Here is a 56,245-nt window from a genome sequence, read left to right as displayed (position 1 = left end):
AAGGCACAATCGATCATGTGCGGACGCTTTGCCCTGACCGCCACACCGGACCAGACCGCTGCCTTTCTGGGCCTGGCCGAGCTGGAGGAATTTCCGGCGCGTTACAATATCGCGCCGACGCAGCCTGTGTTGATGGCGATTGCCGGCGCGCCCCGCGCGCCCGGCTCCAATCTGCCGGACCGGCAGCCGATGTTGGTGCGCTGGGGACTTCTTCCCGCCTGGGTCAAGGACATCAGGGAGTTTCCGCTGCTGTTCAACGCGCGCTCCGAAGGCGCAATCGAGAAGGCCTCGTTCAAGGCCGCCATGCGCCACCGCCGCGCGCTGGTGCCGGCATCCGGTTTTTACGAGTGGCGACAGACCGGAGGCAAGAAGGGGCAACCCTTTTGGATCCGGCCGCGGCATGGCGGGCTGGTCGCCTTTGCCGGCCTGATCGAAACCTATGCCGAGCCGGGCGGTTCGGAGATGGACACCGGCGCCATCCTGACTGTCAACGCCAACGCCGATATCGCCCATATCCATGACCGGATGCCGGTGGTGATCGACATCTCCGACTTTGCCCGCTGGCTGGATTGCCGCACGCTAGAACCGCGCGATGTCGCTGATCTGCTGCTACCGGCGCAGCCTGATTTCTTCGAGGCGATTCCTGTTTCCGACCTCGTCAACAAGGTCGCCAACACCGGACCGGAGATTCAAGAGAGGGGCGAGATCGGGCAGGAACCCGAGAAAGCCAGGCGCCGGAAGCCCGGCGCTGACGACAGTCAGATGACGCTGTTCTAGCGAAGCCCGTCGAGGTCTTTATGTTCAGGGCGCCCGTTCGCTCTCAATGCCGGCGATTGCGTCGGCTGAGCGCCGCTTCAGGCGGCACGAGGTGATACGATCTTCTGTGCCGGTTTCTTCTTCTTGGCGGTGTGAAGAAGGGCGGCGACGATGGCGGCCGGGCCGATCGCACGATAGTGGTTGGCCAGCGCCGGTTGCTTGGCGCGGTTGGCTTCCTGCTTGCTTCGAGGCATGTTTCTCTTCCCAGATAACGTTTTCGTGTATGCGATTTGGTCGCTGAATCAGACCAAATCGTGACGCTTGGTGATCTAGCCGGCCAATGTTTCATGACTGTGCCGACATGTTTAATAAAATGTTTCATCGGCTGATTCCGCGTGATCGGGCGATGGTTTTGCCGGCCCTCGCGATGTTTTTCCCGGGATCCGCGACTTGACGGCAACACCGGTCAAGGCGATAAAGCCGCGCATGAAAACGTCTTTCGCCATTTGTGGCATTTGCATTATTGGCTAGCCTCGCGCTGGTCCGGACGTTTTCGCCTCATCTTCCCCAGATTGGACAAACGCCCCGGCCAGCAGGCTGGAGCCTGATTTGCGCCTCGGCGCTGGCCTCGCTCCATCCAGACAAGAAGTTTTGAACCGGGAAGGCATGGAATGTCAGACGCATCGCAGGGCCTGCGCCTCTACAACACGCTGACGCGCACGAAAGAGGACTTCGTGCCGATCGATCCGCGAAATGTGCGCATGTATGTCTGCGGCCCGACCGTCTACGACTTCGCCCATATCGGCAACGCCAGGCCGGTGATCGTCTTCGACGTGCTGTTCCGTCTGCTGCGCCATCTCTATGGCGAGACGCACGTCACCTATGTGCGCAACATCACCGACGTCGACGACAAGATCAACGCGCGCGCATTGCGTGATTTCGGCAACGAAATATCAGCTGGAACCCTGTCGCTCAACGAAGCGATCCGGCGGGTTACCGAAAAGACGGCCGACCAGTTCCACAGGGATGTCGCCACGCTTGGCTGCCTGGAGCCGACCGTCGAGCCGCGCGCGACGGAATTCGTCGAGCCGCGCGCTGACGGCAAGGCTGACATGATCACCTTGATTCAAAGCCTGATCGGACGCGGCCATGCCTATGTCGCGGCAGGCGAAGTCCTGTTCGACACGGCGTCGATGCCGGACTATGGGCAATTGTCGAAGCGCAATCTCGACGAGCAGCAGGCCGGTGCCCGCATCGCCGTCGACGCGCACAAGAAAAACCCCGGCGATTTCGTGCTGTGGAAACTGTCATCGCCGGAGGAGCCTGGCTGGCACAGTCCATGGGGCAGGGGCCGGCCTGGCTGGCATATCGAATGCTCGGCCATGTCGGCTGCGTATCTCGGCGAGGTCTTCGACATCCATGGCGGCGGCCTCGATCTGATCTTTCCGCACCATGAGAACGAAATCGCCCAGTCGCGCTGCGCCCACGGCACGTCAGTCATGGCCAATGTGTGGATGCACAATGGCTTCCTGCAGGTCGAGGGCCAGAAGATGTCGAAGAGCCTCGGCAATTTCTACTCGATCCACGAATTGCTGGAGACCGACACTTTTGGTGGTCGCAAATGGCCCGGCGACGTGCTGCGGCTGGCGATGCTGATGACGCATTACCGCGAACCGATCGACTTTTCCGTGCGCAAGCTGGAGGAGGCGGAAAACACGCTGCGCAAATGGAAACGCGCGGCGGATCTGGCGCCGGCCGCGGGAGGTCAGTTGCCGGCGGAGGTCGTGGAGGCGCTGTCGGATGATCTTGCGACCTACGCGGCCTTCCAGCAACTCACTCAGCTTGCCGGCGAGGCGACCGACTTCGGCGGCAGCGGCGACAACACCGCCGCGGTGGCATTGAAAACCGCGCTCACCTTCCTTGGCTTCGATGTTGGCGCGACCAAGGTGGATGAAATCGTGGTCGCCAAAGCGATTGCCGAGCGCCTGACGCTTATTGCGGCGAAAAACTGGGCGGAGGCCGATCGCGTGCGCGATGAACTCCTGGCCAAGGGAGTGCAGTTGAAGGACGGCAAGGACCCGGTCACCGGCGAGCGCATGACGACGTGGGAAATCAAGCGGTGAGGGTGGCTTCTCTAATGGTCGGAGTGGGGCGCCGTAGAACGCTGATTTCGACAGGTCCTCAAAGTGTCGGCAGCCATCCGCGGCTGTTGCGCTTCTGGAATGACGACGTCATCCGCGATATCGACAATGTCTGCCAGCACGTCGTCATCTCGGCCGGCGTGGCCAATGCCGAAATGCCGGCCGGCGAACCAGCAACGGAGGAGCTCGTTCCGTGATCGATCATCTCGGCATCACCGTTTCCGACTTCGAAGCCTCCAAGGCCTTCTACGACAAGGCGATGGCGCCGCTGGGTGCCTCGCTGCTTTACATGGTGCCGCTGGAATACACTGGTGGCGCCAAGGTCGGCGGTTATGGTCGCGACCGACCGGTGTTCTGGCTGAGCTCAGGCAAGGACAAGCCCCGAGATCACCAGCACGTCGCCTTCACCGCGCGCAGCCGCGCCGAGGTGGATGCCTTCCATGCCGCCGCACTTGCAGCCGGCGGCAAGAACAATGGCGGGCCGGGCCTGCGCCCGCACTATCACCCGAATTACTACGGCGCCTTCGTCTTCGATCCTGACGGCAACAATGTCGAGGCGGTCTGCCATGATCCGGAGTGAAAACCGATGAGCCTCGACAACCGGCCGGTCTACACAGGTGGCTGCCAGTGTGGCGCGGTGCGCTTCCGCGTCGAAGGCGCGCTTGGCGACGCCTCGGTCTGCCACTGTCGCATGTGTCAGAAGGCGAGCGGCAATTTCTACCTGCCGCTGGTCTCGGTGCGCGGCGCCAAGGTCGACTGGACGCGCGGCGAGCCCAGGCGGTTCCGTTCCTCCAATGCCGCTTGGCGTGGCTTCTGTGGCGAATGCGGCACGCCGCTGACCTTCGAGGCGCCCGACGGCATGGCGCTGGCGATAGCCGCGTTCGACGATCCGGCTGGTATCGCGCCGACCATCCAATGGGGCACGGAAGCGAAACTGCCCTATGTGGATTTCATCTCTCAATTGCCGGGCGAGGACACGATGGCGGATATAGGCTCGGCCCCTTATCTCGCCGAACTCGTCTCCTATCAGCATCCCGATCACGACACCGACCAATGGCCTCCGGAGGAAAGACCATGACCGAGACTGTTCGAACCGGCGGCTGCCAATGCGGCGCCGTGCGCTTCCGCATCAAGGGGGCGCTGGGACGCCCGTCCATCTGCCATTGCCGGATGTGCCAAAAACAGTTCGGTTCCTTCTTCGGCGCGCTGGTGACGGTGCCCAAGGATGGTGTCGAATGGACCCATGAGGAGCCGAGCTATTTCCAGTCATCGGTCAATATCGATCGCGGCTTCTGCGCGCGTTGCGGCACACCGCTGACCTATCGACAGCCCGGCGGGCTCGAGATCGCCATCGGCGCCTTCGACGACCGCTCCGACCTGGCGCCGCGGATCCAGGTCAACTATGCGGCGCGGCTGCCTTGGGTGGAGACGATCTTCGACCAGCCTGTCCACGACGATCCCGACTATTACGCGCGGCAGGAGCAGATCATCTCCTTCCAGCATCCCGATCACGAAATGGCCAATTGGCCGCAACAGGGCTTGAAACTATGAGCTTGCGCACCCTCTACCCTGAAATCGAACCGTTCGACTCGGGGATGCTCGATGTCGGCGACGGCCATAGGGTCTATTGGGAGAGGTCAGGCACCAAAGGTGCCAAGCCGGCGGTGTTCCTGCATGGCGGCCCGGGCGGCACCATCTCGCCAAAACACCGGCGGCTATTCGACCCCAAGCTCTACGATGTCATCCTGTTCGATCAGCGCGGCTGCGGAAAGTCGACGCCGAACGCCTCGCTGGAGGCCAACACGACCTGGCATCTCGTCGCCGACATCGAACGGCTGCGCGAAATGGCCGGCTTCGATAAATGGCTGGTGTTCGGCGGCTCGTGGGGCTCGACACTGGCGCTCGCCTATGCCGAGGCACACCCTGATCGCGTCAGCGAACTGGTGGTGCGCGGCATCTACACGCTGACCCGCGCCGAGCTCGAATGGTACTATCAGTTCGGCGTCTCAGAAATGTTCCCCGACAAGTGGGAACGTTTCCTGGCGCCGATCCCGGAAGCCGAGCGCGGCGACATGATGGCCGCCTACCGCAAACGGCTGGTCGGGTCCGACCGCGAGGCGCAGATCGAGGCGGCCCGCGCCTGGAGCCTGTGGGAAGGCGAGACGATCACGCTGCTGCCGGAGCCTGAAACCAGCGGTCCGTTTGGCCAGGACGACTACGCCGTCGCCTTCGCCCGCATCGAAAACCACTATTTCGTCCATGCCGGCTGGCTGAAGGAGGGGCAGTTGCTGCGTGACGCCCACAAACTCAAGGACATCCCCGGCACCATCGTCCACGGTCGCTACGACATGCCGTGCCCGGCGCGCTACGCCTGGGCGCTGCACAAGGCCTGGCCGAAGGCGGATTTTCATCTGATCGAAGGCGCCGGTCATGCCTATTCGGAGCCGGGTATCCTCGATCAACTGATCCGCGCGACGGACAGGTTTGCGGGAAAATGACGATGGGCCGCGAGCGTCTCTATCTCTTCGACACCACACTCCGCGATGGCCAGCAGACGCCGGGCATCGACTTTTCGGTCGAGGACAAGATCGCGATTGCCAAATTGCTCGACGAGTTCGGCTTCGACTATGTCGAGGGTGGTTATCCCGGTGCCAACCCGACCGATACCGCCTTCTTCCAGCAGAAGCGCACGGCACACGCCAAATTCGTTGCTTTCGGCATGACCAAGCGGGCGGGCGTCTCGGCATCCAACGATCCGGGGCTGGCGGCACTCGTCCAGTCGAAGTCGGACGCAATCTGCTTCGTCGCCAAGAGCTGGGACTACCATGTTCGCGTGGCGCTCGGTTGCACCAACGAGGAGAATCTCGAGGCCATAAAGGCCTCCGTCGAGGCATCGGTCGCTTCGGACAAGGAAGCAATGGTCGATTGCGAGCATTTCTTCGACGGCTTCAAGGCCAACCCGGACTATGCGCTGGCCTGCGCAAAGACGGCTTATGATGCCGGCGCGCGCTGGGTGGTGCTTTGCGACACGAATGGCGGCACGCAGCCATCGGAAGTGCGGGCAATCGTTGAAAAGGTCATCGCCGCGGGCATTCCAGGCAAGCATCTCGGCATCCACGCCCACGACGACACGGGCCAGGCTGTAGCCAATTCCCTTGCCGCCGTCGAGGCCGGCGTGCGCCAGATCCAGGGCACGCTGAACGGCATCGGCGAACGTTGCGGCAATGCCAATTTGATCTCGATCGTGCCGACACTGGCGCTGAAGCCGGCTTTCGCCGACCGCTTCGAGACTGGAATTTCAGCCGAAGCGCTGACCGGCATCTCCAGGCTGTCCCGCGCCTTCGACGAATTGTTGAACCGCGCCCCGGAAGCGCAGGCGCCCTATGTCGGCTCGTCCGCCTTTGCCACGAAGGCCGGCATTCATGCTTCGGCGCTCGCCAAGGAGCCGGCGACCTATGAGCACGTGCCGCCGGAATCGGTCGGCAACCGCCGCCGCGTCATGGTCTCCGACCAGGGCGGCAAGGCCAATTTCCTCGCCGAGTTGAAGCGGCGCGGCATCGATGTGCCAAAGGACGATCACCGGCTCGACGCCCTGATATCAGTGGTCAAGGAGCGCGAGGCCTCGGGCTATGCCTATGAGGGTGCCGACGCCTCATTCGAGCTCCTGGCGCGCAAGATGCTGCACGGCCTGCCCGATTTCTTCCACGTCACCTCGTTCCGCTGCATGATCGAGCGCCGCTTCGATGCCAACGGCCAGTTGAAGACAGTGTCGGAAGCGGTGGTCAAGGTGCTGGTCGAAGGCGAGGAGAAGATGTCGGTGGCCGAGGGCCATGGCCCCGTCAACGCGCTCGACATCGCGCTGCGCAAGGATCTCGGCAGATACCAGAACGAGATCGCCGATCTCGAACTTGCCGACTTCAAGGTGCGTATCCTCAATGGCGGCACGGAGGCCATCACGCGCGTGCTCATCGAATCGCATGACGGTACCGGCGCGCGCTGGTGGACGGTCGGCGTCTCCGAAAACATTATTGACGCCTCGTTTCAGGCGCTGATGGATTCAATCATCTACAAGCTGATGAAGAACCGCGAGATGGCGGGGCTTGTTGCGGCTGAGTAAGTTTGAACCATCAGCGAAAGTCCATTGATCCATCAGAACTTTGCGATGGTTTTGCCAAGGTGACTGGGCCATAGCGTTGGGCCATGGTCACTGAAGCAATTACTCCCGATGCAGATTCAAAAGCCCGCCGCGGCTTCCTGCTGGCGATGGGTGCCTATCTCTTGTGGGGGTTGCTGCCCTTCTACATGAAGGCGGTGGCGCATCTGCCTCTTGCCGAGGTGATTGCACATCGCATCGTCTGGTCGGTGCCGATTGCCGCGGCGGTCCTGATCTGGGCCGGCCGCACGGCGGACTTCAAGGCGGCAATCCGTTCGCCCCGCACCATCGCCATGGCGGCGCTGACGGCCGCGCTGATTTCGGTCAACTGGGGCATCTATGTCTGGGCGATCGCCGTCGACCGCACCGTCGAGACTGCGCTGGGCTATTATATCAACCCGCTGGTCAGTGTGGTGGTCGGCGCGCTGCTGCTCGGTGAGCGCCTTAACCGCCTGCAGGTCGCGGCGGTGGCGCTTGCGGCAGTCGCCGTCGCCGTGCTGACAATCGAGGGCGGCAAGCTGCCCTGGGTGTCGCTGGCGTTGGCGTTTTCCTTCGCCGCCTACGGCTTCTTCCGCAAGACACTGCCGATCGGTCCCAGCCAGGGTTTCCTGCTCGAAGTGCTTTTGCTGTCGGTGCCGGCGCTAGGCTACATCATCTTCCTGATCGCCACCGGACAGGACCATTTCGTCTCCAGCAATGGCACCGACACCGCGCTGCTCATCGGCTGCGGGCCGGTGACCGCGGTGCCGCTGCTGCTGTTCGCCTTCGGCGCCAAGCTGCTGCGCCTCTCGACCATCGGCATCATGCAATACATTGCGCCGACCATGGTGTTCCTGATTGCCGTGCTGATCTTCGACGAGCCGTTCGGCACCACGCAGGCCATCGCCTTTGCCCTGATCTGGGCGGCTCTTGCGATCTATTCCTGGTCCATGCTGTCGACGGCGCGCCGGGCTACATCTGTCCGAGCCGCCTGACGAAAAGATAGGTCGCTGCCGCGATCAGCAGCGATACGGCGGTGACCACCCAGAAGCCCGACGGGGTGTTGACCAGCGGCAAACCACCGACATTCATGCCGAACAGGCCCGAGATGATGGTCATAGGCAGCAGCACAGCGGTCATCACCGACAGCACATAGAGCAGGCGGTTCGACTGCGTCGTCAGCTTGGCCATCAGCTCGTCCTGCAGCAGCCGCGCGCGCGCCTGCAACTGTTCACCGTCATAGTGCAGCGTCTGGGCGCGGTGCGAAAGCCGCGCTGCCATATCGTTGATCGAATCCGGCAGGTCGTTGCGGTGCGAATGATCGAGATGGCGAAACAGATTGGTCAGCGTCGCCATCTGCCGGTGGATGACCACCAGGTGACGGCGTGCATCGACCAGCGCCTGCCGCTCATTGTGCCATGCGTCGCAGACGATGCGGTCCTCGATACCGTCGAGACTGTCGCCGAGGGTCGCGAGTTCGGCGGCCATTCCGTCGAACGACTGGCCGACGACAGCCTCGATCAGGTCGGCCGGAGAGCGGAACTTGCGCGACCCGTTCTCGATCGCCTTGCGGATGTTGTCGACCGATTGCAGTGGCTGCTTGCGGGCGCCGACCAGCATCGTGTCGTTGAGGGCGAAACGGAAATGACCAAGCCCGCCGGCTTCCGCAGAATAGTCATGGCGCAGGTCCGGCAGATCGCCATAGAGCCAGTCATCCTCGAGGTCGATGTGGCAGCCATGGCTGGCGGTCAGGAAGGCTTCGCGCACCGGCGCTGGCAAGGCCTGATCGGCGCCGATCTCGTGGCGGGCGCGCATGTCGGAAAGCTGGTAGCTGCGCCACGTCCAGTGCGCGGCGGCGGCATCCCTGGTGCGCGCGCCCTCGGTGGTAAAGTGATAGACGAAGAACAGCCCGTGCTCATCGGGCAGGTAAGGCGACAGGTCGGTGCCTTCAGAGGGGAGGGCGATGTTCATGGCGGCTTTGCCGGTCTCTGATGCGGTCGAGGTCGCGGGGGCGGCCAGGTGCGATTTCTAGCATGGCATCCCCGATTTTGTGTGACTGTTTCGTGACGGCCTGCCTTGCTACAGAACGCTGGTGATGCCGCCATCCACCAGCAGTGTCTGTCCACTCACGAAACTGGCGGCGTCGGACGCCAGGAACACGGCGGCACCCGCGAGTTCCCTGACCTCGCCCCACCGCCGCATCGGCGTGCGGCCGGTCAGCCAGGCGGAGAATTTCTCGTCGGCGACCAGCGCCGCGTTGAGCTCGGTCTTGAAATAGCCCGGCGCGATGGCGTTGACACGCACGCCATGCTGACCCCATTCGCCGGCCATCGACTTGGTCAGCATGGTGATTGCGCCCTTGCTCGCCGCGTAAGGCGCGATCGAGGGGCGCGCGAGCACGCTCTGCACCGAGGAGACATTGATGATCGACCCCCTTTGGCGCGCAATCATGCCTTTCACGACGGCCCGGCTCACCTTGAAAACGCCGTCAAGGTTGGTGGCCATCAGCGCGTCCCAGTCGGCGTCGCTGAAGGTTTCCAGCGGCGCCCGTCGCTGGATGCCGGCATTGTTGACCAGGATGTCGATCGGCGCGGTCCCCGTTTCCGCCGCTGCGATCGCCTTGTCGACCGACTGCGTGTCGGTCACGTCGATCACCGCTTCCGCGATCGAATAACCCGCGGCGCGCAGCCTGTCTGCAGCCGCTTTCAAATCGTCGGCCTTGCGGCCGCCGATCGTGACGCGCGCGCCGGCGCTCGCAAGCGCCTCCGCGAAGGCCAAGCCCAGGCCGCGGCTGGCGCCGGTGATGAAGGCATGCTTGCCTTCGAGGCCGAACAGGCGGCCAAGATAGTCAGTCGAATGCAATTTGCCCCTCATGATTGCGATTTATCGCCCGCCAGCGCGAAGGCACGTCTGGCCTCGGCAAGCGGCGGCACCAGCGTGCCGCGTGGCTTGACGACATGCAAGGCGCTTTGTCCGCCTTGGCGCCTGGCTGACGGCCTTGGTTGTCGCGGCCGTCAACCTCAGCGTGCCGCTGCCGGGAATGTCGCCGCGATTCCAGATCTGCCGCACGGCGCGGGAGGCTGCCCGGAGGGAGGGAAGTGGGCAGTAGCGGTAGGCAGTGTTTCTCCCTACCGCCTTACTCCCTTGATCTCACATCTTGTCGATTACCGACTGGACGCCCTCGGTCGGCGAGTCGACCGAGGACCCGGCCACCATGATGGCAGCGACGATGGCCTCGGGGTCGTTGACGACCAGCGGCTTCACACGCTGCGCGGTATGAATGAACCCTTCCGCTGCCATGTGATCAAGCAACGCCGTCATCGGGTCCCAGAATCCGTTGATATTGCCGAAGACGATCGGCTTGCGGTGATGGCCGAGTTGCGCCCAGGTCATGATCTCGACGATCTCCTCGACTGTGCCGATGCCGCCAGGCAGCGCCACAAAGGCGTCGGATTTCTCGAACATTTTGTGTTTGCGCTCGTGCATGTTGTCGGTGATCAGCAACTCGTCGAGCCGGTCAAGCGCGGTTTCGGTTGCTTCCTTGTTGATGAGGAAGCGCGGAATGATGCCCGTCACCTTGCCGCCGGCCTTGAGCGCGCCTTCGGCGACGGCGCCCATGATGCCTTTTGTACCGCCGCCATAGACCAGCCGCAGGCCTGCCTTGGCGATTGAGCGCCCAAGCAGGTGTCCGGCCTTGGCATAGATTTCATCGCGGCCCGGAGACGAGCCGCAATAGACGCAGACGGATCGAATCGTGTTCATAAGGTGATTGGTGATTGGGTCTGAAAGCCTGGTCAAGCCCCAAGGACTGACAAAAACGGGCTTTTTCTTGTCGGCCTTGGCAAAACACGCTAGACCGGCGTTAGGTGGCTAAGGGGTACGGAAATATGGCAATTAATCCATTGAAGGCGTTCCTGTTCGCGGCGGGTGGGACCGTCGCGGCCGCGGGAACCGCCTATGTATCGGGCGCGCTCGACCCGTATCTTCATCCAACGCCGCCGGCGCGAGTGGCGGCCTTGACGCCGCCCGCGGCACCGAAGCCGGCTGATCCCGGCACGGAAGGGCGCCTGCCGGCTCCGGCAGTGCCGGCCGCTCCAGCCACGGCACCCCAGGCGACAGCCCCGACAGCACCTGCAACCGATGCGACGGCCCCGGCTGCACCCGCGACGGCGGGGCCGACCGCGCCGACTTTCGACGTCGTGCGCGTCGAGGGCAACGGCTCGATCGTCGTTGCCGGCAACGCCGCGCCCAACTCGAAGGTCGAAATCCTCAACGGCTCGACGGTGATCGGTTCCACGGTGGCTGGTCCCGATGGCGCCTTTGTCATCGTGCTCGACGATCCGCTGAAGCCCGGCGACTATACGATCTCCCTGCGTTCGACGGTCGGCACGGTCGTGACCGCTTCGGCGCAGACCGCCGTGGTCTCGGTGCCCGCGAATGCGGCAGGCCAGGTGCTGGCCATGGTCGAGGAGCCGGGCAAGCCGGCCGAACTGCTGACGGTCCCGGCGCCCGAGACAAAGCCGGCACCGGCAACCGGCGACCAGGCCGGCGCTCCAGCGCCCACCACGCCGGCGGCGACCGCGCCAGCCGTGGTTGAAGCAAAACCCGCTCCGGCGGCACCGGCCGCGCCCGCGGCGGCTGCGGCCGAACCCAAGATCGTCGTCGAGGCGGTCGAGATCGACGGCAACAAGATCTTCATCGCCGGCCTCGCCGATGCGGGCCGCAAGGTGCGCGCCTACGCCAACGACATTCTGCTCGGCGACGCACAGACGTCGTCGGACGGCCATTTCCTGGTCGAGGCGACGCGCGACATTCCGGTCGGCAGCTATACCATCCACGTCGACGGCCTTGCCACCGACGGCGTGAAGGTGGTGGCTCGCGCCGCTGTACCCTTCGAACGCGAACCGGGCGAGGCGGTTGCCGCCGTTGCGCCAGCCGGGACCAAGCCGGCAGAGACCAAGCCCGCTGTGCCTGCCGCCACGGAAGCCCCAGCCGCTGCGGCGCCCGCTGCTCCGTCGGAGACCGCACCGGCTAGCGAGGCGCCGGCTCCGGCCGTCGTCGCGGCAGCCACGCCGCCAAGCGACGTGCCTGAAATCGTGTCGCCCAAGCTCGAACATGCCAACGGCGCAGTCATCATTCGGCGCAACGATACGCTGTGGCAGATTTCACGGCGCGTCTATGGTCGCGGCATGCGCTACTCCACCATATACCTAGCCAACCAGGACCAGATCAGGAATCCTGACCACATCTGGCCGGGGCAAGTGTTCAAAGTCCCGGAAAAGTCGAAGGAAGGCGAAGCCGCCGACCTCAAGGCGATGGGCGAGCAGGCGACGACCGCACCGACGAAGACGGAATAGTGATAGATCGGCAATTCCGGCAATCTACCCATCGGCCTAGCTTGCCCTGTCATCCTTCATCGTCTATCGCCGATGAAGGATGACAGAATGCATTCCCGTACCAGACCATACAGCTTCGGCACTGCCTGGCTGCATACCGGACAGCCGCGCCGTCGCGGCGCGGCTCGCAGCACTTTCGCATCCGGCTCGGATCGAGATACTGAAGCATCTGTCCGCCAGCAATTCCTGCTGCTGCCGTGAGGTCGTCGACCATTTCGATCTGGCGCAGTCGACCATCTCCCAGCATCTGAAAATATTGGTCGAGGCCGGCCTTGTCCGGTTCGAGCCCGACCGTCAGCGATCGCGCTACGCGGTCGATCGCGCCGCACTTGCCGAGATCTCGGCATCGCTGAGCGCGCTCATCAATTCCTGCTGCTCCGGCCGCTGACCCTCTCATCCAAAAGGCAAGAAAAGTGGCCGAAAAAACCGTCTCCACCGACACCTCGACACTCACGACGTTGCGCAACCTCTGGCCCTATATGTGGCCGGCCGACCGTGCCGACCTAAGGGCACGGGTGACCTGGGCGACACTGCTGCTGGTCGTGGCCAAGGTGACGCTGGTCGCCGGTCCCTATTTCTTCAAATGGGCGACCGATGCGCTGGCGGGAGGCTTCAAAACGCCACCGCCGCTGCCGTCGTTCATGCTTGCCCCGGTGATGCTGGTTATTGCCTACAATGTCCTCAGGCTCGTCCAACTCGGCTTCAACCAGCTGCGCGATGCGCTGTTTGCCCGGGTCGGCCAGCATGCGGTGCGCCAGCTTGCCTTCCGCACCTTCGTGCACATGCATCAGCTGTCGTTGCGCTTCCACCTGGAGCGCCGCACCGGCGGCCTGTCGCGTATCATCGAGCGCGGCACCAAGGGCATCGAGACGATCGTGCGCTTCATCATGCTGAACACGGCGCCGACGATCCTCGAATTCGCGCTGACCGCCGGCATATTCGGCTTCACCTATGGCTGGAAATATGTGGCCGTGGTGGCGGTGACCGTCTGCCTTTATGTCTGGTTCACGGTCAAGGCCAGCGACTGGCGCATCTCGATCCGCCGCGACATGAATGACAGCGATACCGACGCCAACACCAAGGCGATCGACTCGCTGCTCAATTTCGAGACGGTCAAGTATTTCACCAATGAGCGCATGGAGGCCGAGCGCTTCGACCGCTCGATGGCGCGTTACGAGATCGCCGCCACCAAGACCTGGACCTCGCTCGGCTGGCTGAACTTTGGCCAGGGCTTCATCTTCGGCGTCGGCACAGTCGTCGTCATGTGCATGTCGGCGCTGGAGGTGCAGGCCGGCACCCAGAGCGTCGGCGATTTCGTTTTCATCAATGCCATGCTGGTGCAGCTTTCCGTGCCGCTCAACTTCATCGGCTTCATCTACCGCGAGATCCGGCAAGGGTTGACCGACATCGAGCACATGTTCGACCTGCTCGACGTGCCGCAGGAGATCGTCGACAAGCCCAGCGCCAAGCCGCTGGCTGTCTGCGCCGGTAAGGTTGAGTTCCGCGACGTCCACTTTTCCTATGATCCGAACCGCAAGATCCTGAAGGGCGTCTCCTTCGAAGTGCCGGCCGGCAAGACCGTTGCCATTGTCGGACCGTCGGGCGCCGGCAAGTCGACCATCTCGCGGCTGCTGTTCCGCTTCTACGACGTGCAGTCCGGCCAGGTGCTGATCGACGGTCAGGATGTGAGGGACGTGACGCAGGACAGCCTGCGCGCGGTGCTCGGCATGGTGCCGCAGGACACGGTGCTGTTCAACGACACCATCGCCTATAATATCCGCTACGGGCGTGTCAGTGCCAGCGAGGAAGAGGTGCGCAAGGCCGCCGAACTCGCCCAGATCGGGCCGTTCATCGAGAAGCTGCCCGACGGCTACAAGTCGATGGTCGGCGAGCGCGGGCTGAAACTTTCCGGTGGCGAGAAGCAACGCGTGGCGATCGCCCGCACCATCCTGAAGGCGCCGCCGATCCTGATGCTCGACGAAGCCACTTCGGCGCTCGACAGCCACACCGAGCAGGAGATCCAGGCAGCGCTCGACCTGGTCAGCCAGGGCCGCACCACCATCGTCATCGCCCACCGCCTGTCGACGGTGATTTCCGCCGACGAGATCATCGTGCTCAAGGACGGCCAGATCGCCGAGCGCGGCACCCATGTCGAGTTGATGCGGAAGCACGGCCTCTACGCCTCGATGTGGGACCGCCAGCGCGAGGCGACCGAGGCCGAGGAGCGGCTGCGCATTGCTCGCGAAAGCGACGAACTGGGTGTCGTCGTGCGCCGGCGCACGTCGGAGATGTCGTAGCTCAAAAACCCTCTTGACCTCAACTTAGGTTGAGATCGTAGACCGTCGCACGAGAGCCGAAACAGCATCATCGAGGACGGGATAAAAATGGATATCAGCTTTACGAATCAAAACGTTAATGGCGGTAGCGTGTTCAGGGTCGACAAATTCGTCGTGCCCCACAATGCCCGCGATGAGATCCTCGCAAAGGTCAAGATGACGCATGAGTTGCTGCGCCTGCAGCAAGGCTTCGTCCAGGATTTCCTGCTTGAGCAATTCTCCGGACCGGGCGAATTCAACCTCGTCACCATCGTCGAATGGGAAAGCCAGGCTGCCGTCGACAATGTCGTGCCGATCGTCAAGGCGGCGCACGAGCGCGTGGCCTTCAATCCTCAGGAAACGATCGCCCGCCTCGGAGTGCGGGCCGATATCGCCAACTATCAGCGCGTGCCTGGACTCTAGCCGGGCCAGCCAACGCCCGGTGCTGGCGCGTCGATGGCGAGCACCTGGCCGGTGCGGGCGTCGCTGATCATATGCTCGAAGCCGCGCCATTCGGCAGCGGTGATGAACAGCGTTTTCCTGTCGGCGCCACCCAGCATGCAGGCAAAGCAGCCGCGATCGGCGGTGACGGTCTGCAAGACGTCACCGCCTTCGCGCACCCGCACGCAGTGCTTGTTGGGAACATCCGCGTACCAGGCCGGCCCTTCGGCATCGAGGCAGATGCCGTCGGGATATCCGTCGAGTTCAGCCCAGATGCGTCGGTTGGACAAAGTGCCGTCGGTGGCGATGTCGAAAGCGGTCAGCCTGTTGGCATGGGATTCGGCGATAATCAGCGTCCTGTTGTCCGGGGTCACCGCCATGCCGTTGGCGAAGGCGATAGTGTCCGCCACCTGCCTGACCGCGCCGTCCGGTGTGACCAGCGCGATGGTGCCGGGACCGAAATGCTCGCCGGGCGCCGGCGCCGGCCCTCCGCCATCGACATAGATGTTGCCGCGCCCATCGACGACGATCTCGTTCCATGGGCTTTTCGACAGGCCACGCAGATCGGTGTGGGTGACGAGCGAGCCATCGGCTTCCTGCCTCAACATCAGGCCCTCGCGGCCTGAGACAACCAGCAGACGACCATCCGGCAGCCAGTCGATTGAGTAGGGCAGGACAGCCGGAATCCTGAGCATGATCTCGCTGTTGCCGTGCGCATCGACGGCAATGATCTCGCCAGTGCCCCAGTGGCAGACCCAAAGGCGTCCGTCATGCCAGCGCGGCGATTCGCCAAAGGCGAGACCAGCAGTAACGAGACGCGTTTGGTTCTGCATATGGGAAGCTCCTGCTTGTGAGAGATCATGGCAATGACCGTGATTGCTCACCGAGGACGGGCGAGCGGGCAGTTTGCCGACAGTCTCCGCAACAATTTTAGCTTGGCGGCTGCTTCCCGCTGAGATCCTCAAGGCGCCTCGATGTCAACGCTTTTTTGGATGTTATTCAGAATATTGCTTGATCAGGAATGGTGAAAGTGAAATTCAAGATGCCTTTTCGTCAGATCTCCGAGATGATATTGTGTTCTCTGGAACGTAACCTGTCGTTATTTATGGTACAGAAGAATGGGATGGAATGATTGGATTTTTTCGCGCAAGAAAAGGCTATCGCAATCGGCAACGGTTTCGATAAATCATTCGACGGAGCCGGCGGCCAGCCCGCAGATGTCTTCAATTATTGTCCCGTTTTCAGCAATCGAGCGCGCTGCCAAGGAGAACTACGTTGCTGATCTCGTGACGGCGGTTATGGATTTCGTCAATGCAATGCTTGATCAGGGTCTCTACAAAGATCACGAAATACCGGCGTCGGGTAGGCAATTTTTTCACACTTACCTGTACGGCCTGGAAGTAAGTAACGGCGGACATAGTCAATTTATCCGAAACTATTATGGTCACCTGGACAAAATTACTTCTGATGCACGTCTGGCTCTGGCTGGAATGCGGGCAGAAAGCCATTTGGCTATTCTAGAACAAATGGTTGCTTGGGTCCGAGAACACCCTGAGGAGGCGAAGGAACAGACTGGATTCGAAGGTGGCCGCGCTGATTTCCTTGATAGACTCGACGATCTTTTTCACAAGGAGGAAGACAGCGTCCCGTTGCTTGCTCGCGCAGTAGGTTGGATCGCCTCGTGGCCTGAACTGGAGATTGTTGACGATGACGAATGCCAGGAGGCCATTCTCGACGCAGTGATGGCTAACCCTAGACGAGAACCTCGGTTGCGCCATCGCTCGGTGTCGCATTTGAAATCAGTCATGACGAGTAGGCTTCAAGTGGGCATCGGTTTTGCCTGTGCAGGTTTGCCGCAGCCCGAGGTGAAGCTCGGGATCGGCGAAGGACGGATGTTGGACATAGACGGCGAGAAGCAGATGGCATTCCCTGTCATGACCAATGCCGGCAGGGTGCTTTTGTGCGTAGTCACACCAACGCATGCAGCGGCGTACCAGTACCTTGCTGCTGACGGCTCGGAGCCGCAACTCGACCTCAGACCGGTCGATAGTATCGATGAGTTGCTTGGCGAAGATGCTCCACGCGTCGGCCTGAAGTTGTCCCAAGTCGACGCTGTTTCCATAACGACCGTCATCAAATTGGCTGAAGTCTATCGGGCGCCAGCAGCCCTCGACCTCCTTTTGCGTAGGGCTGGGATAGATACGGCAGGAGCAAGTGCCTTGCCAGCGATGCTGGTTCCAAGAGAGGGAGGGTCGGTCGTCAGTTGGACAGTTACTGCTGGCGGTAGAGCACTATTATTGCTGTCCGCTCCCAACGGAAGCATGCTCTTGACATCGGGCGCCGAAGATCCGCTGGCGGACGCCTCTAGGCTTGAGATCGAAGAACATTTCGCACGCGCCGAATCCGATAGCGCCAACTAACCTGGGTTGATTCGTCTCGATTTGCCCGCGCTACGTTCTCTCCGACAGGAAAAAGCGCGATCGGCATGCCGTTCTCGCCGGAGGACGACTCCAAAAACAGGACCGCCCTTACCCACTCATTCGCGCCGCCCATTGTCGCGTTGCGGGCAGGGGGTGTTTCGGCTATTGAGGCCGGACCTGAAACAGGGACTGCCCCATGAGCCTTGTCGACACGGTCAAGAACGCGTTCGTACCGATCCATCGCGAAGGCTATCCCTTCATCGCGGCCTTCGGCGCGGCAACCCTTTTCCTCGGCTATTTCTCCTCGATCCTGTTCTGGATCGGCCTGATCCTGACCGCCTGGTGCGTCTATTTCTTCCGCGACCCCGAGCGCGTCACGCCTGTTGACGATCGCCTGGTGGTAAGCCCCGCCGATGGCATCATCTCGGCGGTCGGGCCCGCCGTGCCACCGCGCGAGCTTGGCCTCGGCAATGTCGAGATGACCCGCATCTCCGTATTCATGAACGTCTTTTCCTGCCACGTGAACCGCTCTCCGGTACGCGGCCGCATCGCCAAGATCGAACATCGGCCGGGCAAATTTCTCAATGCCGAGTTGGACAAGGCGAGCACCGAAAACGAGCGCAACGGCCTGGTCATCGACAGCCCCAACGGCACGGTGGCGGCGGTCCAGATCGCCGGTCTGGTGGCGCGCCGCATTGTCTGCTGGACCGAGGCCGGCGCTTCGATCGGCACCGGCGAGCGCTTCGGTCTGATCCGCTTCGGCTCGCGCGTCGACGTGTTCCTGCCTTTGACCGCCACGCCGCGCGTTGCCGTTGGCCAGACGGCGGTCGGCGGCGAAACCGTGCTGGCAGAATTCGGCGGCGTCGCCGGCACGCCCCTCGTGCGGATTTCCTGACGGTGGGTACGCAATATAAAAAGTTCGAGGCCCATGCCAGCGGCGGTCCGCGCATCCGCGAGATCCCGATGCGCATGGTGCTGCCTAATCTGGTCACCGTGCTTGCCATCTGCGCCGGCCTGTCTGGCATCCGCTTCGGTTTCGAGGGGCGTTTCGAGCCGGCTGTGGTGATGGTGCTGCTGGCCGCATTCCTCGACGGCATCGACGGCCGCCTGGCGCGGATGCTGAAGGCTACCTCAAAATTCGGCGCGCAGATGGATTCGCTGGCCGACATCGTCAATTTCGGCGTCGCGCCAGCACTTGTGCTCTATGCCTTCCTGCTCGACCGTGCCGGCTCGCCGGGCTGGATCGCGGCACTGCTGTTTGCGATCGCTTGCGGCCTCAGGCTCGCGCGCTTCAACGTGCTCGACGACGAGAAGACCGAACGCCCGATATGGCAGTCCGAATATTTCGTCGGTGTGCCGGCCCCGGCGGGCGCCGTGCTGGTGATGCTGCCGCTCTACCTCTATTTCCTGCGCCTTGGAGTGGAGCCCAGCCGGCCGGCCGCCTTCGTCGCCACCGGCTTCACCATCCTGGTCGCCTTCCTGCTGGTCAGCCGGTTGCCGGTCTATTCCGGCAAGAGCGTCAAGATCCCTGGCGACAGGGTGCTGCCGGTCATCCTCGCCGTCGTCCTATACGTCCTCTTGCTGATGACCTATCCCTGGTACACGCTGACGGCATCGGTCGCGGGCTACCTGATCTTCCTGCCGTTTTCCGTGCGCGCCTATTCCAAGCGCGCCAAGCTGGAAGGCGAGAAGGTGCCGCCTTCGGACATAGGTTAGGGCCGCAAGCCCCGGACCAGCAAATCGGTCCAGGCGGACGCGAAACGTTCGTCGCTGACTTCGATCGAACGCTCGGTCCAGATCGCTTCGAAGACGCGGAACATGGCGACGCTGCCGACGATGACGGCGGCGACCGCCTCGCTATCATGGGGACGCAGTTCGCCCCGGCGCTGACGCTCCCGCAGCCATTCGGCGACTGCGCGGTACGTGCTTTGCATGATCTCGCCGCGCGCCGAGGCCTTCAATTCCGGGAAGTGCTCGAGATCGCGCCACAGGATTCTGAGCATGTCGCGATTCGCGCCGAGTTTTTCCAGCACGCCCTCCACGACCCGCCGCGCCCCCTGATCGACAGGAAGTACCTGTTCGCCAAGTTTGGCCCGTCCGTCCCGTGCCGTTCCAACAAAGCGGTCGATAGCTGCGGCAAGCAATGCTTCCTTCGAGGGAAAGTGCTTGTAGAGCGCACCCGAGCCACGCGACAGGCCGGCGGCTTCCTGAATTTCGGGAACGCTGGTCCTGTCATAACCGCGCTCGGCGAACAGGCGGATGGCTTCGCGTAGAATGCGCTCGCGTCCGGCGGATGGCGGCTTCATGGCTATTCCTGCTCACTCGATCCTGGTGGCGGGGATTCGGCGCTCGACAATAACATCAAGGATCGCTCACGGCGCGCTTCCACCCCCCTGCTCGGAAAGCCATGCCTTCCATGTTCTTTCTCCCAGCCGCTCGCTGGTTTCGACAAGGCCCAGGGCAAGGCTTATCTTTCGACTGACTGGAAACGGCAGAATGAGTCGCCGGAGCCCGAGCGCATCGCGGTACTGTCGAGCGAATGTCGAGAACGGCATCACCTCGGGGCCGCCGATCTGCGGGCGGACACCGCGTTCCCCGTCGCTGACAGCCTGGGCCAGGTAGCTGGCGACATCGCGAGTATCGACAGGATTTGACGGCGAGGTCGGCAGCGGCCAGACCGGCAGCCATCTCAGCCCGGTCAGCATCTGCGCCAGAAGGTAAAAGAATGGCGTCGCACGGATGACCGACCACGAAAGCGGCGACGCCCGCACAAGCTGCTCGCCGGCCAGCTTCACGCGGCTATAGGGCAGGGTGCTGAAGTCGAGGCCGACGATCGACACGAAGATGAAATGCGAGATATCGGCGCGCTGGCATGCGGCAAGCAGCCGCCGCGTCCCTTCGACATCGACATCCGACGGACTGGAGAAGAAATCGATCGGCCGCATACCGCGCCTGGCGATCGGCGACAGCGTCGCCGCATGGATGACCGTGTCGATACCGCCAAGGGCTTCTTCGATGCCTTCCCCCGTTGCGAGATCGCCGAGCGCCCATTCCAAGGAGCGGTCAACCCCGGCTTTCCTGGCCAGCAACCTGACGGCGTGCCCGGATACGGTGAGTGCCGGCACGAGATTATGTCCGAGATGCCCGGTGCCGCCGGTGACGAGGATATTTGCCATCCAGGAACTCCTTGCCATGCAAAGGAGGTGTCATGTCGCGCTGGCTGAAAAACGCATGCCCAGCGTCTCTAGCTTAGGTGAGTGAATACTCTCTCACCTACAATTTGTCCATTCGAATCGCTGCGGCATGAGGGCGCAATCCTGGGTCAGGCGATCCCGAAACGATTAGTCTATGCAGCGATTCTATCAACCCTGAACGGCTCTAAGCCGCCATGCCAAGTCCCAGCCGGTCGATCGCCAGCTTCCTGGTCGACACATAATCGGTCTTGCCCGAACCGAGCACCGGGATTTCTTCAACCTTGACGATGTCGTTTGGCACCATCAGTTCGGCCGCTCCGGCCTTTTTGCCGAACTGTCGCAGCTCGTCGGCGCTGGCATCGTCAGCGGTGGTGACCAGCACGATGCGCTCGCCCCGTCTCTTGTCCGGCACCGCCACCGCCGCATGGCGTTCTTCCGGCCAAAGCGACTGCACCAGCATCTCGACCGCGCCCAGCGACACCATCTCGCCGGCGATCTTGGCGAAGCGCTTGGCGCGGCCGCGAATGCTGATGAAGCCTTCGCGGTCGACGGCGACGATGTCGCCCGTGTCGTGCCAGCCGGTCAGCGGCTGCAGCTCGCCAGGCCTGTCCGCGGTCATGTAGCCCATCATCATGTTCGGCCCGTCGAGCCACAACTGGCCGGCATCATTGATGCCTTCGACCGGCTCCAGCTTCATGCGGATGGCCGGCAGCAACCGCCCGACCGTGCCGTCGCGGCCATGGATCGCGGTGTTGACGGCAACCACGGGCGCCGCCTCGGTCAGCCCGAAGCCTTCGATGATCTCGGCCTGGAAGCGTTCGCGATAGACGAGGCGGGTATCCGGCTTCACCGCCTCGGCGCCGGCGACGACGAAGCGCAGGCTGGAGAAATCTCCGTCCTTGGCGGTGCGCGCATAGTTGGCGAGGAACGTGTCGGTGCCGAACATGATGGTCGGTTTCACCTTGCGCGCGATCTCGGGGATGATCTTGTAGTGAAGGGGCGAGGGATAGAGGAACAGCTTTACCCCGGTGACCAGCGGCAGGATGGTGCCGCCCGTCAGGCCGAACGAGTGGAACACCGGCAGCACGTTGAGCAGGATGTCCGCCGGCGAAATGGTGATCCGCGCCTCGGCCTGCATGGCATTGGCGAGAAGGTTCTTTTGCGACAGAACGACCGCCTTCGGTGTGCCTTCCGAACCCGAGGTGAACAGGATCACGCCCGGCTTGGCCGCATCCTGCCGCTGCAGCGGCAGGCGCCAAAACAATGCGGCGGCAAGCTTGTCCAGCGTGGTGACGCTTTGGCGCAGATCTTCCAGCCACAGCAGCCTGGCGCCGCCTTTTTCGACCGCGGCGACGACATCGGCGAGAGCGGCCTTCTCGATGAAGGCGCGTGAAGAGACAACGGTGCGGATCACCGCGGTACGCATCGCCGCGGTGACGCTTGCCGGCCCGGCCGTGTAGTTGATCATCGCCGCCACGCGGCCCGCCGAGAGAAGGCCGACAAGCGACAGCACGACACCATTGGCGTTGGGCAGCATCACCCCCACCGCTTCGCCCGGCGCCGTCATCGCCTCGAAGCGCCTGCCCAGCACGCGCGCGCCGATGAACATCTTGCGGTAGCTTAGCGCACCAGAGATGACGTCCTCGATGATCGGATGCGAAGCGCCGACGCGGTCAGCGGCGTCGCGCATGGCCAGGAACAGGCCTCGGTCGAGGTCGGTACCGAAAAGCCGGGCCTCGGCGACACGGTCGAACAGCGCATTGGTGTTCGAGGCCTGAACCGGGTTGCGCGCCGCCAGTTCGGCGATCGTCATCGGTTCCAGAACACTGATCGACAGCTGTGGGAACCAGTGACGCGGTGCCTTGTCCGCCGACGTCAGCGAGACCGGCAGACTGCGTGCACCGGCGACGAAGATCGGCACGATGCGGGCATCGGCCTGCATGGCTATGCGGGTGACGGCGCGAAACAGCCGAAACGTCTTTACGTCGGGCTCGACCGCGTCGGGCAGATAGACGGCCAGCCGGCCCTTGCCCTTCAGCACACGCACCAGCCTGCGGCTGACGAAGACATGTTCGGCATTGAAGGCAATGGTGCGGCCGAGTTCGCGCCAGGGCTCGAGCCATGGCGAGCGCGCCGAGACCTCGTCGAGTATGTGCAGCGTGTCGTCGGGCAGCAGCGACAGCATCAGCGCCGGCTCGAAGCGCGACTGGTGCGAGATGACATAGATGACCGGCACCTGCGCCTTGCGGGCGACCCTGATGCGATTGTCGCTGATCCGGTAGGCGAGCTTGAACGGTACGTAGAGCAGCGCCTGGGTGAAGCGCAGGCCGAGGCGGAACTTTTCCACCGCCCCGATCAGCAGCCAGGCCACAACCAAACCCGCAAGCAGCGCCAGTGTCAGGATCATGCCGCGTATCTCCCAACGATTTTGTCACCGCGGCTCTTGTGCGGCCGCTTCGGGGCAGAGCCTAGCGGAAGTCGAGCCAAGGTCAATGCGCAAGGGGCGTCCTCACGCCGCCTTCAGCCGCCCGCTGATGAAACGAAACTCCTGCGTCTTGCCGCCATAGCCATAGGCGGCTGCCGAGACCTCGTGCACGAAAGCATAGCTTTCCTGGTGCACGCCGCCCAGTAGCTGGCCAAAGGCTTCGAAGATCGCCTTGATATACGCTTCCAGTTCGAGCTTGGTATTGGTGCCGTCGACCACCTTGATGTCGAGCCAGAACGTGTTGGTGCGCTGCTCGGCGAGCGACTTGCCACCGGCGAACCAGTGCCGTGGATCGAGATAGGCTACGGCAACGGCAGTGAGCGTCGGATCCTTGCGCAACTGCTTGGCGGTGATCTCGGTGATTTCCCTGGCGATGCTGGCGGACAGGGTGGCGTCCGGCTTGCCGGTGACGGTGACATTGATGATGGGCATTTTTCTTCTCCTGGTTTCTAGCGTTGGAGAGACCATGCCATCGCCGTGGAATCAAAAAAATCGAATTGTTTTCAACTAAAGATTCGATAATATCGAATTATGGACACGCTCGATCCCGACCTGCTCAGAACCTTCCTTGCTTTCGTCGACGGCGGTTCGCTGGCGCAGGCAGCGGCCAAGGTCGGCCGCTCACCGTCGGCGGTGACGGCGCAGATGCAGCGTCTGGAGGAAATTGTCGGCGAGCCGCTTCTGGCGCCGCAGGGCAGGGGGCGTGGCCTGACGCCGGCAGGCGAGGACCTCGTCGGCCATGCCAGGCGCATTCTTGCCGTGCATCGCGAGGCGTGGCTGGCGCTGAAAGGCGCACGCGCTGCCGGGCGCGTCGCCATCGGCACGACACAGGATTTCGCCGACAGCGGCCTGCCAGACCTGCTGCGTGCTTTCGCCACCAGCCATCCGCGCGTCAGGATCGAATTGCGGGTTGGCCGTTCCGCCGAACTGGCGCAGGCATTGGAAGCCGGTGGCCTCGATCTGGCGATCGTCATGCGCAAGACGGCGGCGCCGGACGAGGTCGGCGTTCTGCTCGAGCCGATGATATGGCTGTGTTCGAACAAGGGGCTTGCCTCGCGGCAGGAAGAATTGCCGCTGGCGTTGCTTGATCCCTATTGCGGGTTTCGCGAGGCGGCACTCGCCGCGCTCGATGCCGCCGGCCGCCGCTACCGCATTGCTGCCGGCAGCGCCAGTCTGGCCGGTCTGCGCACCGCGGTGAATGCCGGCGTGGCGCTGACCTTGCGAACCCCCCGCTTTGCCCATTCCGGCATTGTCGAGGCGCCCCGCGAACTTGGCCTGCCACCGGTTCCGATGGCTGAGTTCGCGATCCGGCTGCGCGCCGGCGCCGATGTGCCCGCGAGCGATCTGGCGGCGCTACTGGGTGCCAACCTGGCGCTCTCCGGATCGCCTGGTTGACTTCCATGAGACCGCATCAATCAGCCTTGGCAAAGAAGAAGCCGACCTTTGCGGTCGGGCCGGCCTATGCAAAGAAAAAGCCGACCTTGCGGTCGGCTTGGGAGTAGGACGGGCCGAGGGGTTTGGGGGGACTTGGGGGTGGCCCGTCGCACCAATAATGTCCGAGTCCGGTGATGGTTCCGTGACTCCAAAACTTTTTTAAGAAATATTTGACGCCGGGCGCTGCGAGCGTGCCGCCAGCCAGTCGCGGCCGGCGTGGGCAAAGACCGCGCAGAGCACGATCGCGCCCCCGATCATGCTGGCCACCGGCGGGATTTCGGCCAGGAATAGAAATGCAAACAGGATCGCGAACGGCACTTCCGCCGAGCCGAGCAGGCCGGATTCAGGCGCCGGGATAAGCCGCGAGCCTTCAGTCCACAGGACGGAAGCAAGCGCGAAGGACGCGCCGAAGGTGGCAAGCAGAACCGCGTCCCTTGCTGAGACCGCCAGGGGATCGGTGACGAACCAGCCGAGTATGAACAACAGGAAAGCCGAAACCGCGCCGGCCCACACCACGGGCGTGTCGCGGAATGCGCGCACCATGATCATGTAGAGCGCGCTGCCGGCCGTCATCAGCAGCGCCAGCACGTCGCCGAACAGGTTGCCAGTGCCGAAACCCGACCAGACCATGATGGCGACCCCGCACAGCGACACGGCCGCGGCCACCATCGTTTGCAGGCGGAAAGGCTCGCGCACCAGCATCCAGGCCAGTACGGCGGCAATGAAGGGCGATGTCGCGTAGATGACCGCGACATTGGCGACGAAAGTGAACTTGAATGCCGAAATGAAGGCGATGCTGGCCAGCGCGCCTTCCACCGCCAGCAGCCAGCCGCGCCAGCCAAGCCGCAGCGGTTCACAGTTGCCGGCACGGTGGCGGCGCCACAGCACGTAGAGGCTGATCAGGATTGCGCCGACAAAGCCGCGCCAGCAGGTGATCGTCAGCGGATCGGCATGGATCGACTTTGTCAGCACGCCGGTCAGCCCGAATACGGCCGCCGAGCATGACACGAGAATGATGCCCAGCGTGCGCTCAGTGGTTTCAGTCGCGGCTGTGATGTCAGTCATCTCGGCAGCCTAGCCCTCAGGTCCTGACATCGTAGTGTCAGCATTAACGGCCATCCACATCAAAGCCGCTTGCGGAAATGCTCGCCGCCGACGATCAGCAGGCCGGCGGCGACGATAAGCGCGGCACCCAGAAAGACCTCGCGGCGCGGCACGTCGCCCCAGATCGCGAAGCCGAGTGCGAACGCCCACAACAGCGAGGTGTATTCGAGTGGCGCCAGGATCGATGCCGGCGTGCGCTTCATACCCTCGAAGAGAAGATATTGCGCCAGGCCGCCAAGTGCACCGACGCTGGCAAGAAGCAGCAATTGTGTCGGGTCCGGCGTATGCCACCACAACAGCGCCGGCACCGTCGAAAACAGCAGGAAATAGAAATTGTTGAGCAGGAGCTGGATCATCGAGCGCTCGGCAAGGGCTGTCTTGCGCAGGAGCACGATGGCGATGGCCCACAAAAGAGCCGCAGCCAATACAAGCACCACTGGCACGGACAGGCCGAGATGGGTGGGGTCGCAGGCGACGAAGACACCGGCAAAGCCGATTAGAACCGCCAGCCAGCGTAGAACAGGCACCTTTTCGCCGAGCAGGACCACCGAAAGTACGGTGACGATGATCGGGGCCGCGTAATAGACGGTGGTCAGTTCGGCAAGCTGCAGGCTGCGGGCGGCATTGTAATAGCAAAGCCATGCGGCAAGCGTGAAGGCACTGCGCACCAGCATCGGCCGCACGATCGGCGAGCGCACCGTGTCGGCGAACAGCGCCCGCCCGCCGATGGCCGCACAGGCACCAAGAATGGTGATGCTGCGGAAGAACATGATCTGCCAGACGCTCATGCCGGTGACCAGCAGCTTGATCGAGGCATCCTGGGTCGAAAACAGCAAATAGGCGGCGCCGGTTAAAAAGATCCCGGCAAGCACCCTTTCGCGTGTATCGAGAATGGCGATATCGGCCATAAGGCGTGCGCCTGCTTGAGTGAGGCGGCTCCTGCCCCAGTCGGCTCCGCTCCTGTCAGCTATACGGGCGAAATCAAGCACGGCGCTGCTCCAGCGCCGTGCTTGCGTTTGGGGCAGCGGCGCGAAATACAGCCTGTCCCGGATGCGGCTTCTGGCGCGGCACGGCTGATTGGTTTAGCATCGTCTCATAAAGCGGAAACCGAAGGGCAGGCGCGCAGACGCCGGGGAACGGACAGGGAGTTGGCGCTCAGCTCATGCCAGATGTAGCATGTGCAGGCGCGGCCTGACGGGCCGCCTCTGCCAGAGCGGATATTTCGGGGGGAGAAGGCCGATGCAGAAACTGCAGTCGCAAGGCGTCCATCACATCACGCTGGTCGGTGCCGGCCGCCAGACCTCGATCGATTTCTGGGAAGGTGTGCTGGGCATGCCTTTCATCTTCGAGCAGCCCAACCTCGACAAGCCGACCGAAAGCCATCTGTATTTCGATCCGGGCGACGGCCGGTTGATTACCATCTTCACCGACGAGACCCGCACGGCCGAGAAGCGCCGCACCCCGACCGACCCGGGCTGCGTGCATCACATCGCCTTTGCGGTGTCGCGCGTCACCTTCCTCCAGGCGGTCGCCAGGCTCGACGAGCGCGCCATCAAGCACAGCGGCGTCAAGGATCGCGGCTTCATGGATTCGATCTATTTCGAGGATCCGCTCGGCCTGCTGATCGAGCTTGCCTCCTACCGTTTCGAGCCGTCTGCGGGCTTTACTCACGCCGACGTCCTGATGGAGGCGCATAAGCTTCGCGTCGCGCGTGGCGACTACAACATCGCCGAAGTGCATCTGGCTGACGCCATCCAGGCGCTGGTGGAACGAGCGCGCGCGACATTGTCGGCCGACCGGGCACCCAAAAATCCATATTGAAAGCTGAACAGGCAAGGGGAGGAATACGTGGCAAAGGCAGTGACGAAGAGCGCAAGGAAACCGGCGGCCAAACCAGCGTCAAAACCGGCGGCAAAAGCCGCCGCGAAACCGGCAGCAAAAGCAGCGGCCAAGACGGCGTCAAAGGCAGCCGCCGGCAAGACCGCGGCCAAGGCGAAACCGGCAAAGAAACCGGCACTGACCATCAGCATGCTGAAGCCGAGCGTCAACAACATGACCGTTCGCGTCTTTGCACGCGCCGCCGGGCTCGACCATGCGGAGACCGATGCGTGGGGACACACGCGTTCGCCGGAATACATGGCGCGCAATCCTGCCCATCTGACGCCGATGATCGAGGACAAGGGCCTGCCGCGCGGCGTGCTTTGGGAGAGCTGCGCCATCATGCAATATCTTTCCAACAAACATGGGTTGGAAAAATTCTACCCCAAGGCGCCCGCCAAGCGGGCGATGATAGACAGCGCCATGTTCTATCTGATCGGCACGCTCTATCCCTATGTCGCGCGCGCCACCTATCCCGCACTCGGCTTCCCGCAATATGCCGGCGAGGTCGGTCACAGCGACGCCCACCCGGACAGGAAATCGGAGGCGCAGAAGGCGGCGGTCGCCGCGATTGCCGAACCGCTGGAGGTCTTCCATTCCTTCTTCCGCGACGGCAAGCCGTTCATCGGCGGCAAGACCCCGTCGATCGCCGACATCCGCCTAGCGGCGACCCTAGAGTTCCTCGCCGTCATCGACTACGCCCTGCCCAAATGGGCGAAGGAATACATGGCGGCGATGGAGAAGAAGCTCGGCAAGGCCTATGCCGGCCCGGCCGGCGACGTGCGCGGCTACATCGCCCATGTGAGGTCGCAGGCCAAGGCGTGATTCCAGCCAGTCGAAAGAGCGATGGGCTGCGGGACCAGCCGCGGACTGATTTCACCGGCGGCGCCGTGATTCCCCGCCAGCTTGAAGTTGGCGGGGCTTGAGCTAGTCTGGGCGCGGATGCAGTCGAATTTTTCTCTCGACCGGCTTGGAGGCTGGAGTGATGGCGTGGTCGCCGCGGCCCTGGCGGCAACGCCCGAGGACTTGTCGGCCCGCTTCAGCGCGGCGGCAAGCGTGCTGCTTGGCTCGGATCGCGTCTATGTTGGCTTCTATCATCGCAATATAACGTCCCTGACCATCGACGATGCCGGACCCGATCGCTGGAACCGCGACTATGATGCGCGCATCTACCGCCAGGATCCCTTCTTCCAGAGGTTCGCCAGCACCAGACAGGATTTCCTGCTGCCGTTGTCGGCACTGAGCCACGGGGATTTCCAGCGCACACCATATTATCGTGAATTCTACGGGCCCTCCGGCAGCTTCGATGAAATAACTGGCGTGTTCAACCTAGACGGACTGACCGCCGGCTATGTGACCTTTCTGCGCCGCAACGGCGCGCCGCGTTTTGGCGAGCATGATCTGGCCGTGGCCGGCGCGGCGAGCAGCGCGACAAAGCTCATTCTGCAAAGGCTGCTTCATTTGTGCCGTCTCCGGGACAAAGGGTCCGCAATCGAAGCCGCAGGGTCGCAGCTCAGCGCCCGGGAAAGGCAGATCGCGCGGCTCCTGACCGAGGGTGGTAGCGCCAAGACGATTTCGCGAAACCTGTCGATTTCACCCGGCACAGTGCGCAACCACATCAAGCAGGTCTACCGCAAGCTTGGTGTGCATTCCCAGGTCGAGTTGCTGACCGCCGGCTGGGAGGCCCCGCGCAACTGACGGTTCGCCAGCCTCACTGTCCCGTCACGACGCGTGTCCACATGCGGTTTTGCAGCCGCAGCAGCTTTGCGTCGTTGTTCTCGACCACGAACAGCTTGGCCTTTACGTCATCGGGCGGGAAAACGCCGGGATCCTTGGCGACCGCCTGATCCATCAGCGGCAGGGATTCCGGGATCGCATTGGCATAGGAAACATAACTGGAATTGGCCGCTGCGATATCGGGCCGCAAATTGAAATCGATCCAGGCCTGGGCATTCTCCGGATGCGGCGCATCCTTCGGCACCGCCATCGTGTCGAAGTTTATCAGCGTGCCTTCCCTGGGAATGGAATACGCAATCTCCAGCTTCTTCGCGGATTCCGCCGCACGGGTCTTGGCCTGCAATATGTCGCCCGACCAGCCCAGCACGACACAGATGTCGCCATTCGCCAGGTCGTTGATGTATTTGGACGAGTGGAAGTAACGGATATATGGCCGCACCTTGCCCATCAGCTCTTCGACCTTGGCGAGGTCGTCCTGACTGGTCGACCTGGGGTCGATGTGGAGGTAGTTCATAGCCATTGGAATGATCTCCGCCGGAGCATCGATCATAGCGACGCCGCAATCGGAGAATTTCTTGACGACGTCGGCGTCGAAGACCATGGCGAAGGAATCGGTCGGCGCATCCGGCATCCGTTGCTTGACGGCAGCGAGATTGTAGCCGATGCCATCTGTGACAGCCATGTAAGGCACCGCGTACAGGTTCTGCGGATCCGCGCCCGCGATCAGCGACAAGGCCTGCGGATCGATTTTCGAATGGTTTGTAAGCTTCGATCTGTCGAGTTCGAGGAAAGCGCCTGCCTTCACCTGGTTCTTCAGGAACGGAAAGGCCGAGGGATAGACCACGTCATATCCCGAGCCGCCAGTGAGCAGTTTCGTCTCAAGGACCTCGTTGCCATCATAGACATCGTAGCGGACCTTGATACCTGTCTCCTTCTCGAATTTCTCAACTGTATCGGGCGCGATATAATCGGACCAGTTGTAGACGTTGACGACCTTCTCATCGTCCGCCCGGGCGACGCCGAAGCAGATGCCGCAGGCAAGCGCGGCAGTCAGGATTGGGAAGAGCAAAGAGCGCACGGGCGTCCTCCTTTCGCTGGTGGCGGGCCGATGCGGCACACCGTTCCAATTTCACTTTCGGTACGCTTGCCGCTCAACACCGCTGCGGCGCATAAACGGGTAAGGTGATACAGGCGACATTGCCGCCTCCGAGCAGAATTTCGCGGGAGTTCTCGATGCCGATAATCTTGTGGTCGGGAAACAGCATGGCCAGTTGTAGCTTTGCCTTCCGGTCGAGATCGCAGCCGAACTCCGGAACGACCACGACGCTGTTGCCCGGATAATAGTTGATGTAACTCGCCGCGATCCGGTTGCCGGTCGGCCGCGCCCAGGTCGAATCGACCCGGTCCACGCTCTCGCTTTCTTCCATAGTCATCTCGATCGGCAGGGGATGAGGAAGCCTGTAAACCTCCAGGGCGCGGCCGCGCGCGTCGCGGGCCGAGCGCAGCACCTCTTCAGCTTCACGCACGATCTCATATTGCGGGTCCTTCCGGTCTTCGGTCCAGCTTAGCGCGACCACGCCAGGGCGCACGAAGCAGCAGAGGTCGTCGACATGGCCATCTGTTTCGTCGAAGGCAAAACCACGCGGCAGCCAGATGATTTTGTCGACACCGAGATAGTCGCCAAGCTGTTGTTCCACCTTCGCCTTGCCGAGATCGGCATTGCGATTGCGATTGAGCAGGCATTGCTCGGTCGTGATGAGCGTACCTTGCCCATCGCATTGCAAACCGCCGCCTTCGGCGATCAGCGGCGCGCGGTAGCGATCCATTTGCTCGACCTCGAGGACCTTTTGCGCCGCGAGGTCGTCCAGATCCCACGGCGAGTAGAGCCCGCCGTCGAAGCCGCCATAAGCGTTGAAGATCCAATCGACGCCGCGCACTTCGCCTCGATCATTGACGACGAAATTAGGGCCACTGTCGCGCAGCCAGGAATCGTTGGTGGACATTTCCACGACGCGCACATGGCTGGGCAATCGCGCTCTTGCGTTCTGCCACTGGCGGCCGGATGCCGCCACCGTCACCGGCTCGCTTTGTGCGATCGCCGCCGCGACATTGGCGAACAGCTTCTGCGCGGGCTTGGCGCCCAGACGCCAGGTGTCCGGCCGTTCCGGCCAGATCAGCCAACAGCCTGATTTGGGTTCGAATTCGCCAGGCGCGCGAAACCCGTCCTGTCTCGGTGTCGTCGAGAGCGTATGTGACATTGTGGGACTGCCGGAAAAATGGAACGACGAAACTTTCCCGGATCAGACGGTTTTGGGGCCTTGTCCGTCAATGTCCCATTTGGGATAGCTCGAAACACTGCGCCAGGCACTGGTCTGCGTTCGGCTGGGGCGAGTACGATTGGCGTCGGGCCTTGGTTGCCCGTAAGTTCGGTGTCTCTATCCTTTACTGCGTCGCCTGGTAAAGTTCCGAAGCAGCTTCTTTCAGCGCGCGCCGTCCGTCCGGTTTGAGATACATCATGTGCCCACCTTCAACGACGTCGAGGCGGATCGGCCTGGCGCCGGCGAGCGACGGGATCTGGCTGACCAGATAACGCGACGCCAGATAGGGAGTGACGAGATCGGTGTAGCCGTTGACGATGACGACGCCCAGCGCAGGGTTCAAGGAGCGCGCCCGCTGCAAATCGTCCATCACGCCGGCATAGCCCTGGCGTGAGGCGCTCGTGCCATAGTCCCAGTTGTGGCTGATATCACCGTTCAGCAAGCGGTAGCTGACGTCGGTGCGAAAGTTCAGCTCGTCGCGCGCGTAACCGACAAAGGCCGAGGTCATCGCCGGCACACTACGGTCCAGCACCGGATCGGGACCGGCGATGCGGGCGCTCTGGGGAGCGATGTCCGCCGTCGCGATCATGCCGTCATAGGGACTGAGCACCTTGCCCGTGGCACGGGCAAACTCCCTTGCGAAGAGCGAGGTCGGGACGCGAGCGAAGTTGCGGCGAACGAGGTCGGGCGGAAGGCCGGTGATCTCTGCCACGCGATCGCTCGCCAGCCGCCCACCTTGCTCCAGCCCACTGGCGAGCGCGGTGAGGTACTCGCCAAGCGCATAATGCTCGACCTCGGCGAGCTTTTCCCGCAGTGTATCGCCGTTGACACCTTCACTGCGCAGGCGGACCGCCGCGAGCGAGGGTAGTTCGAGAGCCCAATGCAGCGGCTCGAATTCGTCAGGCAGCACCAGGGTGAATTCCAGCGCCGGCGAGATCAGCACGATGCCGCTCGGGCTGATGCCGATATCTTCCTGCAGCGTCTTGGCAAGCAGTGCCGCCCGGAACCCGCCATAGCTCTCACCGGCGAGGAACAGCGGGGATCCCGTGCGGCCGTTTTGGGTGAGGTAGAGCCGGATGAAGGCGCCGATCGAGCTGGCGTCCTGGCTGACGCCCCAGAAGTCGTGCGTATCCTGCCCAGGCGCCTCACGACTGTAGCCGGTTCCCACCGGGTCAACGAAGACGAGGTCGGTCATGTCGAGCCAGCTGTCGGGATTGTCGACGAGCTTTTGGGGCGATGGGAGGAATTCCCCGTCGGCTCCGGTCGCCACGATGCGCGGTCCGAGCGCGCCGAGATGCAGATAGGCTGAAGCGGCGCCCGGGCCGCCGTTGAACACGAAGGTGATTGGCCGCCGTGCTTGCGTCGCGACGCTCTCCCGCGGTTTCAGCGTATAGGCGACATAGAAGATTTCCGCCGTGACCTCGCCCTTGCCGGAGAGCAGCGGAAGCGTGCCGGCCTTTGCCTGGTACTGCAGGCTGCGCCCGGCAATGGTGATCGAATGATCGGTGATTTCGGGCGAGGGCAGCAGCGACAGCACCCCGCCTGCAGGCGCCGGCCGCTCTGGCGTTTCCGCCAGGAGAGGCTGCGCGAAGCAGGCCAGCATGAAGAGGACAAGAGGGACGAGTTTCAGCTTGGAACGCATGAAGCCTCCGCGGGAACGATCCCCGCATAGGTATGGTCGATGCGAATGAAGTCAAAGGGAATAGACGAGGGCGAGCCCAACGCTGTCTCTCCGACACCAGCCTGGGTCGTCATGCTTGGATTGGCTCACACGTCTCGCACGACCGTGCTATCAAGGCAGAAAGCCGTTCGAAAGGAACGAAAATGGACGCAACCGAACTCAAGGCCATGCAGGCGCCGCTGAAGCAGGCCTACCGCGACGACGCCACACAAGCACTGATCACGCTGAGAGCGAAGGGTTCGATAGACGACCAGTCGGTGGCCTGCAAGGTCGAGACGGGCAGGGCGTTGGCAATCGCCGGCCTGCATCCGGCAACAGGCGGTTCGGGGCTCGAACTGTGCTCCGGCGATATGCTGCTCGAGGCATTGGTGGCTTGCGCCGGGGTTACGCTGAAGGCCGTGGCGACGGCGCTCGAGTTCAAGCTCGGCGCCGCCACGGTGGAAGCGCAAGGCGATCTTGATTTTCGCGGCACGCTCGGTGTCGCCAAGGATGCGCCGGTCGGTTTTCGTGCCATCCGGCTCAATTTCGATCTCGACACGGATGAGCCGCAGGAGCGGGTCGATTCGCTGCTGAAGCTGACCGAGCGCTACTGCGTGGTGTTCCAGACCATAAACCAGAAACCGGAACTGACGGTGAGCGCGCGGCGCTGAAATCGCAAGGCCCGCCGCAGCAGGGGGACCTTGCGATAGCCGATGCTTACTGCGCCGACGGCGCTTCGGCATCGCCTTCGTCGGTGAAGGGCGAGGCGCTCGGTACGCACTGCACGGACCAGCCGGCGGGTGTAGGCTGCTTCTGATATTCGGTGATGGCGGCAGTGCACTGTTCGCGCTTGTCGAAGGTGCTCGGCAGCACGACCATGCCGCCCTGTGGGCCGGCGATTACCAGATACCAGACCAATGCTGCGGTGGTAGTCATGGAGTTTTCCTTGTTCTGCCCTGCAGGGCGCTTGGTGTGGGAGCTATCCGACCCTAACAACTCCCCGGAAATGACGAAAGCATGACCGGTGGATTTCTGGGCAGGCGTGTTGCAGCCGCCACAATTCAATCGGCCCGCAAAGCGATAGAACAGCCGCCGAGGGGTCGAGACTGGTGCGGTCGTGATAACCCATCATGGCCGCCTCCTCGGCACCGTCAAAGGCTCGAGTTTATTCCGGTTGCCGGTAGGCGACGAAGCGATTGTGCTTGGCCTGGAAAATCAGCCCGGTCTCCGTGAGGTCCGGGCTGGCCAGCGGCACGATGCGTTTGGCGATCTCGGAGGGGGGCGGCAATGTCTCGGGATCCTCGCCGGGCACGGCTTGCGCGCGCATCGCGGTGCGGGTGGCGCCAGGGTCGGCGGCATTGACGCGCAGCGGCAGGCTTTGCGTCTCATGCGCCCAGGAGCGCATCATCGCTTCGACCGCCGCCTTCGATGCCGCGTAGGGCGCCCAAAAGGCACGCGCCGAATGCGCGGCGTTCGAAGACAGGATAATCGCCCGGCCGGCATCCGAAAGCCGCAGCAGCGGGTCGACGGAGCGGATCAGCCGCCAGGTCGAGGTGACGTTGATGGTCATCACCTTTTCGAAGGTCTTGGCCTCGACATGGCCGATCGGCGAGATGACGCCGAGCACGCCGGCATTGGCAACGAGGACGTCAAGCTTGCCCCAGCGCTCATGGATGGCACCGCCCAGCCGATCGATGCCGACCATGTCGGCGAGATCGAGCGGAACCAGCGTCGCCTGGCCGCCGGCCGCCTTGATCTGGTCATCGAGTTCTTCCAGTCCACCGACGGTGCGGGCAACCGCGATGACATGCGCGCCGGCGGCCGCCAATTCCCTGGCGATGAAATAGCCGATGCCACGAGAGGCGCCGGTGACGACCGCAACGCGGCCGGTAAGGTCGAGGGTCATGCGATGGCTTCCGGAAATCTGACTAGGGCTGGTAACGGTCGGGCGATCCTACGCCCCGCTCGTCGCCAGCAGCGACAGCGTGCGCACATTATCGTGGCCTTCGAAGTCGAGCAGGCGGGTTGGGTACTGGCCGGTGAAGCACGCGTCGCAGAACTGCGGCTGTTCGTCATTGCGGCTGGCCTCGCCGACGGCGCGGTAGAGCCCGTTGATCGAGAGGAAGCCAAGTGAATCGACGCGGATGAACTCGGCCATCTCTTCCACCGACATGCGCGAAGCCAAGAGCTTCGACTTCTCCGGCGTGTCGACGCCGTAGAAGCATGAAGCGCTGGTCGGCGGCGATGCGATGCGCATGTGCACTTCCTTGGCGCCGGCGTCGCGCACCATCTGCACGATCTTCTGGCTGGTGGTGCCGCGCACGATGGAATCGTCGACCAGCACCACGCGCTTGCCTTCGATCATGCGGCGGTTGGCGTTGTGTTTCAGCTTGACGCCCATGTGGCGGATCGAATCGCCAGGCTGGATGAAGGTGCGGCCGACATAGTGGTTGCGGATGATGCCGAGTTCGAAGGGAATGCCCGCCGCCTGGCTGAAGCCTATTGCCGCCGGCGTGCCGGAATCCGGGACTGGCACGACAATGTCGGCCTCGACCGGATTTTCCTGCGCCAGTTCCGCGCCGATGCGCTTGCGCACCTCATAAACATTACGGCCCTCGACCGAAGAGTCGGGCCGGGCGAAATAGACATATTCGAAAATGCAGAAGCGGGTCTTCTGCGGTTCGAACGGGAACAGGCTTTCGATGCCCTTGGAAGTGACGACGACCATCTCGCCGGGTTTCAGGTCGCGAACGAAACGGGCGCCGATGATGTCGAGCGCGCAGGTCTCGGAGGCCAGGATCCAGGCGCCGTCGAGATCGCCCAGCACCAGCGGGCGAATGCCGAGCGGGTCGCGGCAGCCGATCATCTTCTTGGCTGTCATCGCCACCAGCGAGAAGGCGCCTTCGACCTGGCGCACCGCGTCGATGAAGCGCGAGTTGAGGTCGCGCTCCTTGCTGGTCGCAACCAGATGCAAAAGCGTCTCGGTGTCGGAGGTGGAGGAGAAGATCGCGCCTTGCTTCTGCAGGGCCCGCTGCACCGTCATGGCGTTGGTCAGATTGCCGTTGTGGGCAACGGCGAAGCCGCCATCGGCCAGTTCGGCGAAGAAGGGCTGGATGTTGCGCATGCCGGCGCCGCCGGTGGTGGCGTAGCGCGTGTGGCCGATGGCGCGGTTGCCCTGCAGGCTGTCGATGACGCGTTGCTTGGTGAAGGTGTCGCCGATAAGGCCGACATGGCGTTCGACATGGAACTGGGTGCCGTCATAGGAGACGATGCCGGCCGCTTCCTGGCCGCGATGTTGCAGCGCATGCAGGCCGAGCGTGACGATGGCCGCAGCGTCCTGCCGGCCGAAGATGCCGAAGACACCGCATTCGTCATGGAAATGATCGTCGGCCTCGGCGAAAGGCACGTCGTCTGCGTCTGCCATGGGACTCAAGCTCCGCTAAAATCGCCATATAAGGCGACAGTGCCTCGAAAGCAACGCGCGCCGTGCCACCATTGGCACGATCGTCAGTTTTTCGGCGTCAGTTCGCCGGCGCTGGCGCCGGATTGGCGGGAGCCGGGGCGTTGTCGGCCGGCGGCGTTTCGTTGTCGTCAGGAGCCGGCGTATTGGCATCGTCACCCGTCGCCGGCGCATCCGCCGCAGGCGCATCCGGGGCAGCCGGGGTTTCGGCGCCTGTTTTCGGGCTGAGCTTCTTGAGGATTGCGTTCTCGGTGTCGGCGGGCAGCAGATTCTCAATCTTGGCGCCTATCGATTCCAGCAAGGGCCGCGACTTGGCATCCGTCACCCAGGCCGGGGCCTTGGCGCCGGCCAGCCAGTTGAAGAACAGCAGCGCCACCGCGACGACCAGGATGCCGCGCGCGGCGCCGTAGAGGAAGCCGAGCGTGCGGTCGAGCGCACCGATCCGCGAATCGATGATCCAGTCGGCGAGCTTCATGGTGATGACCGAGACGACGATCAGCGCGATGATGAAGACGACGCCGGCGGACGCCGCCATCGCGATCTTCTCATTGTCGATATAGGGCTTCAGGTAGGGCAGGACCGGCTTGTAAAAGAAGAAGGCCGCCGCCGCCGCAGCCGCCCACGAAACAACCGAAAGCACCTCGCGCGAAAAGCCGCGAACCATGGCGAGCATCGCCGAGACCAGGGTGAAGCCGACGAGAATTCCGTCAAGCAGCGTAATCGGCATGTCTTTGGCCCCACTCCGATCTCTTTTTCACGGCTCGGCGAGCCGCGTCACTCTTCATCGTCGGCACGGCTGCGCCGTGAGCCGGCTATGCGCGCCACGAGGTCGGCAAGCTCGGTGGGCTGGAAAGCGCCGGCCCCGATCCCCCCAGCAAGTTCCTCGCTGCCCAAGGGCAGAACCGCGCTACCAAAACCCAGCTTTTCGGCTTCCTTGAGGCGCTGCTGCGCATGCGCAACCGGCCTCACCGCGCCCGAAAGGCTGATTTCGCCGAAATAGACGCAATCGGCGGGAAGGGCAAGACCAGTGAGTGACGAAACCAGGGCGGCGGCGACCGCGAGGTCGGCCGCCGGCTCGCTGATGCGATAGCCGCCGGCGACGTTGAGATAGACGTCATGCTGCCCGAAACGGACACCGCAATGCGCCTCCAGCACCGCCAGCACCATCGACAGCCGCGCGCCGTCCCAGCCGACCACCGCCCGACGTGGCGTGCCGAGCGAGGAGGGCGCGACCAGCGCCTGGATCTCGACCAGAACCGGCCTGGTGCCTTCCATGCCGGCGAAAACCGCCGCTCCCGGCGATTTCGCGTGTCGCTCGCCAAGGAAAAGTTCGGACGGGTTGGAGACTTCGCGCAATCCCTTGTCCGACATTTCGAAGACGCCGATCTCGTCGGTTGGTCCGAAGCGGTTCTTCACCGTGCGCAGGATGCGGAAGTGGTGGCCGCCTTCGCCCTCGAAATAGAGCACGCCGTCGACCATGTGCTCGACCACGCGCGGACCCGCTATCTGGCCTTCCTTGGTGACGTGGCCGACCAGCACGATCGCGGCACCCGTGGATTTCGCATAGCGGATCATTGCCTGCGCGGCGGCGCGTACCTGGGTGACCGTGCCCGGTGCCGAATCGGCAAGGTCGGTCCACAGTGTCTGGATCGAATCGAGAATAACCAAATCCGGCCGCTTGCCGTCGGCGATCGTGGCGAGGATATCCTCGACATTGGTCTCGGCCGCCAACTCCACGGGCGCCGACGCGACGCCGAGCCTCTGCGCGCGCAGCCTGATCTGCGCGACGGCTTCCTCGCCCGAGACATAGACAATGCGGTGACCTCGCGAGGCGAGGGCGGCGGCCGCTTGCGTGAGCAGCGTCGACTTGCCGATGCCTGGATCGCCGCCGACCAGCAGCGCCGATCCGCGCACGAAGCCGCCGCCGGTGGCGCGGTCAAGTTCGCCGATGCCCGAGACGATGCGCGGCGCGTCCTCGATATCGCCTGAAAGCGTGGTCAGCGCCACGGCCCGGCCCTTGCGGGCGTTGCGCGTGTTGGCGGGCCCCGAGCCGATACCGCCTGATGTGCCTTCCTCGACCAGCGTGTTCCACTCGCCACAGGCATCGCATTTGCCGGCCCAGCGCTGGTGCACCGAACCGCAATTCTGGCAGATGAACTGGACGCGCGATTTGGCCATCAGGCGCGGCCTGCCGCGTATTTGGGCAATGCAAGCGATCCCAAGGTCAGCGGGACAGCGTGGCGGAATGAGACTTTTCTCAAGAGGTCACTCAAACCTCTCGGCGATATGATGCTCTTCCGCAAGATCCGAGAAGCGGGTGAATTCGCCGTGGAAGGCGAGCGTGACCGTGCCCGTCGGCCCGTGGCGCTGCTTGGCCACGATCACCTCGGCCTTGCCACGCATCTCGTTCATCTCGTTTTCCCATTTGACGTATTCCTCGGTGCCGAGCTTCGGCTCGCGGTTCTTGAGGTAATATTCCTCGCGGTAGACGAAGATGACGACGTCGGCGTCCTGCTCGATCGAACCGGATTCGCGCAGGTCGGAGAGCTGCGGGCGCTTGTCGTCGCGGCTTTCGACCTGACGCGAGAGCTGCGACAGCGCAATGATCGGCACGGTCAGTTCCTTGGCCAACGCCTTCAGGCCGGTGGTGATCTCGGTGATTTCCTGCACGCGGTTCTGCGAGGACTTGGCGGATGAGCCTTGCATCAGCTGGATATAGTCGATGACGATCAGGTCGAGGCCACGCTGGCGCTTGAGCCGACGCGCGCGGGCAGACAACTGAGCAATGGAAATACCGCCCGTCTGGTCGATGAACAGCGGGATCTTCTGCATGGTCTGCGAACAGGCGACCAGCTTTTCGAAATCCATTTCGCTGATTTCGCCGCGGCGGATCTTCGAGGAAGAGATTTCCGTCTGTTCGGAAATGATACGGGTCGCGAGCTGTTCGGACGACATTTCGAGCGAGAAGAACCCGACGACGCCGCCATTGGCCGCCTTGAACGAGCCGTCGGCCTGTTGTGCCGGCACATAGGCTTCCGCGACGTTGAAGGCGATGTTGGTGGCGAGCGACGTCTTGCCCATGCCCGGACGGCCGGCAAGGACGATCAGGTCGGAGGGCTGGAGGCCACCCATGCGGCGGTCGAGATCGCGCATGCCGGTGGCGAGGCCTGATAGACCGCCGTCGCGCATATAGGCGGCGTTGGCCATGTCGACCGCAGTCTTGACCGCGTCGGTGAAGCTCTCGAAGCCGCCGTCATAGCGCCCGGTTTCGGCCAGCTCGAACAGGCGGCGCTCGGCGTCCTCGATCTGTTCGGAAGGCGACATGTCGACAGGCGCGTCATAGGCGATGTTGACCATGTCCTCGCCGACCGTGATCAGCGCCCGACGCGTCGCCAGGTCATAGATAGCGCGGCCGTAATCGGTAGCGTTGACGACGGTGACGGCTTCCACCGCCAGCCGCACGACATATTGCGCTACCGTCATGTCGCCGACCTTTTCATCGGCCGGCAGGAAGGTTTTCAGCGTGATCGGCGTCGCTGCCTTGCCCATGCGGATCAACTCGGCCGCGACGTCGAAGATCTTACGGTGCAGGGGTTCGTGGAAATGGCCGGACTTCAGGAAGTCGGACACACGGTAGAAGGCGTCGTTGTTGACGAGGATGGCGCCAAGCAGCGCCTGCTCGGCCTCGATGTTGTTGGGCGATTCGCGATAGAGCGGTTGCTCCGCCACGCCGAATTTTCGCGCTGCCTCTGCCATGATGTCCCCGATCTAGATCCCGGCCTTTCGATATCAGAACTGGACAAGTCAGTGCTGACTTATCTGCAACAGTGAGGGTCCAAGTCGCCTTGATGCTCGTTGTTCACAGGGACGGCAAACCGTCCACAGGAGAGTGTTCCTGTGTCCCGATTCCGTTTGACTCGGCAAGCCGTGATTCTTACGCGCGGTATTGGAACGAAGCAAGAACAATCGGCCGCTCACGTCCCGCTTGATTCCAGGACGCCGCCCCAGTCCAACCGTCTTGCCGCCTTGAATGTTTCGCCGTCGCGTTTGGTAAACAGCCTCTCATTGGCGTCGCCGCGGGGCTCGCAAAGCTTGAGCGTAACCTTGCCGGAGCCGGCTTTCGGTGGCGCGATCACCCGGGCGGCGCGGAAGGCGGCCGGCTGGCGCGAAGCGGCGACGTAGGTGAATTTCTCGTCTTCCCACGGTACCTCCGCCTCCTTGGCCAGCCGATGCAGGCGCGAGCGGGCGACGCGGCGGGAAAAGTGGCACCAGTCGGGCGGGTTGAGCGGGCAGGGGGCTTCGTGCGGACAAGGCGCCAGCACATGTGCGCCGGCGGCGATCAGTTGCTGGCGTACCGCCAGAATTCGCTGCCAGCCCGCCGGCGTGCCCGGCTCGACGACCAGCAGCGTGTCCGTCGTCAGCTGCCATAGACGGTCGACCATGCTGGGCAGGGATGCCGGCACGATCTCGTCCAGCACATAGGCGCATGTGACGAGGTCCGCCGGCTGCAGGTCGGCAAGGTCCGTCGTGACGTCGCCGGCCTGCCAGATGGTCCGGGCCGCGATCGCATCGGCGGCAAGCGTCTCGCCGATCTTGCGCACCGCGGCACTCGCCTCCAGCAACGTGGCCAGTTCCAGTTCGGGCCAGAGGTCGCTGGTGGCCCAAAGCACCGTACCAGGGCCGGCGCCAACATCGAGCAAGGTTTTCGGCGTGAAATCCGGTCGGACTTCGGCGAGCGCGTCGAGGCTGGCGCGGACCGCCGCGTAGGTCGCCGGCATCCGCGTCGTCAGATAGGCTTTGACCGCCATGTCCTGGGCCATGTGCAGGCGGCCGTCGCGCAGTTCGGCTCGGTAGCGGTCGGACAGGGTTTTTGCTGCCTGCTTGAGGTCCGGCAGCGGCACCTTTTCCAAAATGCGATCGACAGCCTGTCGAAGAGTGGCCGGCAGTTCCACGACCTATGCCCCTCTCGGTGCAAGCAGCATGACCGAGGCGCCGGCCATGCAGAGCGCAGCACCGGCAAGGTCCCAGCGATCGGGGCGCACGCCCTCGACCAGCCACAACCAGGCGAGCGAGGCAGCGATGTAGATACCGCCGTAAGCGGCATAGGCGCGGCCGGCCGCATTGGTGTCGACCAATGCCAGAAGCCAGGCGAACACAAGCAGCGAGGCAAAGCCCGGCAGCAGCCAGAGCGGCGACTTCTCCAGCCGCCACCACGCCCACACCGAAAAGCAGCCGGCGATCTCAGCCAGCGCCGCGGCTGCGTAGAGGAGATAGGTCATGAAAAAGGCCTCGCGACGATTCACGAGGCCTTTTTCGGGGCAGGGGCGTGCAATGGCAAGCGCCAATAATGCGTCCTGACAGCGCCGTTCCTATTCCGCCACCTTGCGTCGGCGGGCGGGCTTGGCGGGCTTCTCGACCGGAGCCGCCTCGCGATGGCCCATATCTTCACGGTGCCCCATATCTTCACGGTGCCCCATGTCTTCACGGTGTCCCATGTCGCGCATTTCCAGCGCCTTTTCGCATTTGGCCATATAGTCGCGCGTCATCGGCAGCGTGTCGTTCTTCTTGGTAATCTGGAACTGGAAAATCACCAGGTCCTGCCACCGGAAGGCGGCCTCCGAGGCGGCCAAATAGAACTCCCACATGCGGCAGAAGCGTTCGTCATAGATCGCCTTGGCCTTGTCGCGGTTGGCGGCGAAGCGCTGGCCCCAGTGCTTCAGCGTGTCGGCATAGTGGAGCCTCAGGATCTCGACGTCCGTGACCACGAGGCCGGACTTCTCGATCGCCGGCAGCACCTCGGACATCGCCGGGATGTAGCCGCCCGGGAAAATGTACTTGCGGATGAAGGCGCTGGTCGCCCACGGCACGCCGGAGCGGCCGATCGTGTGCAAAAGCATGACACCGTCAGGCTTCAGCAATGTTGCCGCCTTGTCGAAGAAGGTGCGGTAATGGTTGACGCCGACATGCTCGAACATGCCGACCGAGACGATGCGGTCGAAGCGTTCGTTGAGCTCGCGATAATCCTTCAGTTCGAAATGGACGTGGTTTTCCAGCCCTTGCGCGTGCGCCCGGTCAGTGGCGACGCCATGCTGTTCGGTCGACAGCGTCACGCCCTGCACGTCGACGTCGAAGGCCTTGGCAAGGTAGAGGCCGAGCCCGCCCCAGCCGGAGCCGATGTCGAGCACAGTCTGGCCGGCCTTCAGCCTGAGCTTGGCGGCGATATGGCGCTTCTTGGCTGCCTGCGCCTCGTCCAGCGTCATGTCTGGTTGCTCGAAATAGGCGCAGGAATACTGCATATCCTCATCGAGGAAGAGCCGGTAGAGCTCGCCCGATAGATCGTAGTGGCGCTGCACGTTGCGGCGCGAGCGCGAGGCGGTGTTGATCTGCTGCAGGCGGCGGAAGGCGTGGCGCAGGCCCTCGATGGCTTTCGACCATGTTGCGTCGATGCCGCCGCTGCCCATGTTCTGGAAGGCAATGCGCATCAGTCCGAGCACGCCGCCTTCAGGAATGTCCAGCTCGCCGTCCATGTAGGCCTCAGGCACCGCCAGCATCGGATCGAAGGTGATGGCGCGCTCCGCATGCCGGGTCTTGATATGCATGTGCACCGGCTCGCCGCTGCCGTCGCCGAAGATGAATGTCGAGCCCTTCGGCCCGGTTACCTTGAGATTGCCCGTGCGCACCAGGCGGGAGAGAATGCGCTTCAACAGAATATTCATAGTCCGATGTCCCCTCACGGTCAGACAGGCTGTCCTACTCTGCATCAATATGTAGGGTTTCGAAAAGTTCCTTTTGGCACAAAAATGCCCGGGCGAGAGGCCCGGGCATTGGTCCAGAATGACTGGAAATCGACGTATGCGATCAGGCGTTTTCTTCGCCGCCTTCGAACTCGGCATTCGGATCGAAGAAGTTTTCCGGCCGCGCATTGTCGTTGATGTCGTCGCCATAAATGGCTTCGGCGGTGGTCAGCGTCTCACCCTTGGCCTGGCGCTCGGCTTCGTCGGCCGTGCGGGCGATGTTGAGCGTGATGGTGACTTCGACTTCCGGATGCAGCGCGATCGCCACATTGGTGAGGCCGATGGTCTTGATCGGTTGGTTGAGCTGGATCTGGTTGCGGTTGACCGTGAAGCCTTCCGCGACTAGCAGGTCGGCGATGTCGCGCGTCGACACCGAACCGTAGAGCTGGCCGGTCTCGCCGGCCGAACGCACCGCGATGAAGCTCTTGCCGTCGAGCTTTTCGGCGACCTGGGTCGCTTCCGACTTGCGCTCGAGGTTGCGGGCCTCGAGTTGGGCGCGCTGGCCTTCGAACTTCTTCTTGTTGGCTTCGTTGGCGCGCAACGCCTTGCCCTGCGGCAGCAGGAAGTTGCGGGCAAAACCGTCCTTGACCTTGACGGTATCGCCCATCTGGCCGAGGCGGGAAACGCGTTCGAGAAGAATGACGTCCATGGCTATGTTCCTTTTGGTTGGGCGTGCGTCCACAAGGCCGACGCCGAATTCTCTGGAACAGGTCAGGAAGCAAAAGGGCGTTGCCGCCGGTGTCGCTGTCCTGCCTGTCGCGGCAGTTAGAGGTTTTTGACCTCAACTCGGGATTTGATGCCTAACCGGTCATGCCCGTCATGGCCGGTGATAAGGAACGGGCGGAGAACCGCCCGTTCGGAAGAATTAGCGAACCACGTAGGGCAGCAGGCCGAGGAAACGGGCGCGCTTGATCGCCTTGGCGAGTTCGCGCTGCTTCTTCTGGCTGACGGCGGTGATGCGCGATGGCACGATCTTGCCGCGCTCGGAAATGTAGCGCTGCAGTAGACGCACGTCTTTGTAGTCGATCTTCGGTGCGTTGGCGCCGGAGAACGGGCAGGTCTTGCGGCGGCGATGGAAAGGGCGCCGGGTCGGGATCTGATTGATGTCGACCATTATTCTGCACCCCCTTCAAAACCTTCGCGCGGACGGCGCGGACCACGGTCGCCGCCTTCGCGATCGCCGAACGAACGCGGGCCACGATCGCCGCGGTCGCCGAAGCTGCGCGCCGGACGATCGCCACGGTCGCGATCGCCGAAGCCACCGCGCTCGGAGCGCTCTTCGCGCTTCTGCATCATGGCCGAAGGCCCTTCCTCATGCGCCTCGACCTTGATGGTCAGGAAACGCAGCACGTCCTCGGACAGACCCATCTGGCGCTCCATCTCGTTGAGCGCTGCCGGCGGGCAGGTGAGGTCCATCAGCGTGTAGTATGCCTTCCGGTTCTTGTTGACCCGGTAGGTGAGGGACTTCAGTCCCCAGTTCTCGACCCGGCCGACGGACCCGCCATTTGCTGCGATGACGCCCTTGTACTGTTCGACAAGAGCATCGACCTGCTGCTGCGAGAGGTCCTGCCGGGCAAGAAACACATGTTCGTAAAGAGCCATTATGTCTTCGTGCCTTTCTTCGTTTCTCTCCCGGTTCCCGGCGGCAAAAGCCTCTGCAACTTCTCTGACCCGCATGTGCCTCGAAGGGCGCGGGGAAGAAAGGAGCATGACGAGACGGTCGAGAGCGGAGACACGGGAGGCGGAAGCACTTCTGGCTTCACACGAAGGTTCTCGAAAAAACCTCCGGCCCTCCGTTCAGCCCCCAGCTGGGACCGGCAGATTGGCGGCGTCTATACAGCAATCCGCTGATAAGGCAAGGGCAAGCGGCGTCCCCGATGTCGCAGCCGCCGGAAATCAAGCCGCGGCGCCGGCAAGGCCTGGCGATTTTCCCGGCAACCGCCCCTTAACCACAATGTCAGGTTGCGCAGGGTTGCCCTCCGCCGTCAACGGTCGATTCATCATGGAAGGCGCAAAAGCTCCGGACAACCGCGCATGACAAGCGGCAAGCATTTCCGGGGGTAAGGATGCTTCTCAACAGATTCTGGCGCTCAAAGAGCGGCAATTTCGCGCTTCTGATGGGATTGGGGCTGCCGGCCATTCTGTCGGCCGTGGCCTTCGCGACCGATGTCTCGACCATGATGCGGGCGAAGAGCAACTTGCAGAACGCGCTCGATGCGGCAAACCTTGCCTCCTCGCATCTTGGCGATCTGGACATTACTCGCACCGATGCTTTCGACCGCTATTTCCAGGCCAATATCGCCGGGCATGGCGAACTCGTCAACGCGCAGGCGACGCTGACCGTCGACAAGGGCGTCAATTTCATCAAAACCAAGGCGGTCGCCTCGGCCGACGTCAATCTGAACTTCGCTTTCCTGTTTGGCCAGAGCAAGCACATCGTGGTCGATGCCTCGGCGGTTGAGTCCAATAACCAGCTCGAAGTCGTGCTGGTACTGGACAATACCGGCTCGATGGCCGGCGCCCGCATGACGGCCCTGCGGACGGCGACGAAGTCGTTGCTGGACACGCTCGAATCGACAAAATCGCCGACGCGCCAGGTCCGCGCCTCACTGGTTCCCTTCGTCACGGCCGTCAATGTGAACGGTGACGGGTTCGACCCGTCCTGGATCGATATGGACGGCAAATCGTCGACCAACGGTATCAATTTCCCCGTCATCGATGGCAAACGCCCGAACCACATGGCGCTGTTCAAGCAGCTTAAGAAGACTGGATGGACCGATAGCGGATGGAACGGCACCGGATGGAAAGGCTGCGTCGAAGCGCGGCCTGGCACCTACAATATTTCCGACACGCCACCCGATCCAAACAATCCAGACACATTGTTCGTGCCGTATTTCGCGCCGGACGACCCGGACGACGCGCAGAAACCGTCTGGTTCCTATGGCAATTCGGATAAGTACTACAATAATTCCTATCTCAACGACGTCAGCGACAAGACCAGGCTCGCCCAGCCGGGCGTCAACATTCTTGGCATCAACCTGAGCGGCCTGCTTGGTGATCTTATCGATCTTTTGCTGCCGGGTGACAGGGCAGCCAGGGAACAGGTCGCCAAATATGTAGCGCCGGCTAAGGAAATCATAACGGAGACGGGTTCTGCCATCACGGTCGGTCCCAACCGTGCCTGTCCCACACCGGTCGTTCCCCTGACCGACAATTTCGACAAATTGCGTAAGGCGGCGAGCCGGATGACGGAGTGGAACGGCTCCGGCACCAACGTCTCGGAGGGGCTGTCCTGGGGCATGCGGGTGCTTTCGCCCGGCGCACCCTATACCGATGGCGCGCCATGGAAGACGCCCGGCGTGAGCAAGATCGTGCTCTTGCTCACCGACGGGGAGAATGTCGTCTACGGTGCCAGCCAGCAGCCGACCAAGTCCGACTATACGTCCTATGGCTACCTGGCGGGTGGCCGCTTCGGCTCGGACAACCAGACGACCGCGGCCCGCAATGTCGACGGCTGGACCAAGAGCGTCTGCACGCAGTTGAAGAACCAGGGCGTGCAGATTTACACGATGGTGCTGCAGTCCGACACCGCCGCCAACCGCACGCTTTACAGCGGCTGCGCTTCCGACCCGAGCGATTACTACGCCGTCAACGACCCGTCCAAGCTGCCGAATGTTTTTCTGCAGATCGCCAACAAGTTCTCGAAGCTGCAACTGACGAATTGAGCGCGCGATGCCGAGGGCGCGCGCATTACCGAGGGGATCGAGACCTTCAGCTCGTATGGGCGACAACCTTGTCGACCGTCTCGGGGAAGAAGTCGGGCGCTGCATGGCGCTTGCCGAACATCATGTCGTACTGGATCAGCTGGAAATCGCGGATCGCCGGGTCGATCTCCTTCTGGCGCGACCAGTCGGGCTTGGCCGGGCCGGTCGGCGTGAGCAGCAGGTTGCGGTCGACAACGCGATAGCGCTCCCGCATCTCGCCCAGAAAGCCGGTGTAGTAGGGGTGGGTGATGCCCGCGGCGGTCAGGATATGATAGGGCAGGAACGAAGGGCTCACCGTCCCCAGATTCTCGACCGGGCCTGAACGGTTCGACCAGATGATCAGCGGTGTCGCGTGATGTTCGAGAGCCGCCTCCGGCGTCGGTTCCTTGCGGGGCGCGACGTTGTCCTTCAGGAAACCGGTCTCGACATAGACCGGTCCGAGCGGCGGCAGATGGTCGCCGAAGAAGGCGACGATCGTCGGCCGCTCGCGCGTCTTGGCCCATTCGATGAGCCGCTCGAGGCCGCGGTCCGCGTCGGCTGAACCCTCGGCGTAGGAGAGCAGCGATTCACGCGCCCACCGGCTGATCGGCGCTTGCACCGAATGGGTCGGGTTCGAATAACGGTTCGGCTCATACGGGCCATGGTTCTGCAGGCTGACGGCGAAGAAAAACACGGGATCGTCGCTGGCGTCGGCTTCGCGGATGATCTCGTCGGTCATCGCAGCGTCGGATGCCAGCGGTCCGCGCTTTTCCATGGGCGGCAGCGTCTCTTCCGACTTGAAGTCGTTGAAACCGAAATCGGCATAGACCGCGCCGCGATTCCAGAACCAGTTGGTGCCTGGATGGATGGCGCGCGCCCTGTAGCCTTCGCTCTTCAGGAACGTCGCCATCGACGGCGTCGGGGTGCGTACATATTGCTGGTAGGGAATGCTGCCGGCCGGCAGGAAGGCGTTCGAAAACCCGGTCAGCGCTTCGAATTCGATATTGGCGGTCATGCCACCGAATTCAGGCGAGAACATCGAGCCCGAGCGGAGCGACCGCACATTGGGGATCGGATCGGGAGTAATGGTGACGCCGGGCAACTTGGTTGGATCCCAGAAGGATTCGCTCATGACGACGATGATGTCCGGCTTCTGGGCCGGCACCGAGGCCTTCACATTGGGCCTGTCGATCGCCGCGATTGCCTTATCGGAATAGCCGGGCGGGGCCGAGACATGCGCCATCGGCACGTTGAGCGCGAAGGCGAGCGCAAAGCCGTTGGAGGCGTAGTTTTCCTTCTGGTCCCACATGATGGGGATGATCTGCAGCCGGTCCCGCGTCCATGAGAAGGTGGCGTAGTCCATGATCGAGACGAAAAAGGCGAGCAGCGGCACCGCCAGCGTCAGCCGGGCAAGGCGGCCCTTGTGGCTGAGGGCTGGAACCTTGCGGCGCCATAGCCGCCAGCCGTAGACGAGCAGGGACAGGCCGGCGACGATGCCCGCGACCATGGCGAGCGCGGTCATTGGCCGCTCACGCACCAGCAGCGGCAGCAGGGCGAAGATCTGGCGGGCGTAGAGGAAGTCCGTCGGATAGAGCGGATCGCCGAGATAATGCGACTTCTGGTGGCCGACAAAGGCCAGCGACAGGGTCAGCGGCGCCACGATCATCAGGCTTTGATGACTGCGGCCGAGCACGGCATCGAGACCGATCAGGATCAGCGCGAACACGACGATGGTGGTCCAGCCGGGCTTGAGCGGCTGCAGGAAGAAGGAAACGGTGCCGGCAACATCACCGCGCACGATCAGTTCGATGGCGAACACCAGGACGGCCGAGATCGCCAGACTGACCAGACCGTAGCGGACGACCGGCCATTTCCGGCCCGGCAGATAGCCGGTGGACGGATCGTCTTCCAGGAACTGCGGCGCGGCATTGCCGGCACGTTTCAAACTCTTTGCCACTTCAACTTCCCACCCAAGGACAACCCACGTCATCGGATTGTCATATAATTGTCACGCAAAGCTAGCGCCTGTGACGAAAATAAGAAGAGCCAGCAAACGATTCGTGAGCGGTTTTCATCAGGTGTGATCGCCAAAAAGCCTTTCGGAACAGGCACTCGCGTGGCGGTGCGGCCTTCGGCATGAGGTGAAGTGGCTTGACTTGGCGGCCTGCCTTGCGTCACAGGCAGGGAAAATTCGTAGTATCAGGCAAGCAAAACACGTCTGGGGAGCCCTCGCATGGCCGTCGCATTCACCTTTCCAGGACAAGGCAGCCAGGCTGTCGGCATGGGCAAGGATCTCGCCGACACCTTCCCGGAGGCGCGCAGGATCTTCCAGGAAGTCGATGATGCGCTCGGCGAAAACCTGTCGAAGCTGATCTGGGAAGGTCCCGAAGAGACCTTGACGCTGACGGCCAACGCACAGCCCGCGCTGATGGCGGTGTCGCTGGCGGCGATCAGGGCGCTGGAAGCGCGCGGTTTCTCGCTGAACGACAAGGTCGCCTATGTCGCCGGCCATTCGCTGGGCGAATACTCGGCACTCGCCGCCGCCGGCTTCGTTTCCGTTGCCGATGCAGCTCGTCTGCTGCGCACTCGCGGCAACGCCATGCAGGCAGCGGTGCCAGCCGGCGAGGGCGCCATGGCTGCGATCATCGGGTTGGAGCAGGCCGATGTCGAAGCTGCCTGTGCCGAGGCCGCAAAGGGCTCGACTTGCCAGATCGCCAACGACAATGGCGGCGGCCAGTTGGTCATATCAGGTGCAAAGGCCGCGGTTGAACTGGCAGCGAAGCTGTGCACCGAAAAGGGCGCCAAACGGGCGTTGATGCTGCAGGTGTCAGCGCCCTTCCATTCCGCGCTGATGGCACCTGCAGCCAACGTCATGCGCGAGGCTCTTGCCGGGGTGGCAAAGACTGCGCCAGTCGTCCCCGTCCTTTCCAACGTATCGGTGCAGCCGTCGACCGATCCCGAAGAGATCGCCCGGCGTCTGGTCGAGCAGGTGACCGGTCGCGTGCGCTGGCGCGAAACTGTGGAATGGTTCGGCGCCAACGGCATCACCACCCTCTACGAGATCGGCGCCGGCAAGGTGCTTTCGGGGCTGGCTCGTCGCATCAACCGCGACATCGCCACCGCCTCGGTAGGGTCCGCGGCCGAGGTCGAGGCGGCATTGGCGGCGCTTGCATAAAACGCCATTTGATACCATCCCTATGCGGGGTGCCCTCTTCTCAACCTGGAGACAACAATGTTCGAATTGACCGGCCGCAAGGCGCTTGTCACCGGCGCATCGGGGGGCATCGGCGAGGCGATCGCCAGGGTGCTGCATGCGCAGGGCGCGATCGTCGGCCTGCACGGCACGCGCATCGAAAAACTGGAGACGCTGGCCTCCGAACTGGGCAATCGGGTCAAGCTGTTCCCGGCCAATCTGTCGAACCGCGACGAGGTCAAGGCGCTCGGCCAGAAGGCGGAGGCCGATCTCGAGGGCGTCGACATCCTGGTCAACAACGCCGGCATCACCAAGGATGGCCTGTTCGTGCGCATGTCGGACGCTGACTGGGATACGGTGCTGGAGGTCAATCTCACCGCCGTTTTCCGGCTGACCCGTGAACTGACCCACCCGATGATGCGCCGCCGCCATGGCCGCATCATCAACATCACTTCGGTGGTCGGCGTGACCGGCAATCCCGGCCAGGCGAACTACTGCGCCTCCAAGGCCGGTATGATCGGCCTGTCCAAATCGCTGGCGCAGGAGATCGCCACCCGCAACATCACCGTCAACTGCGTCGCGCCGGGCTTCATCGAATCGGCGATGACCGACAAGCTCAACGACAAGCAGAAAGAGGCGATCATGGCGGCGATCCCCACGAAGCGCATGGGCACCAGTGCCGAAGTGGCGTCCGCCGTTGCTTATCTGGCCTCGAACGAGGCCGCCTACGTAACCGGGCAGACCATTCATGTGAATGGCGGTATGGCGATGATTTGAGCGAGGTCCGACGGCAACACCGCCGCGCTGTGAAAACCCACCATTTCGGCTTGGACCTCGGCTATTTTTCGTGTAATGCGGCCCGCAACCCGGCGGTTCGGGCAAAAACCGGTCCGTGGCCGTTGCGTTTCCGGCAGGACCATCTTTCAGCTTGATTAGCGGCATTCCGCCCGCTAACGAAGACAGACAAACAAAAGACGAGGATGCCCCAAATGAGTGACACCGCAGAGCGCGTCAAGAAGATCGTCATCGAGCACCTTGGCGTCGATGCCGACAAAGTGACGGAGCAGGCGAGCTTCATCGATGATCTGGGCGCAGACAGCCTCGACACGGTTGAACTCGTCATGGCGTTCGAAGAAGAATTCGGCGTCGAGATCCCCGATGACGCAGCCGAGACCATTCTGACCGTCGGCGATGCGGTGAAGTACATCGACAAGGCTTCGGCCTGACGCTTTCCGCAGTCATCACCGGGGAGGACCTGCGATGAGGCGTGTCGTCGTCACGGGCCTTGGCCTGGTTTCGCCGTTCGGTATGGGCTTCGAGCACGGCTGGAAGGAACTGCTGACCGGCCGCAGCGCTGCCAAGCGCGTCACCGAGTTCGAGGTGGACGATCTTGCCTGCAAGATCGCCCACGTCATCCCGCGTGGCGACGGCTCCAACGGTACGCTCAATCCCGAAGCCATTCTTGAGCCGAAGGAACTTCGCAAGATCGGCGACTTCATCCTGTACGGGATCGCGGCCGCCGATGAAGCCCTGAAGGACGCCGGCTGGCAGCCTTCAACCGAAGAAGAGCGTTGCGCCACCGGTGTGCTGATCGGCTCCGGCATCGGCGGTCTTGAGGGCATCGCCGAGAACGCGATCATCCTCAAGGAACGCGGCCCACGCCGCATCAGTCCGTTCTTCATTCCCGGAAACATCATCAATCTCGTGTCGGGTCAGGTTTCGATCCGGCACGGATTGAAAGGCCCCAACCACGCTGTCGTCACCGCTTGCTCGACCGGCGCGCACGCCATTGGCGACGCCGCCCGGCTGATCATCTTCGGTGATGCCGACATCATGCTGGCCGGCGGCGCCGAATCGCCTGTGACGCGGCTGTCGCTCGCCGGCTTCGCGGCCTGCCGGGCACTCTCGACCGAACGCAACGACACCCCGCAAACCGCCTCGCGGCCCTACGACCGCGACCGCGACGGCTTCGTCATGGGAGAGGGCGCCGGTGTCGTCGTGCTGGAGGAACTCGAGCACGCCAAGGCGCGCGGCGCCAAGATTTATGCCGAGGTGACCGGCTACGGTCTGACCGGCGATGCCTATCACATCACCGCACCGGCCGAAGATGGCGACGGGGCGTTCCGTTGCATGACGGCGGCGCTGAACCGAGCAAAGCTTACGCCGGCCGATGTCGACTACATCAATGCGCACGGCACATCGACCATGGCCGACACGATCGAACTCGGCGCTGTCGAGCGGCTGGTCGGCAATGCGGCCTCCAAGATTTCGATGTCGTCGACCAAGTCGTCGATCGGCCATTTGCTGGGAGCGGCCGGCGCGGCCGAAGCAATCTTTTCGATCCTCGCCATCCGCGACAATGTCGCACCGGCGACCATCAACCTCGACAATCCCGAGCGCGAAACAGCAATCGACCTGGTGCCGAACAAACCGCGTCCCCGTCAGATCGATGTGGCCCTGTCCAATTCCTTCGGCTTCGGCGGCACCAACGCTTCGCTCGTCTTCCAGCGTTATAATGGCTGAACCAACTGCCGGGCGATGCTTTGGCGTGTCGTCAATTTTGCCATATTCGCCCCTACTCTGCCACAGGGGATTCGTTGAGAGATCGAACAGTAGGGCGAAATGAGCACAAATCCGTCAGGCAACGGAGAATTCGGGCAAAGGCCGGCGAACACCGGGCCGATCGTGCCGAAGACGGCCAGCGAGGCGCTGCGGCCGGAGGCCGGAACGCCGCCGCCGAAACGGTCGCGCGCTTCGCGCAGCCAGATCGTCGTGTTCATGAACTTCGTCATCTCCTTGGTGGTGTTGATGGTTCTGGCGGCGGGCGTGGCCCTCTATTTCGGCAAGCAGGAGTTTACCGAACCCGGCCCATCCGCCAATGGCGACACCTTCCTCGTCAAGCCCAACACCGGCGTCCAGGACATCGCCGACCAGCTTGAGCGCCGCGGGCTGATCAGCGACGCCCGCGTATTCCGCCTCGGCGTGCGTGCCTTCGGCAACGATTCCGCGCTCAAGGCCGGCGAATACGAGATCAAGCCCAAGGCATCCATGCGCGACATCATGGAACTCCTGAAGAGCGGCAAGTCGGTGATGTACTCGCTGACCGTTCCGGAAGGCCTGACGGTCGAGCAAGCCTTGCAGCGCATCGCCGACGAACCCGCCCTGAGCGGTGACATGCCCGCGAAGACGCCCCCCGAGGGCAGCCTTGCCACCGACACGTTGCGCTTCACGCGTGGCGCAACGCGTCAGCAGATGGTCGACAAGCTGCTCGCCGATCAGAAGAAACTGGTCAATGAGGTGTGGCAGCGGCGCGCGCCGGATCTGCCCCTGGCCAACGTCGAGGACTTTGTCACCCTGGCCTCGATCGTCGAGAAGGAAACCGGCAAGGGCGATGAACGCTCACGGGTGGCCGCCGTCTTCCTGAATCGGTTGGCCAAGGGCATGCGCCTGCAGTCCGATCCGACCATCATCTACGGTCTGTTTGGCGGCAAGGGCAAGCCGGCGGACCGCCCGATCTACCAGTCCGACATCCAGAAGCAGACGCCTTACAACACCTATCTGATCAACGGCTTGCCGCCGACGCCCATCGCCAATCCGGGCCGCGCGGCCCTTGAGGCCGTCGCCAATCCGTCGAAGACCGACGATCTCTATTTCGTTGCCGACGGCACGGGCGGTCACGTCTTTGCCTCCACCCTGAACGAGCACAATGAAAACGTCGCCCGTTATCGCGCGCTGCAGAAGAAGCAGGCCGATGACGCAGCCAAGGCCGCCACTGCCGCCGGTACCAGCGGCAGTGCTGACAAACCTGCTGCCGACAAGCCTGCCGACGGCAGCGATGGCGCCGGTGGCGACAATGGCGATGCCGGCGGTGATGCGGGCGCGGCCCAGTAAGGTGAAGAAAGGCGTTGCCTGGAAGGCCGCAGCCTGACATTTGAAAGAACGCCAGGCGTCCAATTTCGACGCATTCGCGGCGTGGTCATTTTAAGCCGCGCTTGCCCCTCCGGGAAACCGGTATCGGGGTGAGGCTTCAAGGATGTGCAGGCGACATGAATTTGCAGAGCATGACCGGTTTTGCGCGGGCCGTCGCCGAGCATGACGGCACCTCGATTGCCTGGGAAGTCAAATCCGTCAATGGCAAGAGCGTCGAGGTGCGGCTGCGGCTGCCGCAGGGTTTCGAGCGGTTGGAACCTGTTGTCAGGCAAACGCTGCAGAAGCGTTTCGCCCGCGGCAATTTCCAGGCGACGCTGACCATCGGCCGCGCCGCCGGCGCGCAGGCGCAACCTGTCGTCAACGAGGCGTTTCTGAAAGATATCGCCGGCCTTGCCAAGCGGCTGCAGGAACAGTTCGGCGTTGCGCCCGCGACGGCTGACGGATTGCTGTCGCTGCGTGGTGTGCTCGACATTGCCGAAACCATTGAAACCGAAGAGGCGCGGGCCGCGCTCGACATCGCCATCATGGCCGCGCTCGACGTGGCGTTGAACGGCCTGGAAAAGGCCCGGCAAGGCGAAGGTGCCGCGCTGGCCCTGCTTTTGTCCGGCCATATCGACAGCATCGAGGCTCTGACCCTGCGCGCGGAAGCCGACCCGTCCCGCGATACGGCGGCGATCCGCGAACGCATCGCCGAGCAGGTCAGGCTGCTGATAGACGCATCCGCCAATCTGGATGCAAGCCGGTTGCACATGGAGGCGGCGTTCCTTGCCACCAAGGCCGATATTCGCGAAGAGATCGACCGACTGAAAACGCATGTCGCGTCTGGCCGGGCCTTGCTCGTGGGCGGCGGCGCCGTCGGTCGCAAGCTCGATTTTCTGGCACAGGAATTTAACCGCGAATCAAATACGCTGTGCTCCAAGTCGAACGCTGCGGCGGTTACAGCGATTGGGCTCGAATTGAAGGCCGTGGTCGACCAGTTTCGTGAACAGGTCCAGAATCTGGAGTAGCCGATGGTTGCCAAGGAACCGATGGTTCCCAGGGATTTGGGGTCCCGCATCCGCCGCCGGGGGTTGATGCTCGTCCTGTCGTCACCATCGGGTGCCGGCAAGTCGACGATCGCGCGCAATCTTCTGGAGAGCGATTCAAGCCTCGAACTGTCGGTCTCGGTCACCACGAGGCCGCGCCGCGGCTCGGAAATCGAGGGCGTTCACTACCACTTCCGCACGATGCGCGAATTCGAGCGGCTGCGCGATTCCGACGCGCTGCTCGAATGGGCGGAGGTGCATGGCAATTGCTATGCGACACCGCGCGAGCCGGCCGAACTGGCGCTGGCGCAGGGGCGCGACATGCTGTTCGACATCGACTGGCAGGGCGCTCAGCAGCTCAAGGAGAAGATGCGTGCCGACATCGTCTCGATCTTCATCCTGCCTCCATCGATGAAGGAATTGAAGGCGCGGCTGAAGCGCCGCGCCGAGGACCAGGAAGCGGTGATCGAGACGCGGCTGAAGAACGCCCGCAACGAGATCGAGCACTGGAAGGAATATGACTTCGTCATCGTCAATGACGATCTCGACCGCGCCTTCGCCGAGGTGCGCGGCATCGTCGTGGCCGAGCGGCTGCGGCGCGACCGCCGGCCCGGTCTCTTCGATTTCGTGTCGGGATTGCTGGACGAGAAGACGGTCTAGATGTTTAATCCCGGCATTTGCTGGAGCGG

55 protein-coding genes and 1 pseudogene are annotated in these 56,245 nt (G+C 63.0%); 29 read left to right on the top strand and 27 right to left on the bottom strand.

Annotated features, from left to right (window positions below):
• Window positions 1–15: 15 nt before the first annotated feature.
• A complete protein-coding gene (locus C7I87_RS08910) occupies window positions 16–777 on the top strand; it encodes an SOS response-associated peptidase (protein WP_149903853.1) in 762 nt (253 codons plus the stop codon).
• 77 nt (window positions 778–854) lie between these two features.
• On the opposite strand, the gene C7I87_RS08905 is transcribed toward C7I87_RS08910, so the two are convergent.
• A complete protein-coding gene (locus tag C7I87_RS08905) occupies window positions 855–1,010 on the bottom strand; it encodes a hypothetical protein (RefSeq protein ID WP_015318552.1) in 156 nt (51 codons plus the stop codon).
• 417 nt (window positions 1,011–1,427) lie between these two features.
• Here C7I87_RS08905 and cysS point away from each other — a divergent pair, with 417 nt between their 5' ends.
• The 8 genes and pseudogenes from cysS (at window position 1,428) to rarD (ending at window position 8,024) form a co-directional block, all read left to right on the top strand.
• Entirely contained in the window at window positions 1,428–2,879 is a 1,452-nt protein-coding gene (gene cysS, locus C7I87_RS08900; RefSeq protein WP_149903852.1) for a cysteine--tRNA ligase, read from the top strand.
• Between the two features lie 83 nt (window positions 2,880–2,962).
• Window positions 2,963–3,094 (top strand): annotated as a pseudogene (locus C7I87_RS08895) (endonuclease domain-containing protein); the annotation flags it as partial.
• Window positions 3,091–3,477 carry a VOC family protein gene (locus tag C7I87_RS08890; RefSeq protein WP_149903851.1) on the top strand — a complete coding sequence of 129 codons (387 nt, stop codon included), beginning with the start codon at window positions 3,091–3,093 and terminating at the stop codon, window positions 3,475–3,477. The pseudogene C7I87_RS08895 and the gene C7I87_RS08890, both read left to right, overlap by 4 nt.
• A gap of 6 nt (window positions 3,478–3,483) precedes the next feature.
• Window positions 3,484–3,975, top strand: coding sequence for a GFA family protein (locus tag C7I87_RS08885; protein ID WP_149903850.1), 492 nt, complete (start codon window positions 3,484–3,486; stop codon window positions 3,973–3,975).
• A complete protein-coding gene (locus C7I87_RS08880; protein WP_149903849.1) occupies window positions 3,972–4,448 on the top strand; it encodes a GFA family protein in 477 nt (158 codons plus the stop codon). Before C7I87_RS08885 ends, C7I87_RS08880 begins: the two co-directional genes overlap by 4 nt.
• Complete coding sequence (gene pip / locus C7I87_RS08875) at window positions 4,445–5,395, top strand: prolyl aminopeptidase (protein ID WP_149903848.1); 951 nt, start codon at window positions 4,445–4,447, stop codon at window positions 5,393–5,395. Before C7I87_RS08880 ends, pip begins: the two co-directional genes overlap by 4 nt.
• Window positions 5,392–7,014 (top strand): citramalate synthase, encoded by a 1,623-nt coding sequence (gene cimA / locus C7I87_RS08870; RefSeq protein ID WP_188393783.1) that lies wholly within the window; start codon window positions 5,392–5,394, stop codon window positions 7,012–7,014. Before pip ends, cimA begins: the two co-directional genes overlap by 4 nt.
• An 83-nt stretch (window positions 7,015–7,097) precedes the next feature.
• Window positions 7,098–8,024 carry an EamA family transporter RarD gene (gene rarD / locus C7I87_RS08865; protein WP_149903846.1) on the top strand — a complete coding sequence of 309 codons (927 nt, stop codon included), beginning with the start codon at window positions 7,098–7,100 and terminating at the stop codon, window positions 8,022–8,024.
• Here rarD and C7I87_RS08860 read toward each other — a convergent pair.
• The 3 genes from C7I87_RS08860 to C7I87_RS08850 all read right to left on the bottom strand — a co-directional run bounded on the left by C7I87_RS08860 (window position 8,002) and on the right by C7I87_RS08850 (window position 10,791).
• Window positions 8,002–9,000 carry a transporter gene (locus C7I87_RS08860; RefSeq protein ID WP_149903845.1) on the bottom strand — a complete coding sequence of 333 codons (999 nt, stop codon included), beginning with the start codon at window positions 8,998–9,000 and terminating at the stop codon, window positions 8,002–8,004. The two genes, rarD and C7I87_RS08860, sit on opposite strands and share 23 nt — an antisense overlap.
• Window positions 9,001–9,108: 108 nt before the next feature.
• A complete protein-coding gene (locus tag C7I87_RS08855) occupies window positions 9,109–9,891 on the bottom strand; it encodes a glucose 1-dehydrogenase (protein WP_246696232.1) in 783 nt (260 codons plus the stop codon).
• 288 nt (window positions 9,892–10,179) lie between these two features.
• On the bottom strand, window positions 10,180–10,791 hold the full coding sequence (locus C7I87_RS08850; RefSeq protein WP_149903843.1) for an LOG family protein: 612 nt from the start codon (window positions 10,789–10,791) through the stop codon (window positions 10,180–10,182).
• Window positions 10,792–10,916: 125 nt separating this feature from the next.
• On the opposite strand from C7I87_RS08850, the gene C7I87_RS08845 reads away from it, so the two are divergent.
• The 4 genes from C7I87_RS08845 to C7I87_RS08830 all read left to right on the top strand — a co-directional run bounded on the left by C7I87_RS08845 (window position 10,917) and on the right by C7I87_RS08830 (window position 15,163).
• Window positions 10,917–12,386 carry a LysM peptidoglycan-binding domain-containing protein gene (locus tag C7I87_RS08845; RefSeq protein ID WP_149903842.1) on the top strand — a complete coding sequence of 490 codons (1,470 nt, stop codon included), beginning with the start codon at window positions 10,917–10,919 and terminating at the stop codon, window positions 12,384–12,386.
• Window positions 12,387–12,465: 79 nt separating this feature from the next.
• The gene (locus C7I87_RS08840) at window positions 12,466–12,813 is read left to right on the top strand and encodes an ArsR/SmtB family transcription factor (protein ID WP_149903841.1); all 348 of its coding nucleotides are present in this window, start codon (window positions 12,466–12,468) and stop codon (window positions 12,811–12,813) included.
• A gap of 25 nt (window positions 12,814–12,838) precedes the next feature.
• Complete coding sequence (locus C7I87_RS08835) at window positions 12,839–14,722, top strand: ABCB family ABC transporter ATP-binding protein/permease (protein ID WP_149903840.1); 1,884 nt, start codon at window positions 12,839–12,841, stop codon at window positions 14,720–14,722.
• Window positions 14,723–14,809: 87 nt separating this feature from the next.
• Window positions 14,810–15,163: an antibiotic biosynthesis monooxygenase gene (locus C7I87_RS08830; protein WP_188393782.1), complete on the top strand. Its 354-nt coding sequence runs from the start codon at window positions 14,810–14,812 to the stop codon at window positions 15,161–15,163.
• Here the strand turns inward: C7I87_RS08830 and C7I87_RS08825 are convergent.
• Complete coding sequence (locus C7I87_RS08825; protein WP_149903839.1) at window positions 15,160–16,014, bottom strand: SMP-30/gluconolactonase/LRE family protein; 855 nt, start codon at window positions 16,012–16,014, stop codon at window positions 15,160–15,162. The two genes, C7I87_RS08830 and C7I87_RS08825, sit on opposite strands and share 4 nt — an antisense overlap.
• Before the next feature lie 285 nt (window positions 16,015–16,299).
• Between C7I87_RS08825 and C7I87_RS08820 the strand changes: the two genes are divergently transcribed.
• From C7I87_RS08820 to C7I87_RS08810, 3 genes are all read left to right on the top strand, one after another.
• Window positions 16,300–17,601 (top strand): DMP19 family protein, encoded by a 1,302-nt coding sequence (locus tag C7I87_RS08820; RefSeq protein ID WP_149903838.1) that lies wholly within the window; start codon window positions 16,300–16,302, stop codon window positions 17,599–17,601.
• Window positions 17,602–17,797: 196 nt separating this feature from the next.
• A complete protein-coding gene (locus tag C7I87_RS08815) occupies window positions 17,798–18,496 on the top strand; it encodes a phosphatidylserine decarboxylase (RefSeq protein ID WP_149903837.1) in 699 nt (232 codons plus the stop codon).
• 2 nt (window positions 18,497–18,498) lie between these two features.
• Window positions 18,499–19,317, top strand: a complete 819-nt coding sequence (locus tag C7I87_RS08810; RefSeq protein ID WP_149903836.1) for a CDP-alcohol phosphatidyltransferase family protein — start codon at window positions 18,499–18,501, stop codon at window positions 19,315–19,317.
• Here C7I87_RS08810 and C7I87_RS08805 read toward each other — a convergent pair.
• The 4 genes from C7I87_RS08805 to C7I87_RS08790 all read right to left on the bottom strand — a co-directional run bounded on the left by C7I87_RS08805 (window position 19,314) and on the right by C7I87_RS08790 (window position 23,712).
• A complete protein-coding gene (locus tag C7I87_RS08805; protein WP_149903835.1) occupies window positions 19,314–19,907 on the bottom strand; it encodes a TetR/AcrR family transcriptional regulator in 594 nt (197 codons plus the stop codon). The two genes, C7I87_RS08810 and C7I87_RS08805, sit on opposite strands and share 4 nt — an antisense overlap.
• Window positions 19,908–19,973: 66 nt before the next feature.
• The gene (locus tag C7I87_RS08800) at window positions 19,974–20,777 is read right to left on the bottom strand and encodes an SDR family oxidoreductase (protein ID WP_149903834.1); all 804 of its coding nucleotides are present in this window, start codon (window positions 20,775–20,777) and stop codon (window positions 19,974–19,976) included.
• Window positions 20,778–20,979: 202 nt separating this feature from the next.
• Window positions 20,980–23,202 (bottom strand): AMP-binding protein, encoded by a 2,223-nt coding sequence (locus C7I87_RS08795; protein WP_149903833.1) that lies wholly within the window; start codon window positions 23,200–23,202, stop codon window positions 20,980–20,982.
• A 102-nt stretch (window positions 23,203–23,304) separates the two neighbouring features.
• Complete coding sequence (locus C7I87_RS08790) at window positions 23,305–23,712, bottom strand: tautomerase family protein (RefSeq protein ID WP_149903832.1); 408 nt, start codon at window positions 23,710–23,712, stop codon at window positions 23,305–23,307.
• Window positions 23,713–23,811: 99 nt separating this feature from the next.
• Here C7I87_RS08790 and C7I87_RS08785 point away from each other — a divergent pair, with 99 nt between their 5' ends.
• Complete coding sequence (locus C7I87_RS08785) at window positions 23,812–24,675, top strand: LysR substrate-binding domain-containing protein (protein ID WP_149903831.1); 864 nt, start codon at window positions 23,812–23,814, stop codon at window positions 24,673–24,675.
• A gap of 198 nt (window positions 24,676–24,873) precedes the next feature.
• Here C7I87_RS08785 and C7I87_RS08780 read toward each other — a convergent pair whose 3' ends face one another.
• Window positions 24,874–25,779 carry a DMT family transporter gene (locus C7I87_RS08780; RefSeq protein WP_149903830.1) on the bottom strand — a complete coding sequence of 302 codons (906 nt, stop codon included), beginning with the start codon at window positions 25,777–25,779 and terminating at the stop codon, window positions 24,874–24,876.
• A gap of 59 nt (window positions 25,780–25,838) precedes the next feature.
• A complete protein-coding gene (locus C7I87_RS08775; protein WP_149903829.1) occupies window positions 25,839–26,726 on the bottom strand; it encodes a DMT family transporter in 888 nt (295 codons plus the stop codon).
• 331 nt (window positions 26,727–27,057) lie between these two features.
• On the opposite strand from C7I87_RS08775, the gene C7I87_RS08770 reads away from it, so the two are divergent.
• The 3 genes from C7I87_RS08770 (at window position 27,058) to C7I87_RS08760 (ending at window position 29,394) form a co-directional block, all read left to right on the top strand.
• The gene (locus C7I87_RS08770) at window positions 27,058–27,639 is read left to right on the top strand and encodes a VOC family protein (RefSeq protein ID WP_149903828.1); all 582 of its coding nucleotides are present in this window, start codon (window positions 27,058–27,060) and stop codon (window positions 27,637–27,639) included.
• Window positions 27,640–27,666: 27 nt separating this feature from the next.
• Window positions 27,667–28,521: a glutathione S-transferase family protein gene (locus tag C7I87_RS08765; RefSeq protein ID WP_149903827.1), complete on the top strand. Its 855-nt coding sequence runs from the start codon at window positions 27,667–27,669 to the stop codon at window positions 28,519–28,521.
• A gap of 165 nt (window positions 28,522–28,686) precedes the next feature.
• Window positions 28,687–29,394: a response regulator transcription factor gene (locus C7I87_RS08760; protein ID WP_246696231.1), complete on the top strand. Its 708-nt coding sequence runs from the start codon at window positions 28,687–28,689 to the stop codon at window positions 29,392–29,394.
• 13 nt (window positions 29,395–29,407) lie between these two features.
• On the opposite strand, the gene C7I87_RS08755 is transcribed toward C7I87_RS08760, so the two are convergent.
• The 3 genes from C7I87_RS08755 to C7I87_RS08745 all read right to left on the bottom strand — a co-directional run bounded on the left by C7I87_RS08755 (window position 29,408) and on the right by C7I87_RS08745 (window position 33,393).
• On the bottom strand, window positions 29,408–30,511 hold the full coding sequence (locus tag C7I87_RS08755; RefSeq protein ID WP_149903825.1) for a polyamine ABC transporter substrate-binding protein: 1,104 nt from the start codon (window positions 30,509–30,511) through the stop codon (window positions 29,408–29,410).
• Window positions 30,512–30,584: 73 nt separating this feature from the next.
• Window positions 30,585–31,691: an agmatine deiminase gene (aguA, locus tag C7I87_RS08750; RefSeq protein WP_149903824.1), complete on the bottom strand. Its 1,107-nt coding sequence runs from the start codon at window positions 31,689–31,691 to the stop codon at window positions 30,585–30,587.
• Between the two features lie 184 nt (window positions 31,692–31,875).
• Window positions 31,876–33,393, bottom strand: coding sequence for a S10 family peptidase (locus tag C7I87_RS08745; RefSeq protein WP_149903823.1), 1,518 nt, complete (start codon window positions 33,391–33,393; stop codon window positions 31,876–31,878).
• A gap of 182 nt (window positions 33,394–33,575) precedes the next feature.
• Between C7I87_RS08745 and C7I87_RS08740 the strand changes: the two genes are divergently transcribed.
• Window positions 33,576–34,082: an OsmC family protein gene (locus tag C7I87_RS08740; RefSeq protein ID WP_149903822.1), complete on the top strand. Its 507-nt coding sequence runs from the start codon at window positions 33,576–33,578 to the stop codon at window positions 34,080–34,082.
• 46 nt (window positions 34,083–34,128) lie between these two features.
• Here the strand turns inward: C7I87_RS08740 and C7I87_RS08735 are convergent, their stop codons facing one another.
• The 12 genes from C7I87_RS08735 to rpsF all read right to left on the bottom strand — a co-directional run bounded on the left by C7I87_RS08735 (window position 34,129) and on the right by rpsF (window position 45,267).
• The gene (locus C7I87_RS08735; RefSeq protein WP_149903821.1) at window positions 34,129–34,347 is read right to left on the bottom strand and encodes a hypothetical protein; all 219 of its coding nucleotides are present in this window, start codon (window positions 34,345–34,347) and stop codon (window positions 34,129–34,131) included.
• 229 nt (window positions 34,348–34,576) lie between these two features.
• Window positions 34,577–35,317: an SDR family NAD(P)-dependent oxidoreductase gene (locus C7I87_RS08730; protein WP_149903820.1), complete on the bottom strand. Its 741-nt coding sequence runs from the start codon at window positions 35,315–35,317 to the stop codon at window positions 34,577–34,579.
• Window positions 35,318–35,365: 48 nt separating this feature from the next.
• Window positions 35,366–36,835 (bottom strand): amidophosphoribosyltransferase, encoded by a 1,470-nt coding sequence (purF, locus tag C7I87_RS08725; RefSeq protein ID WP_149903819.1) that lies wholly within the window; start codon window positions 36,833–36,835, stop codon window positions 35,366–35,368.
• 97 nt (window positions 36,836–36,932) lie between these two features.
• Complete coding sequence (locus C7I87_RS08720) at window positions 36,933–37,598, bottom strand: CvpA family protein (RefSeq protein WP_149903818.1); 666 nt, start codon at window positions 37,596–37,598, stop codon at window positions 36,933–36,935.
• 47 nt (window positions 37,599–37,645) lie between these two features.
• The gene (gene radA, locus C7I87_RS08715; protein ID WP_149903817.1) at window positions 37,646–39,049 is read right to left on the bottom strand and encodes a DNA repair protein RadA; all 1,404 of its coding nucleotides are present in this window, start codon (window positions 39,047–39,049) and stop codon (window positions 37,646–37,648) included.
• An 87-nt stretch (window positions 39,050–39,136) separates the two neighbouring features.
• Window positions 39,137–40,627, bottom strand: a complete 1,491-nt coding sequence (locus C7I87_RS08710; protein ID WP_127871426.1) for a replicative DNA helicase — start codon at window positions 40,625–40,627, stop codon at window positions 39,137–39,139.
• Window positions 40,628–40,845: 218 nt separating this feature from the next.
• Window positions 40,846–41,823, bottom strand: coding sequence for a small ribosomal subunit Rsm22 family protein (locus C7I87_RS08705; protein ID WP_149903816.1), 978 nt, complete (start codon window positions 41,821–41,823; stop codon window positions 40,846–40,848).
• A gap of 3 nt (window positions 41,824–41,826) precedes the next feature.
• Window positions 41,827–42,150, bottom strand: a complete 324-nt coding sequence (locus C7I87_RS08700; RefSeq protein ID WP_149903815.1) for a YnfA family protein — start codon at window positions 42,148–42,150, stop codon at window positions 41,827–41,829.
• A gap of 90 nt (window positions 42,151–42,240) precedes the next feature.
• Window positions 42,241–43,587, bottom strand: coding sequence for an SAM-dependent methyltransferase (locus C7I87_RS08695; protein WP_149903814.1), 1,347 nt, complete (start codon window positions 43,585–43,587; stop codon window positions 42,241–42,243).
• Window positions 43,588–43,729: 142 nt separating this feature from the next.
• Complete coding sequence (gene rplI, locus C7I87_RS08690; RefSeq protein ID WP_149903813.1) at window positions 43,730–44,314, bottom strand: 50S ribosomal protein L9; 585 nt, start codon at window positions 44,312–44,314, stop codon at window positions 43,730–43,732.
• 216 nt (window positions 44,315–44,530) lie between these two features.
• The gene (gene rpsR, locus C7I87_RS08685; protein ID WP_006203718.1) at window positions 44,531–44,779 is read right to left on the bottom strand and encodes a 30S ribosomal protein S18; all 249 of its coding nucleotides are present in this window, start codon (window positions 44,777–44,779) and stop codon (window positions 44,531–44,533) included.
• On the bottom strand, window positions 44,779–45,267 hold the full coding sequence (rpsF, locus tag C7I87_RS08680; protein WP_027144123.1) for a 30S ribosomal protein S6: 489 nt from the start codon (window positions 45,265–45,267) through the stop codon (window positions 44,779–44,781). Before rpsF ends, rpsR begins: the two co-directional genes overlap by 1 nt.
• A gap of 464 nt (window positions 45,268–45,731) precedes the next feature.
• On the opposite strand from rpsF, the gene C7I87_RS08675 reads away from it, so the two are divergent.
• The gene (locus tag C7I87_RS08675) at window positions 45,732–47,390 is read left to right on the top strand and encodes a pilus assembly protein (protein ID WP_149903812.1); all 1,659 of its coding nucleotides are present in this window, start codon (window positions 45,732–45,734) and stop codon (window positions 47,388–47,390) included.
• A gap of 46 nt (window positions 47,391–47,436) precedes the next feature.
• Here C7I87_RS08675 and C7I87_RS08670 read toward each other — a convergent pair whose 3' ends face one another.
• Window positions 47,437–49,398 (bottom strand): LTA synthase family protein, encoded by a 1,962-nt coding sequence (locus C7I87_RS08670; protein WP_149903811.1) that lies wholly within the window; start codon window positions 49,396–49,398, stop codon window positions 47,437–47,439.
• Between the two features lie 243 nt (window positions 49,399–49,641).
• On the opposite strand from C7I87_RS08670, the gene fabD reads away from it, so the two are divergent.
• From fabD to gmk, 7 genes are all read left to right on the top strand, one after another.
• Window positions 49,642–50,583: an ACP S-malonyltransferase gene (fabD, locus tag C7I87_RS08665; protein ID WP_149903810.1), complete on the top strand. Its 942-nt coding sequence runs from the start codon at window positions 49,642–49,644 to the stop codon at window positions 50,581–50,583.
• Window positions 50,584–50,640: 57 nt separating this feature from the next.
• Window positions 50,641–51,378 carry a 3-oxoacyl-[acyl-carrier-protein] reductase gene (gene fabG / locus C7I87_RS08660; protein WP_149903809.1) on the top strand — a complete coding sequence of 246 codons (738 nt, stop codon included), beginning with the start codon at window positions 50,641–50,643 and terminating at the stop codon, window positions 51,376–51,378.
• A 212-nt stretch (window positions 51,379–51,590) separates the two neighbouring features.
• The gene (locus tag C7I87_RS08655; RefSeq protein WP_006203723.1) at window positions 51,591–51,827 is read left to right on the top strand and encodes an acyl carrier protein; all 237 of its coding nucleotides are present in this window, start codon (window positions 51,591–51,593) and stop codon (window positions 51,825–51,827) included.
• 34 nt (window positions 51,828–51,861) lie between these two features.
• Window positions 51,862–53,124 (top strand): beta-ketoacyl-ACP synthase II, encoded by a 1,263-nt coding sequence (fabF, locus tag C7I87_RS08650; RefSeq protein WP_149903808.1) that lies wholly within the window; start codon window positions 51,862–51,864, stop codon window positions 53,122–53,124.
• A 99-nt stretch (window positions 53,125–53,223) separates the two neighbouring features.
• Entirely contained in the window at window positions 53,224–54,492 is a 1,269-nt protein-coding gene (gene mltG, locus C7I87_RS08645; protein ID WP_149903807.1) for an endolytic transglycosylase MltG, read from the top strand.
• Window positions 54,493–54,647: 155 nt separating this feature from the next.
• Window positions 54,648–55,538, top strand: a complete 891-nt coding sequence (locus tag C7I87_RS08640) for a YicC/YloC family endoribonuclease (RefSeq protein WP_149903806.1) — start codon at window positions 54,648–54,650, stop codon at window positions 55,536–55,538.
• Window positions 55,539–55,559: 21 nt separating this feature from the next.
• A complete protein-coding gene (gene gmk / locus C7I87_RS08635; protein ID WP_027053294.1) occupies window positions 55,560–56,216 on the top strand; it encodes a guanylate kinase in 657 nt (218 codons plus the stop codon).
• Window positions 56,217–56,245 lie beyond the last annotated feature (29 nt).

Origin of the sequence: Mesorhizobium sp. SARCC-RB16n (assembly GCF_008520305.1) — a bacterium.
Taxonomy (GTDB): Bacteria; Pseudomonadota; Alphaproteobacteria; order Rhizobiales; family Rhizobiaceae; genus Mesorhizobium.
The sequence above is the reverse complement of the archived record's forward strand: the minus strand, read 5'-3'. Positions and strand labels throughout refer to the sequence as shown.

Bases quoted from the DNA above. Each gene is read 5' to 3' on its own strand.
- C7I87_RS08740 (WP_149903822.1), top strand. From the start codon at position 33,576: ATGGACGCAACCGAACTCAAGGCCATGCAGGCGCCGCTGAAGCAGGCC.
- C7I87_RS08720 (WP_149903818.1), bottom strand. From the start codon at position 37,598: ATGCCGATTACGCTGCTTGACGGAATTCTCGTCGGCTTCACCCTGGTC.
- C7I87_RS08800 (WP_149903834.1), bottom strand. From the start codon at position 20,777: ATGGCAAATATCCTCGTCACCGGCGGCACCGGGCATCTCGGACATAAT.
- rarD (WP_149903846.1), top strand. From the start codon at position 7,098: ATGGTCACTGAAGCAATTACTCCCGATGCAGATTCAAAAGCCCGCCGC.
- C7I87_RS08775 (WP_149903829.1), bottom strand. From the start codon at position 26,726: ATGGCCGATATCGCCATTCTCGATACACGCGAAAGGGTGCTTGCCGGG.
- C7I87_RS08910 (WP_149903853.1), top strand. From the start codon at position 16: ATGTGCGGACGCTTTGCCCTGACCGCCACACCGGACCAGACCGCTGCC.
- C7I87_RS08830 (WP_188393782.1), top strand. From the start codon at position 14,810: ATGGATATCAGCTTTACGAATCAAAACGTTAATGGCGGTAGCGTGTTC.
- C7I87_RS08795 (WP_149903833.1), bottom strand. From the start codon at position 23,202: ATGATCCTGACACTGGCGCTGCTTGCGGGTTTGGTTGTGGCCTGGCTG.
- gmk (WP_027053294.1), top strand. From the start codon at position 55,560: ATGGTTCCCAGGGATTTGGGGTCCCGCATCCGCCGCCGGGGGTTGATG.
- C7I87_RS08700 (WP_149903815.1), bottom strand. From the start codon at position 42,150: ATGACCTATCTCCTCTACGCAGCCGCGGCGCTGGCTGAGATCGCCGGC.
- C7I87_RS08840 (WP_149903841.1), top strand. From the start codon at position 12,466: ATGACAGAATGCATTCCCGTACCAGACCATACAGCTTCGGCACTGCCT.
- mltG (WP_149903807.1), top strand. From the start codon at position 53,224: ATGAGCACAAATCCGTCAGGCAACGGAGAATTCGGGCAAAGGCCGGCG.
- radA (WP_149903817.1), bottom strand. From the start codon at position 39,049: ATGGCCAAATCGCGCGTCCAGTTCATCTGCCAGAATTGCGGTTCGGTG.
- aguA (WP_149903824.1), bottom strand. From the start codon at position 31,691: ATGTCACATACGCTCTCGACGACACCGAGACAGGACGGGTTTCGCGCG.
- C7I87_RS08780 (WP_149903830.1), bottom strand. From the start codon at position 25,779: ATGACTGACATCACAGCCGCGACTGAAACCACTGAGCGCACGCTGGGC.
- fabF (WP_149903808.1), top strand. From the start codon at position 51,862: ATGAGGCGTGTCGTCGTCACGGGCCTTGGCCTGGTTTCGCCGTTCGGT.
- rplI (WP_149903813.1), bottom strand. From the start codon at position 44,314: ATGGACGTCATTCTTCTCGAACGCGTTTCCCGCCTCGGCCAGATGGGC.
- C7I87_RS08655 (WP_006203723.1), top strand. From the start codon at position 51,591: ATGAGTGACACCGCAGAGCGCGTCAAGAAGATCGTCATCGAGCACCTT.
- rpsR (WP_006203718.1), bottom strand. From the start codon at position 44,779: ATGGTCGACATCAATCAGATCCCGACCCGGCGCCCTTTCCATCGCCGC.
- C7I87_RS08820 (WP_149903838.1), top strand. From the start codon at position 16,300: ATGGGATGGAATGATTGGATTTTTTCGCGCAAGAAAAGGCTATCGCAA.
- C7I87_RS08695 (WP_149903814.1), bottom strand. From the start codon at position 43,587: ATGAATATTCTGTTGAAGCGCATTCTCTCCCGCCTGGTGCGCACGGGC.
- C7I87_RS08880 (WP_149903849.1), top strand. From the start codon at position 3,972: ATGACCGAGACTGTTCGAACCGGCGGCTGCCAATGCGGCGCCGTGCGC.
- C7I87_RS08815 (WP_149903837.1), top strand. From the start codon at position 17,798: ATGAGCCTTGTCGACACGGTCAAGAACGCGTTCGTACCGATCCATCGC.
- C7I87_RS08745 (WP_149903823.1), bottom strand. From the start codon at position 33,393: ATGCGTTCCAAGCTGAAACTCGTCCCTCTTGTCCTCTTCATGCTGGCC.
- C7I87_RS08805 (WP_149903835.1), bottom strand. From the start codon at position 19,907: ATGAAGCCGCCATCCGCCGGACGCGAGCGCATTCTACGCGAAGCCATC.
- C7I87_RS08710 (WP_127871426.1), bottom strand. From the start codon at position 40,627: ATGGCAGAGGCAGCGCGAAAATTCGGCGTGGCGGAGCAACCGCTCTAT.
- C7I87_RS08905 (WP_015318552.1), bottom strand. From the start codon at position 1,010: ATGCCTCGAAGCAAGCAGGAAGCCAACCGCGCCAAGCAACCGGCGCTG.
- C7I87_RS08850 (WP_149903843.1), bottom strand. From the start codon at position 10,791: ATGAACACGATTCGATCCGTCTGCGTCTATTGCGGCTCGTCTCCGGGC.
- C7I87_RS08860 (WP_149903845.1), bottom strand. From the start codon at position 9,000: ATGAACATCGCCCTCCCCTCTGAAGGCACCGACCTGTCGCCTTACCTG.
- C7I87_RS08845 (WP_149903842.1), top strand. From the start codon at position 10,917: ATGGCAATTAATCCATTGAAGGCGTTCCTGTTCGCGGCGGGTGGGACC.
- C7I87_RS08735 (WP_149903821.1), bottom strand. From the start codon at position 34,347: ATGACTACCACCGCAGCATTGGTCTGGTATCTGGTAATCGCCGGCCCA.
- pip (WP_149903848.1), top strand. From the start codon at position 4,445: ATGAGCTTGCGCACCCTCTACCCTGAAATCGAACCGTTCGACTCGGGG.
- C7I87_RS08785 (WP_149903831.1), top strand. From the start codon at position 23,812: ATGGACACGCTCGATCCCGACCTGCTCAGAACCTTCCTTGCTTTCGTC.
- purF (WP_149903819.1), bottom strand. From the start codon at position 36,835: ATGGCAGACGCAGACGACGTGCCTTTCGCCGAGGCCGACGATCATTTC.
- C7I87_RS08770 (WP_149903828.1), top strand. From the start codon at position 27,058: ATGCAGAAACTGCAGTCGCAAGGCGTCCATCACATCACGCTGGTCGGT.
- rpsF (WP_027144123.1), bottom strand. From the start codon at position 45,267: ATGGCTCTTTACGAACATGTGTTTCTTGCCCGGCAGGACCTCTCGCAG.
- C7I87_RS08670 (WP_149903811.1), bottom strand. From the start codon at position 49,398: ATGACGTGGGTTGTCCTTGGGTGGGAAGTTGAAGTGGCAAAGAGTTTG.
- cysS (WP_149903852.1), top strand. From the start codon at position 1,428: ATGTCAGACGCATCGCAGGGCCTGCGCCTCTACAACACGCTGACGCGC.
- fabG (WP_149903809.1), top strand. From the start codon at position 50,641: ATGTTCGAATTGACCGGCCGCAAGGCGCTTGTCACCGGCGCATCGGGG.
- C7I87_RS08730 (WP_149903820.1), bottom strand. From the start codon at position 35,317: ATGACCCTCGACCTTACCGGCCGCGTTGCGGTCGTCACCGGCGCCTCT.
- C7I87_RS08675 (WP_149903812.1), top strand. From the start codon at position 45,732: ATGCTTCTCAACAGATTCTGGCGCTCAAAGAGCGGCAATTTCGCGCTT.
- fabD (WP_149903810.1), top strand. From the start codon at position 49,642: ATGGCCGTCGCATTCACCTTTCCAGGACAAGGCAGCCAGGCTGTCGGC.
- C7I87_RS08640 (WP_149903806.1), top strand. From the start codon at position 54,648: ATGAATTTGCAGAGCATGACCGGTTTTGCGCGGGCCGTCGCCGAGCAT.
- C7I87_RS08825 (WP_149903839.1), bottom strand. From the start codon at position 16,014: ATGCAGAACCAAACGCGTCTCGTTACTGCTGGTCTCGCCTTTGGCGAA.
- C7I87_RS08885 (WP_149903850.1), top strand. From the start codon at position 3,484: ATGAGCCTCGACAACCGGCCGGTCTACACAGGTGGCTGCCAGTGTGGC.
- cimA (WP_188393783.1), top strand. From the start codon at position 5,392: ATGACGATGGGCCGCGAGCGTCTCTATCTCTTCGACACCACACTCCGC.
- C7I87_RS08790 (WP_149903832.1), bottom strand. From the start codon at position 23,712: ATGCCCATCATCAATGTCACCGTCACCGGCAAGCCGGACGCCACCCTG.